The sequence below is a fragment of the Microbacterium yannicii genome, from assembly GCF_024055635.1.
Classification (GTDB): Bacteria; Actinomycetota; Actinomycetes; order Actinomycetales; family Microbacteriaceae; genus Microbacterium; species Microbacterium yannicii.
In genome coordinates this window covers 1-56,966 of record NZ_JAMXMB010000031.1, presented here as the reverse complement: position 1 = coordinate 56,966, position 56,966 = coordinate 1, and the positions used below count along the sequence as shown (strand labels likewise).

Annotated in this window: 49 protein-coding genes (1 of these 49 running past the window's edge); 21 read left to right on the top strand and 28 right to left on the bottom strand. The window is 70.5% G+C overall.

Translation table 11 applies throughout. From position 1 onward, the window contains the following. On the top strand, positions 1-880 hold the 3' portion of the coding sequence (locus NCG93_RS12150; protein WP_194412374.1) for a DUF998 domain-containing protein. The gene continues 227 nt to the left of window position 1, outside the view; only the last 880 of its 1,107 coding nucleotides appear in the window; its start codon lies off the left edge, out of view; the stop codon is at positions 878-880. Here the strand turns inward: NCG93_RS12150 and NCG93_RS12145 are convergent. Continuing rightward, positions 869-2,212, bottom strand: coding sequence for an ion channel protein (locus NCG93_RS12145; RefSeq protein WP_194412375.1), 1,344 nt, complete (start codon positions 2,210-2,212; stop codon positions 869-871). The genes NCG93_RS12150 and NCG93_RS12145 overlap by 12 nt on opposite strands. Positions 2,213-2,365: 153 nt before the next feature. On the opposite strand from NCG93_RS12145, the gene NCG93_RS12140 reads away from it, so the two are divergent. Then, a complete protein-coding gene (locus tag NCG93_RS12140; protein ID WP_194412376.1) occupies positions 2,366-3,193 on the top strand; it encodes a potassium channel family protein in 828 nt (275 codons plus the stop codon). Positions 3,194-3,282: 89 nt separating this feature from the next. On the opposite strand, the gene NCG93_RS12135 is transcribed toward NCG93_RS12140, so the two are convergent. The 3 genes from NCG93_RS12135 to NCG93_RS12125 are packed head-to-tail and all read right to left on the bottom strand — an operon-like array spanning position 3,283 to position 4,483. Next, positions 3,283-3,645: an SHOCT domain-containing protein gene (locus tag NCG93_RS12135; RefSeq protein ID WP_241741560.1), complete on the bottom strand. Its 363-nt coding sequence runs from the start codon at positions 3,643-3,645 to the stop codon at positions 3,283-3,285. Between the two features lie 11 nt (positions 3,646-3,656). Further along, positions 3,657-4,073 (bottom strand): DUF6325 family protein, encoded by a 417-nt coding sequence (locus NCG93_RS12130; protein WP_194412377.1) that lies wholly within the window; start codon positions 4,071-4,073, stop codon positions 3,657-3,659. Between the two features lie 23 nt (positions 4,074-4,096). Further along, positions 4,097-4,483 (bottom strand): SHOCT domain-containing protein, encoded by a 387-nt coding sequence (locus NCG93_RS12125; protein WP_194412378.1) that lies wholly within the window; start codon positions 4,481-4,483, stop codon positions 4,097-4,099. Between the two features lie 154 nt (positions 4,484-4,637). Here NCG93_RS12125 and NCG93_RS12120 point away from each other — a divergent pair, with 154 nt between their 5' ends. Next, the gene (locus tag NCG93_RS12120; protein WP_194412379.1) at positions 4,638-5,765 is read left to right on the top strand and encodes an AI-2E family transporter; all 1,128 of its coding nucleotides are present in this window, start codon (positions 4,638-4,640) and stop codon (positions 5,763-5,765) included. Positions 5,766-6,797: 1,032 nt separating this feature from the next. Here the strand turns inward: NCG93_RS12120 and NCG93_RS12115 are convergent. The 3 genes from NCG93_RS12115 to NCG93_RS12105 form a co-directional block, all read right to left on the bottom strand. Then, positions 6,798-7,763 carry a hypothetical protein gene (locus NCG93_RS12115; RefSeq protein WP_194412380.1) on the bottom strand — a complete coding sequence of 322 codons (966 nt, stop codon included), beginning with the start codon at positions 7,761-7,763 and terminating at the stop codon, positions 6,798-6,800. A 243-nt stretch (positions 7,764-8,006) separates the two neighbouring features. Further along, positions 8,007-9,602, bottom strand: coding sequence for a phospholipase D-like domain-containing protein (locus NCG93_RS12110; protein WP_252787538.1), 1,596 nt, complete (start codon positions 9,600-9,602; stop codon positions 8,007-8,009). A gap of 101 nt (positions 9,603-9,703) precedes the next feature. Next, on the bottom strand, positions 9,704-12,055 hold the full coding sequence (locus tag NCG93_RS12105) for an arylsulfatase (protein ID WP_194412381.1): 2,352 nt from the start codon (positions 12,053-12,055) through the stop codon (positions 9,704-9,706). A gap of 114 nt (positions 12,056-12,169) precedes the next feature. Here NCG93_RS12105 and NCG93_RS12100 point away from each other — a divergent pair, with 114 nt between their 5' ends. Continuing rightward, positions 12,170-13,102: an HAD family hydrolase gene (locus NCG93_RS12100; RefSeq protein ID WP_194412382.1), complete on the top strand. Its 933-nt coding sequence runs from the start codon at positions 12,170-12,172 to the stop codon at positions 13,100-13,102. A 212-nt stretch (positions 13,103-13,314) separates the two neighbouring features. Here NCG93_RS12100 and NCG93_RS12095 read toward each other — a convergent pair whose 3' ends face one another. The 4 genes from NCG93_RS12095 to NCG93_RS12080 all read right to left on the bottom strand — a co-directional run bounded on the left by NCG93_RS12095 (position 13,315) and on the right by NCG93_RS12080 (position 16,515). Continuing rightward, a complete protein-coding gene (locus NCG93_RS12095; RefSeq protein WP_308212162.1) occupies positions 13,315-14,229 on the bottom strand; it encodes a formylglycine-generating enzyme family protein in 915 nt (304 codons plus the stop codon). Positions 14,230-14,275: 46 nt separating this feature from the next. Next, positions 14,276-14,947 carry a GAP family protein gene (locus NCG93_RS12090; RefSeq protein ID WP_194412383.1) on the bottom strand — a complete coding sequence of 224 codons (672 nt, stop codon included), beginning with the start codon at positions 14,945-14,947 and terminating at the stop codon, positions 14,276-14,278. Positions 14,948-15,022: 75 nt separating this feature from the next. Then, positions 15,023-15,859, bottom strand: coding sequence for an LLM class F420-dependent oxidoreductase (locus NCG93_RS12085; protein ID WP_194412384.1), 837 nt, complete (start codon positions 15,857-15,859; stop codon positions 15,023-15,025). Between the two features lie 14 nt (positions 15,860-15,873). Next, positions 15,874-16,515 carry a hypothetical protein gene (locus tag NCG93_RS12080; RefSeq protein WP_194412385.1) on the bottom strand — a complete coding sequence of 214 codons (642 nt, stop codon included), beginning with the start codon at positions 16,513-16,515 and terminating at the stop codon, positions 15,874-15,876. A 122-nt stretch (positions 16,516-16,637) separates the two neighbouring features. Here NCG93_RS12080 and NCG93_RS12075 point away from each other — a divergent pair, with 122 nt between their 5' ends. The 3 genes from NCG93_RS12075 to NCG93_RS12065 all read left to right on the top strand — a co-directional run bounded on the left by NCG93_RS12075 (position 16,638) and on the right by NCG93_RS12065 (position 20,598). Then, complete coding sequence (locus NCG93_RS12075; RefSeq protein ID WP_194412386.1) at positions 16,638-17,849, top strand: glycosyltransferase; 1,212 nt, start codon at positions 16,638-16,640, stop codon at positions 17,847-17,849. Positions 17,850-17,854: 5 nt separating this feature from the next. After that, the gene (locus NCG93_RS12070) at positions 17,855-19,237 is read left to right on the top strand and encodes a glycosyltransferase (RefSeq protein ID WP_194412387.1); all 1,383 of its coding nucleotides are present in this window, start codon (positions 17,855-17,857) and stop codon (positions 19,235-19,237) included. Between the two features lie 326 nt (positions 19,238-19,563). After that, positions 19,564-20,598, top strand: coding sequence for a GlxA family transcriptional regulator (locus NCG93_RS12065; protein WP_194412388.1), 1,035 nt, complete (start codon positions 19,564-19,566; stop codon positions 20,596-20,598). 173 nt (positions 20,599-20,771) lie between these two features. Here NCG93_RS12065 and NCG93_RS12060 read toward each other — a convergent pair whose 3' ends face one another. Continuing rightward, complete coding sequence (locus tag NCG93_RS12060; RefSeq protein WP_194412389.1) at positions 20,772-21,182, bottom strand: DUF7144 family membrane protein; 411 nt, start codon at positions 21,180-21,182, stop codon at positions 20,772-20,774. 190 nt (positions 21,183-21,372) lie between these two features. On the opposite strand from NCG93_RS12060, the gene NCG93_RS12055 reads away from it, so the two are divergent. Then, positions 21,373-23,037 (top strand): SulP family inorganic anion transporter, encoded by a 1,665-nt coding sequence (locus tag NCG93_RS12055; protein WP_194412390.1) that lies wholly within the window; start codon positions 21,373-21,375, stop codon positions 23,035-23,037. Positions 23,038-23,134: 97 nt separating this feature from the next. Further along, complete coding sequence (locus NCG93_RS12050) at positions 23,135-25,342, top strand: ATP-dependent Clp protease ATP-binding subunit (RefSeq protein ID WP_194412391.1); 2,208 nt, start codon at positions 23,135-23,137, stop codon at positions 25,340-25,342. A gap of 115 nt (positions 25,343-25,457) precedes the next feature. Here the strand turns inward: NCG93_RS12050 and NCG93_RS12045 are convergent, their stop codons facing one another. After that, the gene (locus NCG93_RS12045) at positions 25,458-26,039 is read right to left on the bottom strand and encodes a nitroreductase family protein (protein ID WP_194412392.1); all 582 of its coding nucleotides are present in this window, start codon (positions 26,037-26,039) and stop codon (positions 25,458-25,460) included. A gap of 131 nt (positions 26,040-26,170) precedes the next feature. On the opposite strand from NCG93_RS12045, the gene NCG93_RS12040 reads away from it, so the two are divergent. Beyond that, entirely contained in the window at positions 26,171-27,013 is an 843-nt protein-coding gene (locus NCG93_RS12040; protein WP_194412393.1) for a UbiA family prenyltransferase, read from the top strand. Between the two features lie 236 nt (positions 27,014-27,249). On the opposite strand, the gene NCG93_RS12035 is transcribed toward NCG93_RS12040, so the two are convergent. The 4 genes from NCG93_RS12035 to NCG93_RS12020 form a co-directional block, all read right to left on the bottom strand. Next, on the bottom strand, positions 27,250-28,389 hold the full coding sequence (locus NCG93_RS12035) for an FAD-dependent monooxygenase (RefSeq protein ID WP_194412394.1): 1,140 nt from the start codon (positions 28,387-28,389) through the stop codon (positions 27,250-27,252). Further along, positions 28,382-29,086 (bottom strand): methyltransferase domain-containing protein, encoded by a 705-nt coding sequence (locus NCG93_RS12030; RefSeq protein ID WP_194412395.1) that lies wholly within the window; start codon positions 29,084-29,086, stop codon positions 28,382-28,384. Before NCG93_RS12030 ends, NCG93_RS12035 begins: the two co-directional genes overlap by 8 nt. Positions 29,087-29,141: 55 nt before the next feature. Continuing rightward, positions 29,142-30,299 carry a type III polyketide synthase gene (locus NCG93_RS12025; protein WP_194412396.1) on the bottom strand — a complete coding sequence of 386 codons (1,158 nt, stop codon included), beginning with the start codon at positions 30,297-30,299 and terminating at the stop codon, positions 29,142-29,144. Between the two features lie 169 nt (positions 30,300-30,468). Continuing rightward, positions 30,469-31,962 carry an MFS transporter gene (locus NCG93_RS12020; protein ID WP_194412397.1) on the bottom strand — a complete coding sequence of 498 codons (1,494 nt, stop codon included), beginning with the start codon at positions 31,960-31,962 and terminating at the stop codon, positions 30,469-30,471. 57 nt (positions 31,963-32,019) lie between these two features. Here NCG93_RS12020 and NCG93_RS12015 point away from each other — a divergent pair, with 57 nt between their 5' ends. Both NCG93_RS12015 and rraA read left to right on the top strand, forming a co-directional pair. Next, positions 32,020-32,556, top strand: a complete 537-nt coding sequence (locus NCG93_RS12015) for a helix-turn-helix domain-containing protein (RefSeq protein ID WP_252787537.1) — start codon at positions 32,020-32,022, stop codon at positions 32,554-32,556. 202 nt (positions 32,557-32,758) lie between these two features. After that, positions 32,759-33,226 carry a ribonuclease E activity regulator RraA gene (gene rraA, locus NCG93_RS12010; RefSeq protein WP_194412398.1) on the top strand — a complete coding sequence of 156 codons (468 nt, stop codon included), beginning with the start codon at positions 32,759-32,761 and terminating at the stop codon, positions 33,224-33,226. 74 nt (positions 33,227-33,300) lie between these two features. On the opposite strand, the gene NCG93_RS12005 is transcribed toward rraA, so the two are convergent. Then, complete coding sequence (locus NCG93_RS12005) at positions 33,301-34,668, bottom strand: glucose-6-phosphate dehydrogenase (protein WP_194412399.1); 1,368 nt, start codon at positions 34,666-34,668, stop codon at positions 33,301-33,303. 136 nt (positions 34,669-34,804) lie between these two features. Between NCG93_RS12005 and NCG93_RS12000 the strand changes: the two genes are divergently transcribed. Continuing rightward, the gene (locus NCG93_RS12000; RefSeq protein ID WP_194412400.1) at positions 34,805-35,215 is read left to right on the top strand and encodes a VOC family protein; all 411 of its coding nucleotides are present in this window, start codon (positions 34,805-34,807) and stop codon (positions 35,213-35,215) included. Positions 35,216-35,311: 96 nt separating this feature from the next. Here the strand turns inward: NCG93_RS12000 and NCG93_RS11995 are convergent, their stop codons facing one another. After that, positions 35,312-36,436 (bottom strand): ABC transporter permease, encoded by a 1,125-nt coding sequence (locus NCG93_RS11995; RefSeq protein ID WP_372495986.1) that lies wholly within the window; start codon positions 36,434-36,436, stop codon positions 35,312-35,314. Continuing rightward, positions 36,433-37,317 carry an ABC transporter ATP-binding protein gene (locus tag NCG93_RS11990; RefSeq protein ID WP_194412401.1) on the bottom strand — a complete coding sequence of 295 codons (885 nt, stop codon included), beginning with the start codon at positions 37,315-37,317 and terminating at the stop codon, positions 36,433-36,435. Before NCG93_RS11990 ends, NCG93_RS11995 begins: the two co-directional genes overlap by 4 nt. Before the next feature lie 233 nt (positions 37,318-37,550). On the opposite strand from NCG93_RS11990, the gene NCG93_RS11985 reads away from it, so the two are divergent. Next, the gene (locus NCG93_RS11985) at positions 37,551-38,120 is read left to right on the top strand and encodes an NADPH-dependent FMN reductase (protein WP_194412402.1); all 570 of its coding nucleotides are present in this window, start codon (positions 37,551-37,553) and stop codon (positions 38,118-38,120) included. 537 nt (positions 38,121-38,657) lie between these two features. Here the strand turns inward: NCG93_RS11985 and NCG93_RS11980 are convergent. The 3 genes from NCG93_RS11980 to NCG93_RS11970 all read right to left on the bottom strand — a co-directional run bounded on the left by NCG93_RS11980 (position 38,658) and on the right by NCG93_RS11970 (position 45,816). After that, positions 38,658-39,380, bottom strand: coding sequence for a response regulator (locus NCG93_RS11980; protein WP_194412403.1), 723 nt, complete (start codon positions 39,378-39,380; stop codon positions 38,658-38,660). Further along, positions 39,377-40,675, bottom strand: coding sequence for a sensor histidine kinase (locus NCG93_RS11975; RefSeq protein ID WP_194412404.1), 1,299 nt, complete (start codon positions 40,673-40,675; stop codon positions 39,377-39,379). The genes NCG93_RS11980 and NCG93_RS11975 overlap by 4 nt, the downstream gene beginning before the upstream one ends. A gap of 89 nt (positions 40,676-40,764) precedes the next feature. Then, a complete protein-coding gene (locus NCG93_RS11970; protein ID WP_194412405.1) occupies positions 40,765-45,816 on the bottom strand; it encodes a VWA domain-containing protein in 5,052 nt (1,683 codons plus the stop codon). Positions 45,817-46,004: 188 nt separating this feature from the next. Here NCG93_RS11970 and NCG93_RS11965 point away from each other — a divergent pair, with 188 nt between their 5' ends. The 3 genes from NCG93_RS11965 to NCG93_RS11955 are packed head-to-tail and all read left to right on the top strand — an operon-like array spanning position 46,005 to position 47,797. Continuing rightward, the gene (locus NCG93_RS11965; protein WP_194412406.1) at positions 46,005-46,442 is read left to right on the top strand and encodes a VOC family protein; all 438 of its coding nucleotides are present in this window, start codon (positions 46,005-46,007) and stop codon (positions 46,440-46,442) included. Next, entirely contained in the window at positions 46,443-47,156 is a 714-nt protein-coding gene (locus tag NCG93_RS11960; protein ID WP_194412407.1) for a winged helix-turn-helix transcriptional regulator, read from the top strand. Positions 47,157-47,185: 29 nt separating this feature from the next. After that, positions 47,186-47,797: a dihydrofolate reductase family protein gene (locus NCG93_RS11955; protein ID WP_194412408.1), complete on the top strand. Its 612-nt coding sequence runs from the start codon at positions 47,186-47,188 to the stop codon at positions 47,795-47,797. Between the two features lie 353 nt (positions 47,798-48,150). On the opposite strand, the gene NCG93_RS11950 is transcribed toward NCG93_RS11955, so the two are convergent. Then, on the bottom strand, positions 48,151-50,049 hold the full coding sequence (locus NCG93_RS11950) for a sigma-70 family RNA polymerase sigma factor (protein ID WP_194412409.1): 1,899 nt from the start codon (positions 50,047-50,049) through the stop codon (positions 48,151-48,153). Positions 50,050-50,236: 187 nt separating this feature from the next. After that, entirely contained in the window at positions 50,237-51,094 is an 858-nt protein-coding gene (locus tag NCG93_RS11945) for an exodeoxyribonuclease III (protein ID WP_194412410.1), read from the bottom strand. Between the two features lie 60 nt (positions 51,095-51,154). Between NCG93_RS11945 and pyrE the strand changes: the two genes are divergently transcribed. The 3 genes from pyrE (at position 51,155) to NCG93_RS11930 (ending at position 53,396) form a co-directional block, all read left to right on the top strand. Beyond that, on the top strand, positions 51,155-51,733 hold the full coding sequence (gene pyrE, locus NCG93_RS11940) for an orotate phosphoribosyltransferase (protein WP_194412411.1): 579 nt from the start codon (positions 51,155-51,157) through the stop codon (positions 51,731-51,733). Between the two features lie 174 nt (positions 51,734-51,907). Beyond that, the gene (locus NCG93_RS11935; RefSeq protein ID WP_194412412.1) at positions 51,908-52,498 is read left to right on the top strand and encodes a carboxymuconolactone decarboxylase family protein; all 591 of its coding nucleotides are present in this window, start codon (positions 51,908-51,910) and stop codon (positions 52,496-52,498) included. A gap of 10 nt (positions 52,499-52,508) precedes the next feature. Next, on the top strand, positions 52,509-53,396 hold the full coding sequence (locus NCG93_RS11930) for an RNA polymerase sigma-70 factor (RefSeq protein ID WP_194412413.1): 888 nt from the start codon (positions 52,509-52,511) through the stop codon (positions 53,394-53,396). 75 nt (positions 53,397-53,471) lie between these two features. Here the strand turns inward: NCG93_RS11930 and NCG93_RS20130 are convergent, their stop codons facing one another. The 3 genes from NCG93_RS20130 to pdxR are packed head-to-tail and all read right to left on the bottom strand — an operon-like array spanning position 53,472 to position 55,675. Then, entirely contained in the window at positions 53,472-53,597 is a 126-nt protein-coding gene (locus NCG93_RS20130) for a hypothetical protein (protein ID WP_284444961.1), read from the bottom strand. Next, positions 53,594-54,166, bottom strand: coding sequence for a YdeI/OmpD-associated family protein (locus NCG93_RS11925; RefSeq protein WP_194412414.1), 573 nt, complete (start codon positions 54,164-54,166; stop codon positions 53,594-53,596). Before NCG93_RS11925 ends, NCG93_RS20130 begins: the two co-directional genes overlap by 4 nt. A 9-nt stretch (positions 54,167-54,175) precedes the next feature. Beyond that, on the bottom strand, positions 54,176-55,675 hold the full coding sequence (pdxR, locus tag NCG93_RS11920; protein ID WP_194412415.1) for a MocR-like pyridoxine biosynthesis transcription factor PdxR: 1,500 nt from the start codon (positions 55,673-55,675) through the stop codon (positions 54,176-54,178). A gap of 71 nt (positions 55,676-55,746) precedes the next feature. On the opposite strand from pdxR, the gene NCG93_RS11915 reads away from it, so the two are divergent. Next, complete coding sequence (locus tag NCG93_RS11915) at positions 55,747-56,793, top strand: aldo/keto reductase (RefSeq protein ID WP_194412416.1); 1,047 nt, start codon at positions 55,747-55,749, stop codon at positions 56,791-56,793. Positions 56,794-56,966 lie beyond the last annotated feature (173 nt).

Here is a 56,966-nt window from a genome sequence, read left to right as displayed (position 1 = left end):
CGCCGCGGGCTTCGTCGCGTTCCTCGCGGTGATCGGAGGCCGCATCCTCGTCCACCGGCAGGGCGTGCACCGGCGGCTGAAGCCCCTCGACTATGTGGATGTCGCGGCGCTGGCCTTCGCCCACGCCGTCATCGCGCTCCTCGGCTGGACGCTGCTGGCCGTGATCCTCGAGGACGCGTTCATCGGCGCCGAGGTCTTCCCGCTGGCGGTGCTCATCCTCGCGGGCGCCACCTCGGCGATGACGGCCTATCTCGCCTTCTACTCCGCGACCCACATGGATCTGCAGCTTCTCGCGGTCGTGCTCGCGGTCTTCCTCGTCTTCGGGGTTCTCGCCAGCATGCTGACCGCGAGCGACCCGGACTGGTGGAAAGACAACCTGAGCGCTCTCGGGATGTCGTCCAACGTGTCGGCGTTCGCGTTCAACATCACCATCATCGTCGCCGGCTTCCTCGTGACCACGCTGGCGCGCTACTCCACCCGGGGCATCCCGACCGACAACCCGAAGGGCGTCGGCCGCGTGCGTGTCGCGCTCATCGTGGTCGGCGTGTTCCTGGGCATGGTCGGGCTGTTCCCCGTCGACCGCTTCTTCGCCCTCCACACAAGCGTCGCCTCGGGGATGGTGGTCGCCTTCGGCGTGCTGGTCATCGGCCTCCGGCACTGGATCACCGGGATGCCGCGCCCCTTCGTCGTCCTCGGCTGGCTGTTCCTCGCAATAACCCTCGTGCTCGCGGTGTTCTTCGGCGTCGGGTACTACACGCTCACGGCGGTGGAGCTCGTCGCCGGGATCCTCGTCTTCACCTGGATCGTGCTGTTCATCCGCAACGCCGCCGCACTCGAGCAGGATTCGCGCCGGGAGACGTCGGCGAGGTCAGCGGGCTGAGCCGACGCGCGCCCACGGAAGCGGCGCCTCCGGGTGCTCGCGGGCGAGATCGGCGGGAGTGATCAGCATCTCTCGCGCCCACGTGACCACGAGCCAGGCGGGCAGCACGATGATGCACAGCATCGGCAGCACCGTCACGTCGCCGACCATCGCGACGGCGACGAAGAGCGCCACCCAGCCGTCGCGGGCGATCGCCAGCACCAGGCCGAGCACTCCGCAGGCGACCGCCAGCGACAGCGGCAAGCCGGGCAGCAGCGCGGCACCGAGGAGACCGGCCGCGACCCCGAGGAACACCGCCGGGAAGATCCGCCCTCCGCGGAAGCCCGCTGATGCCGCGACCACGAGTGCCGCCATCTTGACGAGCAGGATCACGGCGAGCTGTCCCGGCGAGTACGCCTCTGGATCGGCCAGGAGCTCCTCGCTCTGCTCGAGGCCCTTGAACAGGGTGATCGGCCCGCCGATCATGCCGAGCAGCCCCAGCACCACTCCGCCGAGGGCGATGTAGAGCAGCGGATGCCGCAGCGCGTGGAATGTGCGATGCACGAGCGGGAACAGGTAGATGCCGATGAGCGCGAAGGCCGCTGCCGCGCAGGCCACGATCGCACCGAGGAGCAGGTCGAAGGCCTGCGGGGTCCCGTAGGGCGGAAGTGGCGCGGTCGCGCCGAACCCGCCGCCGAGGAGGAACGTCGTCACCGAGCCGGCCCCGGCCGCCACGAGCGGGAGGAACAGCTTGTCCCACAGCGATCCGCCCATCTTGAACTCGCCGACCATGCCGGTGAAGACGAGCGCCGCCGCGACCGGCGTGCCGAACAGGGCGCCGACCGTCGCCGAGATCGCGAGCGCGCCCACGAGCTGCGGCGGCACCGCCTTGGCGATGCGCGCGACCAGCGCGATGGCGAGCGAGACGTTGACCGCGATGATCGGGTTCTCGGGACCGAGACTCACGCCACCGGCGAGGCTGAGCACGACGACCACGAAGAGGCCCGGCAGCACCCACAACGGCAGCGGGGCCGCGGCGAGCTCCGTGGTCGCCGAGTCAGGGCCGGCATGGCCGGGCACGAGCCAGACCACGAGTCCGACGGCGATGCCGGTCGCGGTCAGCACGGTGAAGATCCACCACGGCGAGTCCGGCGCGATGCCCAGCGCCTGCGGCGTGGTCGTCCACAGCACCCCGTCGAGCTGACCCGCGATCAGATCGAGCAGTCGGAGCGTCAGAGCTGACAGCACGCCGATGAGGATGGCGGGGATCGACAGCAGCACCAGTCGGCGGACGGTGAGCTGAGGACCCGGGGGAGTGGCCGGTGCGGGCGAGGCGGCTGTGGGGCCGGACATGGGCACACGATATCGGTCGCCGGGCGTGTAGGGCGACCGCACGGGTCTGCGACGACCGCGGCGCGCGGTGTGCGCGTCCGCCGACGGCATTGCGCAGCGGCCTCGGGCGCGGCGGTGCGGCCGAGCGGCGGCATCCCAGGGCACAATTCGCATGTGGAGGAGTCCGCCTGGCACAAGCGCACCGCGCTGCCGCTCATCGTCGCCTCGTTCGCCTATCTGGTCGCCTACTCCTGGCGCGTGATCGCCGACCTGGAGGGTCCGGCGCGCGCGATCGCGTCGACGGTCGTCGCCGTGACCTGGGCGATGTTCATCGCCGACTACCTCGTACGCCTGTCGCTGGCCAAGAACCGGCTCTCCTGGTTCCGCCACCACCTGGCGGCGCTCACGTTCGCGCTCATCCCCGTCCTGCGTCTGGTGCGGCTGCTGCAGTTCCTGACCAAGCTGCCCGGGATGAGGACGACGGCGGGCGGGGTGCTGCGCACGCAGATCCTCGTGTACGGCGCCGGAGCCTCGATCATCCTCACCTACATCGCGTCGCTCGCCGTGCTCGAAGCCGAGCGCCACGCGCCCGACGCGAACATCACGACGTTCGGCATCGCGCTCTGGTGGTCGTGCGTGACGGTCACCACCACGGGCTACGGCGACTACACGCCGATGACGGATGGCGGCCGCCTCGTCGCGGTGGGCCTCATGCTCGGCGGGGTGGCGCTGGCCGGTGTGATCACCGCGACCCTGGCCTCGTGGGTCCTGGAGCGCGCGTCACGCGAGCACGACGACCAGGAGCCGGCGACTCGCGCGCAGGTGCGACTGCTGATGGAGAAGATCGATGCGCTGACCGCGCAGAACGCGCGCGGCCGGGCGGGCGAGCACGGCGGCGGGGGCGTGGATGAGGCCCCGGGCGGAAGGCCCTCGGGCGAGCAACCTTCGGACGAAGGGCATGGCCCGCTCGGCGACGGCGGCGACGAACGCCCCGGCGGCTGACGGGGCTGTCGCTGACGACGGCGGACCGGGCGAAGACGGAATGAGGGCCGCGTCCGGATGGACGCGGCCCTCATCGTGCGAAGCGGCCGTCAGGACAGCAGCTTGGCCTTGGCGGCGGCGAACTCCTCGTCCGAGAGGATGCCTTGCGCGTGCAGCTGAGCGAGCTGCGTGATCTTGGCCATCATGTCGTCGGCTGCCGAAGCGGCGGGCGCGGCGGGAGCCGCCGGAGCCGCCTGTGCAGCTTGTGCGTTCGCCACAGCCTGCGCGGCGGCGGCATCCATGGCGGCCTGCTGCTGCTGCGCCTCGTACGCCTGCTGCTCCTGGGCGTTGTAGGCCTTCTCCTGCTGGTGCCGCGAGACGCTGCCCGATACGGCGGTGGCCGTGCCGGCGACGACGGCGGTCCGGGCGGCCATTCCGATGAGACCGGGCCGACCCATTCTTCTCAGTGGCATGTCTTCCTCCTTCAGTCGGCGTTCTCGGAGAGGAACGCGTTCACGATCGGTGCGGGAATGCCTTCCCGCGCGATGACGGCGCCGCCTGCGTCGTAGAGCGCCGACGCGAACGCCTTCGCCCACAGCAGTTCGATCACCAGGATCGCTGCCGACGAACCGGCCTCGAGGTTCTCGGCGAGGAACAGGATGTCGTCCTGTCCTGCGAGTCCCGCGAGGTCGAGCGAGGGCGCGCCGTCGTCGACCGTGTCGGAGAGCTCGAGGATCTCGAGCTCGCCCTCCGGCGATCGCCGCGCGAAGACGAGGTCCAGCACATTGACCGTGCCCGAGGCGACGAGGTCGTCGATCGCCTGGAGCACCGCGGGCCCCGGTCGGTCGCCCTCGAAGGCGATCGCATAGAACTCGATGGGGCCGTAGTCGAAGGTCGTCATGTCTTCTCCCTGTCCGGTGGCGGTCAGCCCGCCAGCGCCTTTGCCTTCAGTCCGTCGAACTCGGCCTGGGTGATGGCACCCGAGTCGAGCAGCGTCTTCGCCTTGGCGATGTCGTCGGCGGCGCTCGCTCCTGCGCCTGCGGTCTGGCGGATGTACGCGTCCTGAGCCGAGCGCAGCTCCTGTGCCTGCGCGATCGAGCGCTTCTGCATCCCGTTCCCGCGCGCGATCAGATACACCAGCGCGGTGAGGAACGGCACGAAGATCAGGAAGAGGATCCAGACGGCCTTCAGCCATCCGCTGAGCTTGTCGTCGCGGAAGAGGTCGCCGATGATCGAGAAGATCACCATCAGGTACGCGACGAACACGAAGATCCAGAACATCCAGGCGATGAAATCCCAGAAGCCGCCCATGGATACCAGCTTTCTCGACGGTCTCGACCGCCGTTGTGAAGTTGTCGCACCGCGTCCCTCGCGGTGCTCTGGTCGGGAGACTACCGCCAAACACGCCGCAGAGACATGACGCAAAGTGGATGATTTCATGGCGGGTTGGCGGCATCATGTTCCCATGACGGACGTACCCGAGCGACCCGGCCCCGACGTGGTGCCTCTGGTCGTCGCAGAGCGTCCGCGGCGCTTCTCCAGCGTGCTCGCCGCACTCGAGCATCCGCTGGGCACGGGGTTCCTCGTGACGATCGGGGTTCTCGCAGCGCTCGTGCTGGGTTCGGCCATCGGTTCGATCTCGACGATCCTCGTCTACATCGTCCTGGCGATGTTCCTCGCCCTCGGGCTCGACCCGATCGTGCGGATGCTCGAGCGGCACAAGGTCAAGCGCGGCGCCGGCATCGCCATCGTGTTCTGCGGGTTCGCGCTCGTCGCGGTCGCGTTCTTCGTCTTCGTGCTGCCGCCCGTCATCGCGCAGATCGTGCAGCTCGTGGAGGCGATCCCCGAGGGCATCGAGAACATCCCGCAGTCGGACTGGTTCGCCCAGCTCACGCCCGACGGGCAGGCGGCGATCGTGGCAGGCATGGGCCAGCTGGCGGACTGGATCTCGACCCCGTCCACCATCGCGATGCTCGGCGGGGGCGTGCTGGCGGTGGGCGTGGGCTTCGTGGCCGGCATCTCTGCGAGCTTCGTCGTGATCGCCCTCACGCTGTACTTCCTCGCCTCGCTCTCGGCGGCCAAGCAGGCCCTCTACGCCCTCGCGCCGGCACACAGCCGCGTCCGCCTGGCGGACCTGACGGAGCGCATCACGGGCTCCGTGGGCAGCGCGCTGATCGGCTCGGTGATCCTCTCGTCCCTCAACGCTGCGGCCGTCTTCCTCCTGCACGTGGCGATCGGACTGCCCTTCCCCGCGCTCATGGCCGTGATCGCGTTCGTCATCACGCTGATCCCGCTGTTCGGGTCGGTGATCTTCTGGATCTTCGCCTCGATCGTGGCGCTGTTCAGCAGCCCGACCCAGGCCCTCATCTTCTTCATCGCCTACCTGATCTACATCCAGCTGGAGTCGTACGTCATCAGCCCCCGTGTCATGAACAAGGCGATCGCGATCCCCGCCGCGCTGGTGCTGATCGGGGCCCTCGCCGGCGGAGCGCTGGCCGGCGTCGTCGGCGTCCTGGTCGCGCTCCCGGTGATGGCATCGCTTCTGCTGATCATCCGCGAGGTCGTCGTCCCCCGTCAGGACCTCAAGGTCTGATCCCGACCCTGCACGAGCGGATGCCGCGCCCCGCGGCATCCGTCTTACTCGGGCGTCCGTCGCTTCCGGCGAGACCGGGGATTTCTCGCGAAACGCGGGGCGTCGCCCCCGGTCTCGGCGAGAGTCCCCTGTCTCAGCGAACGGATCCCCGGTCTCCGCGGCTCGCGTCCGGTCACCACCGAATTCGGCGAGACAGGGGATTCCTCGTGAAACGCCGGGTATCGCCCCCGGTCTCGCCGGGATTCCCCAGTCTCGGCGAAAGGATTCCAGGTCTCGGCGGGGATCCCCTGTCTCGGCGAGGGTCCGGTCTCGCCGGACGGCCTTCTGGCCATGACGCGAATCCTCAGGCGGGCGAAGCCGTCGGCGTCCACGCGTCGGTCGCCCACCGATTTCGGCGAGACCGGGGAATCTTCACGAGACGCGGGGCGTCGCCCCCGGTCTCGACGGGATTCCCCAGTCTCGGCGAACGGATCCCAGGTCTGGGCGGCGATCCCCTGTCTCGGCGACGGCCGGGGTCTCGCCGGACGGCCTCCTGGCCGCGGCGCGATGCCTCAGGCCGGCGAAGCCGTGGGCGTCCACGGGGCGGTCGCCCGCCGAATTCGCCGAGACAGGGGATTCTTCGCGAAACGCGGGGCGTCGCCCCCGGTCTCGCCGGGATTCCCCGGTCTCGGCGAACGGGTCCCAGGTCTCGGCGAGGATCCCCTGTCTCGGCGAGCGAAATCGTCGGCTCGGTTGCACCCCGCTCTCGGCGAACGGCCGCTGGCCTCGGCGTGTACCCCCAGGTCTCGCCGGGCAACCCTCGTTCGGGCGGGCCACGCCGGTCTCGGTGGGAACCCCCGGGTCAAGGGGCCACGCCGGTCTCGACGAGGCCAAACCCGGACCTCGGCGTCCGCGGATGCCGGTCGCGATGCCGCCTCGCGTCGCTCGCGCCGGAACGCCGCGGCGAACGTCGACCCGTCGGCCCGTCGCCCGTCGCCTCGCCGGCGGTCGGACGGCGAAGGGAGGGTGCTCCGGTCAGGACCGACGGGAACGCTACGACGATGCGGTAGGCCTCGCGAACGACCGGGGGTTCCGGCCCAGAGTGCCCAGCAACCACGGCTGTCGGGGGTACAGCGGCGTCAGACCGGCATCGCGCAGCTTGCCGTCGAGCTGCCCGAACTTCATCGTGTCACCCCAGTCCCAGCGGGCGAAGCCGCCCTCGTGCCGTCGCAGGCGGTCCTCGCGTTTCTTCTCGCGCACGCAGTGGTCTTTCATCGCGGCGGGGTCGTCGGCGTCGTACTTTCCATAACCGTCGGACTCGCCGATGATCCGCAGGCGACGCCAGTAGAAGTCCGAACGGTCGATCACGCCTTCGTACGAGAACTCGCGCTGCAGTTCCGGCTGTTCGTAGCCCAGCCATTCGATGACCGCCCTGCTCACCGATTCACCCGGCGATTCGGACTGCGCGGTCGCGCGCGCCTGCACCCAGTCCAGTTGTCGCACACCCCGCCGATTCGACTGGGAACGACCGCGTTCACTCACATCGAGCGCGACGCCACCCGCTCGGAGGATGCGGGCGGCCGTATCCACGACCGCGAGCGCGAAGGCCGGTGGGAGCGCACGAGCCAGATCGACCGCCGTATCGGCGACGGACGTGACGCTCAGGCCCCCGGCATCCGTCAGTTCACGGGCATCCGCGTGACCGTGCACGATCACATCCCCTTCGCACCACGACCTGCCGCCGGTGCTCAGCACGTGGATGTGCGTCGGCTCGCCGAAGATCGGGAGCCCTTGCAGCACTGCTGCCGACTCGAGGCAGAACACCGGCGTCTTCCACGCGCGGGCGACGGCGAGCACGCGCATGCGATACCGCTCCCAGGGCTCCAGTTCGGCCCAGACATCTGCGGGGAGGTAGACGCCCGCGCGGATGCGATGCAGTCGGCTGTCCCGATCCCGTCGCACGGCGTGAAACGGCAACTCGCCGTGCAACAGCAGCGTGGCGGGAAGTTCGGCCGTCATGTTCCGAGCCTGTGCCCCCGATCGCCCCGGCATGCTGCTGATCGTGGCCGGATGTGGACAACATGCCCCTCGCCGGCGTCTCACACCTCTGTGGAGGACCCGAGCAGACATCGAGCCTGGGGACTCGTGCCGAGACAGTGGACGTCGCCCTCGGTATCGGCGCGATTCCCTTGTCTCGACGAGGGGTTGCCGCGTTCGGTTGGGGCGGACGGATGCCGGGGGCCGCGGCGTCCGTTTCGCTCGCTAGTTGAGGGCAGAGGTGAGGCGCATGAGGCCGTCGAGGAACGTCGCCTTGGCGGGCTCGCGCCGCCACTCCTCGAGCGTCAGCTCGCGGCCGGCGTCGCGGTACCCCTGCTCGACTTCGCGCATGCCGGCGACGAACGACGCGCCGCAGACCATCAGCGACACCTCGCTGTTGAGGCTGAACGAGCGGATGTCCATGTTGCTCGAGCCGATCACGGCGACATCGTCGTCGATCGAGAAGTGCTTCGAATGCAGGATGAACGGCGCCGGGTAGAGGAAGATGCGGACGCCCGCCTCGAGCAGCGCGGTGTAGTACGAGCGCTGCGCGTGCCAGACCATGAACTGGTCGCCGATCTCGGAGACGAACAGCTGCACCTCCAGCCCTCGCTGACATGCGCTCGTGATCGCGTAGACCATCGCCTCGTCGGGCACGAAGTAGGGGCTCGTCAGAATGACCTTCTCCGTCGCGCCGTAGATGAGCGACAGGAAGAGACGCAGGTTGTTCTCGGTGTCGTAGCCGGGCCCGCTCGGCACCACCTGACACAGCAGCCCGTCGTAATCGCTCGCCGCGGTGGCGGCCGCCGCGGAAGCCGCAGCCGCCGGGCTCCCACCTGTAAGCGCACCTGCCGTAGCACCACCCGCGGCCGCGCCCGGCGTCACACCGCCGGCCGCTGTCTCCCCCGCCCCGATCGCGGCGGGGGAGAGCTGCTCCGTCGCAGACAGGTCGTCGCCGGTCTCGATGAGCCAGTCCGACAGGAACACGGCGTTGACCGAGGCCACCACCGGGCCGGTCAGGCGCGTCATGAGCTCCTGCCACTTCAGGCCCCGCTTGATGTTCTTCTCGGAGTCGTAGTCACGTGAGACGAGGTTCTGCGAGCCCATGAAGGCGACGAGGCCGTCCACGACGACGATCTTGCGGTGGTTGCGCAGGTCCGGGCGCTGGTACTTGCCCTTGAAGGGCATGACCGGCAGCATCCAGGCCCACGTCACGCCGATGCGGTCGAGCTCGGCGAGCGTCGCCTTGCAATTGCCGAGGCGTCGCGTCGACACGTAGTCGGCGAGCAGGCGCACCGTGACGCCGCGTGCGACTGCGCGCTCCATGGCGGCGAAGAAGCCACGCGTCGTGTCGTCCCACGCGACGATGAAGAACTCGACGTGCACGAAGCGCTCGGCCGTGTCGATCTCGGCCGCCATCGCGTCGATCGAAGCCTGGTAGTCGCCGTACAGCGAGGCACTGTTGCCCCACGAGGCGGGGAGGGCGGTCAGGTTCTCGTTCTGCTGCACGACACGCTGGAACCACCGCGGCCAGTCGGCCTCGGCCGCGGTCTCCTCGAGCCCGTTCGCCTGCACCCTGTCGCGGATGATCGCATCGATGCGTGCCTGCTCGGCCCGCCGCTTCGCCGGAAGGCGCACGCTTCCGATGACGAGATACAGCACCACACCCACACCGGGCAGGACCACGATCAGCAGGATCCACGCCATCGCCGCCGTCGGCTTGCGCCCGCGCGGGATCACGATGAGGGCGGTGATGACGATCGCGGCGTGCACGAGCACCGCGAGGGACCAGGACAGGTTGGCGAGGAAAGTGGAGTCCACGGGCTAAGTGTGCACTGCCACCCGCCCCGGCACGTAGTCCTGCTCGCATGAAAAGGGGACGGATGCCGCGGCATCCGTCCCCAGTCGTCTCGCCGTCTCTGCTACTGCCGGGTCATCGCGATCGTCATGAGGTGATCAGGGTCGGCGTGATGCGAGTGGTCGTCGTCGCCGGCGTCCAGCCTCACCCAGCCGATCGAACCGGTGAATCCATTGTCGCGGGGACCGTAGTCCGGCGATACCGGCGAGGCCACGTCCTCGCCGATGTCGACCGTCTCATCCATCGAGTACATGAACGGGAGGGTGCGTTCGATCTGCCCTTCGGCGACGAGGTCGTCGCCGTCGTAGATCGAGACTGTGCCGCCCTTTCCGACGCCTCCGCCCGCGTAGGCGAAGTGGGCGCGCACCTCATGCTCCCCGGCGCCGAGCTTCGCATCGCCCGACACGACGTCGGTCTTGATGCCGAGGATGTTGTACGCGAAGCGCAAGCCGCCTTCGTGGGCGTAGAAGCTCCAGCCGCCGTACGAGCCGCCCTGGGCGATCAGCACTCCTTCGGCACCGGCATCCGGGACGGTGATCGACGCCGTAATCGTGAACGACTTGTTCTTCAGGTTGATCACCGAGTTCTCGCTCAGTCGCTTCATCCCGGTGTACAGCGTCTGCGACGTGCCCTTCACGAGCTCGGGCCGTCCGGCGATCTCCGAGTTGAAGCGCTCCGCCGAGCGGATGTCGATCGGCAGCACGCTGAAGCGCGCGGCCTGGATCAGGAAAAGCCGCTGCAGCTCGGCAAGCTTGTCGGGATGCTCCGCCGCGAGGTCGTGCGACTGCGTCCAGTCCTCCTCGACGTTGTAGAGCTCCCAGACGTCCTCATCGAGGCCGTGTGAGGACCCCAGCCACGGGTCCTTGTGCTTCGCGCACGCGACCCAGCCCTTGTGGAAGATGGCACGGTTGCCGAGCATCTCGAAGTACTGCGTGGTGTGGCGCTCTTCGGCGTCGCCGTCGTCGAAGGAGTAGTTCATCGGCGTGCCCTCGTAGGGACGCTGCGTCACGCCGTTCACCGCGGACGGCTCAGGGATGCCGGCTGCCGCAAGCACCGTCGGGGCCACGTCGATCACGTGCGCGAACTGATTGCGTACCTCGCCGCGGGCCGCGATGCCGTTCGGCCACGACACGATCGTGCCGTTGCGGGTGCCGCCCCAGTGGCTGGCGACCTGCTTGGTCCACTGGTAGGGCGTATCCATCGCGTGCGCCCAGCCGATCGCGTAGTGGTTGTACGACTGCGGCGTGCCCAGCTCGTCCTTGTGGGCGATCATGTAGGCGTCGTCCTCCATCGCGTCCATGTGGTTGATGACGAAACCCTCGTTCGTCGTGCCCTTCATAGTGCCCTCGGCCGAGGCGCCGTTGTCGCCGATGATGACGTAGACGAGTGTGTTCTCGAGCTCGCCCATTTCCTCGAGCGAGTCGATCAGGCGACCGACGTGATGGTCGGCGTACTCGAGGTACCCCGCGTACACCTCCATCTCACGGGCGAGGACGGGATGAAGGTCCGCACTCATCTCGTCCCATGCGGGGATGCCGGGGCTCCGCTCGGTCAGCACCGCGTCGGCGGCGACCACGCCGAGGGCCTTCTGCCGGGCGAACGTCTCTTCACGCAGCGCGTCCCAGCCCTGATCGAACTTGCCCTTGTACTTGTCCGCCCACTCCACCGGCACATGGTGCGGTGCGTGCGTGGCCCCCGGGGCGAAGTAGGTGAAGAACGGCTTGTCGGGCGTGAGCGACTTGCGCTGCTTCATCCAGCCGATCGCCTTGTCGGTCATGTCGCCCATGAAGTGGTAGCCCTCTTCGGGGGTGCCCCACGGCTCCACCGGCGAGGTGTTCTCGTAGATCGCCGGATACCACTGGTTGGTCTCGCCGCCGATGAAGCCGTAGAAGTACTCGAAGCCGTTGCCCGGGGTCGGCCAGTGGTCGAACGGGCCCATCGGGCTCGATTCCCACACGGGCACTTCGTGACACTTGCCGAACTGCGACGTGCTGTAGCCGTTGAGCTTCAGCGTCTCGGCCAGCGGTGCGCAGTTGTTGGGACGCAGCGAACTGTAACCCGGGGCAGACGTCGCGATCTCGGTGATGCCGCCCATGCCGACGGTGTGGTGGTTTCGGCCGCTCAGCAGTGCCGCGCGGGTCGGTGAGCACAGCGCCGTGGTGTGGAAGCGCGTGTACTTCAGCCCCTTCGCCGCGATCCTCTCGAACGTCGGCGTCTGGACCGGTCCGCCGAAGGCGCTCGACGCGCCGAATCCCGTGTCGTCGATGAGCACGACCAGCACGTTCGGCGCACCGTCCGGCGGTCGGATCGGGGTGATCGGCGGGTAGTGCGTGTCGGGGTCGGTCGCGTCGTACGTCACCGTGCCCGTGTAGGCGAGGTCGGGGATGGGAAGGGTGCTGCGCTGAACGTCGGCCATGCTCCGATGCTGGCCGCGTGGCGCGCTGGGGTCAAACTTCCGTCGCGAATTGAAGACCGGATGCCGCGGCATCCGTCCATCGCATCTCGATCGCTCGCCGCTAGAGTCGCGTCCATGACCGACCTGCTGCCGTCGTGGCGCGACACCGCGACCCGCACCGCGATCCTCGACTTCATCGCCGCCGTCACCGACGAGGGCGGTCCGGACTTCGTCGCGCCGGAGGCCCGCGTCGCCGTGTTCGACAACGACGGCACGCTGTGGACCGAGAAGCCGATGCCCACGCAGCTCGTCTATCTGCTGCAGCGGTGGAAGTCCGCCGCCGACGCCGATCCGTCGCTCGCCGAGCGCCAGCCGTACAAGGCTGCCGTCAGCGGCGATCTCGCGTGGCTCTCCTCGGCCATCGACAAGCACTACGCCGGCGACGACTCGGATCTGGGAGTGCTCATCGCCGCGGTGACGGCCAGCTCCGGCGGTGCGAGCGTCGACGAGTACGCGGCATCCGTCACCGCGTTCTATCGCGATGCCCGCCACCTCACCCTCGGCGCGCCGTATGCGCAGGTGGTCTATCAGCCCATGGTCGAGCTCATCCGCCTGCTCGAGGCGAACGGCTTCACGACGTACATCGTCTCGGGCGGTGAACGGGACTTCATGCGCCCGATGACAGAGGCGTACTACGGCATCCCCGCCGAGCGCGTCGTCGGCACCGGGATGGGGCTGACCTACGACGCGGAGGCGAACGTCGTGCGCTACGCCCCCAAGCTGGACTTCTTCGACGACGGGCCCGAGAAGCCGGTGCGCATCTGGATGCGCGTCGGACGACGGCCGATCCTCGCGGGCGGCAACTCGAACGGCGACATGCCGATGCTGCGGTTCGCGCAGGGGAGTCCGCGCAGCCTCGCACTGCTCGTCCACCACGACGACGAATCGGGACGTGGGGATGCGCCCTATGACCGGGGCGCGGAGAAGGCGCTGGCCGAGGCATCCGACCACGGCTTCACCGTCGTGAGCGTGCGCGACGACTGGTCGCAGGTGTTCCCGCACGCGTAGGCGCGTTTCGTCTCGCTCGTTCCTCGCTCGCTCAACGACCGGGTGTCTCGCTCGTTCCTCGCTCGCTCAACGACCGGGTGTCTCGCTCGTTCCTCGCTCGCTCAACGACCGGGACAGTCAGGCGCCCCGGATCTCGGGGGCCCCGGTCTCAGGAGCCCGGGTCTCAGGCGCCCCGGGACAGTCGGGCCCCCGTGTCTCAGGCGCCTCGATCCTCAGGCGTCGGCGGCGCAGCGGAAGCCGATGTGCGACATGCCGGTGTCCTCGGCCTGCGGCGAGCGCGCGGCCGGGCGGAAGCGCAGGCAGTACTCCGGCGAGCACAGGTGCGAGCCGCCCTTGAGCACGCGGCGCGGGATCGCGGGGAACCCCTCCTGTGCGCTCGCGGCCGCGAGCAGGTTCGCCCGCTTGCCCGCGTCGACGGGCTTGTCCGACAGCCGCAGATGCCGCGGGGTGTAGAAGTCGGTCGTCCACTCCCAAACGTTGCCGGTCATGTCGTAGAGGCCGTAGCCGTTGGCGGGGTACGAGCCGACCGGGGCGGCGTCGCCGACACCCTGGTTGTCGTACGGGAAGCGCCCGAGCCACGAGTTCGCCTGCGGCACCCCGTCGGGGTACGCGTCGTCGCCCCACGCGAAGCGCTTGCCGTCGAGGCCGCCACGGGCCGCGTACTCGTGCTCGGCCTCGGTCGGCAGCCGCAGCCCGGCCCAGTCCGCGTAGGCGGTGGCGTCTTCGAAGGCGATGTGGACGACGGGATGCCGCATCCGCTCGTCGATGGAGGAATCCGGTCCGAACGGCCGGCGCCAGTACGCGCCCGGCTGCCAGCGCCACCACCCGCGCCAGTCGCGGAGGTCGACGGGGCCCGGCGTGGGTGTGAACACCATCGCGCCCGGCACGAGGTCGGCCGGATCGCCGCCCTCGAAGGCGGCCGGGTCGAGCTCGCGCTCGGCGACGGTGACATAGCCGGTGTCGTCCACGAACGCCGCGTACTGCTCGTTGGTCACCGCGTATCGGTCGATGCGGAACGGTGCGATCTCCCGCTCATGCGCTGGGCGCTCGTCGGGGTAGAACTCGTCGGATCCCATGCGGAACACGCCGCCGTCCAGCAGCACCTGGTCGTGGATCGCCGCAGTCACCGCTCCACCGTAACCGTCCCGTGCGACCGGAAGGTCGGCACCGGGATCAGAAGCTGCCGATGCCCTTGCCGATGATCGCGACGCCGATGACCAGGAGCAGCACGGCCATGATGACGGCGTTCTCCTTCGCGAGCCAGCCGCGCAGCGCGTCGAGAGGGCCCCGCAGCTTCTCGGCGGCGACGAGGTAGCCGACGACGGGGACCAGGACGGTGGATGCCGCGATGAGCGTGAAGATCGCGATCACGACGACGATCGAGCCTCCGTCGAGCCCTGCCGCGCCGATCGTCACGCCCGCACTCGCCGCCAGCAGCAGGTTCTTCGGGTTGACCGCCGACAGCAGGAATCCGAGGCCCAGGGCCTTGGGGAAGGTGATCGTGTCGATCGCCTGCATCCACTTCGGCAGCGCCGGCTCTTCCCCCGCCTTGGGCCGGCCGCGCCACTGCCGTGCGGCGAGCAGCAGCAGCAGGACGCCGAGGACGAGCTGGATCACGCCCTTGATCGGCTGCGCCTCGTCCTCCTCCGCCTCGGGGAGGACCGACGACAGCAGGGTGAAGACCGTCACCGCGACCACGATGCCGAGCACCCACCCGAGCAGGAATCCGGTGCCGGTCACCCGCGCCTTCGGCGACAGCAGCATGAGGATGGCCGCGATGATCGGGATCGGGCTGATCGCCACACCGAGGGCGAGCGTGAGGATGTCTCCGATGACGGCGCCCATCGGCTGCCTCCTGAGGGTGTGCTCTCGCGAGCATGCTGCGGGTACGGACGTGGCTACCGTATCGGCCCGCTGCGCTCAGGCGCCGTTGATCCGGTCGCGCCACTCCAGCAGCGGCACGAGCGGCGACAGGTCGTAGTCCGGGCCGTCGATCGCCGGGATGATGAGGCGGAAGCCCAGCTCGTAGAGGCGGGGAGCGGCATCCGTCTCCAGGAGCGGGCCGAAGCCGCGGATCGTGTACCCCGTCGACAGCTCGATCTCGGCAGGATCGCGGCCTTCCCGTTCGCACCACTCGTGGAGCACGCCGATCTTGCGCGGCACGTCGTCGAGCTTGGTGAACGTGTGCCAGATGTCGGCGTGCTGCGCGACCATCCGGAGCGTCTTGCGCTCGCCCTGTCCGCCGATGAGGATCGGGATCCGCCGGGTGGGGGCGGGGTTCAGGCGCTCCCACCGCGAGCGGATGCGCGGCAGATCATCGGCGAGGGCGTCGAGGCGGGATCCGACGGTGCCGAACTCATAGCCGTACTCGTCGTAATCGGGCTGCGCCCAGCCCGAGCCGGTGCCGAAGATGAGCCGGCCGGTGCCGGTCGCGCGGGCGCTGATGTGGTCGACCGTGCGGGCCATGTCGGCCTGCAGATCGGCGTTGCGATACGAGTTGCAGTTGACGAGCGGACCGAACTCGACGCGCTCCGTCTGCTCGGCCATCGTGGCCAGCAGCGTCCACGCCTCGAAGTGCTCGGCGTCCATCGGCTCGGTCAGCGGGAAGAAGTGATCCCAGTTGAAGATCACGTCGACGCCGAGATCTTCCGCTCGCAGCACCGCGTCGCGATACGCGGTGTACGACGCATGCTGCGGCGCGAGCTGCACGCCGATCCGCAGCGGGCGATGGGAGGCGGGATGCCGGGGCTCTGTCATGACGCGGAATTCCTTCAGTTCTTCGGCTCGATGCGCAGCACCTCGGGCGACTCGCCCACCGACAGGTCGTCGACGATCCGCAGCGTGCGCGCGAGGTCGTCGACGCTGCCGATGACGGTGCCGAAGCGCCCGCGGTCGGAGCACACCGCCGTCACGGTCACGAAGTGCGTGCCCGTGTCCCACGTGTACGTCGCGAACGGCGGGGTGCGGGGGTCGGGCGGCAGTGAGAGCTCGAGCTTCTCACCCACGCCGAGATACGGGTTGCGGAACGACTCGGTGTCGTCGTACTCCATGGGCATCATCGCGCGCGCGGCCCGCAGATCGTTCGTCGCCTGCTGCACCTGCGCCATCACGACGACGAGCTCTGCGTCGGCCTTCCACACCCACACCAGCACGCGGCCGGCCGCCTTGCGCATCAGGAACGGGGCGGCTTGGCTCATCGCCCAGGCCGCGACGCCGCCGCCCGGGCGTCGACCGGCGGTCGCCGAGTCCGTCGACGCGCCCGACTCTGCGCCGACGGGACCGCGCATGGCGGCGCCGGCCTGGCCCAGCAGCATCCGTATCGCCGCCTTGCGGTGGCGACGGCCGCGGAAGCCGAGCGATTCGGTCACGGGAACCCAGAGGTTGGGATCGGCATCGGCCTGCAAGCGGGGCATGCGACCAGGGTACGTGCCGTGCCCGGCGCGTTTCTGGAGAGCCCCCGGGAAGCCTCGGGTACAGTGGATCCGCGGCGATCCGCCCCCCGCCGCCCGCCCGCCGCACAGACAGGCCCAACCCCGTGACCGATCCTGCGACGCCTGAAGACTCCGCCGCCGCGCCCCCTCGTCCGCTGAAGATCGTCATCGGCGCCGACACGTTCCTTCCGCACGTGAACGGTGCCGCGCGCTTCGCCGAGCGGCTCGCCGCCGGCCTCGTGGCCCGTGGCCACGAGGTGCACGTGATGGCCCCGAGCAAGAGGCACCGCGACCACGGCACGTTCACCGAGGTCATCGAGGGGCAGCCGATGACCATGCACCGTCTGCCGTCGTGGCGCTGGTACCCGCATGACTGGCTCACCTTCGTGATGCCGTTCCGCTCGAAGTACTACGCGCGTCGCGTGCTCGACAAGGTGAAGCCCGACGTGGTCCACAGCCAGTCGCACATCGTGATCGGCCGCGGTCTGACGCGCGAGGCGCGCAAGCGCGGCATCCCTGTCATCGCGACCAATCACGTGATGGCCGAGAACGTGCTCGACTTCACCATCCTCCCCGCCTCGTGGACCCGGTACGCCGTCAAGCTCGCATGGGAGGACGCCGAGCGCACGTTCAAGATGACCCGCGCCGTCACCACCCCGACTCGCAAGGCCGCCGAGTTCCTCGAGCGCACGATCGACATCCAGGGCGTCATCCCGGTCAGCTGCGGCATCGACGCGTCCAATTACACCGCCGACCTCTCGCCCCGCGACGCGCACCGCCTCGTGTTCGTGGGACGCCTCACGACCGAGAAGCAGATCGACGTCGTGCTGCGGGCGCTCGCGCAGCTCGACCCGGCGCTCGACGTGCGCTTCGACATCGTCGGCAGCGGCGACCAGCGACGCAACCTCGAGCAGCTCAGCTCCGAGCTCGGCCTCGCGGACCGCGTGCACTTCCACGGCCACACCACCGACGACGAGCTGCGGTCCTTCCTGACGAACGCCAGTCTCTTCGTGATCGCCTCGATCGCCGAGCTGCAGTCGATCGCGACGATGGAGGCCATGGCCTCGGGCCTGCCGATCGTCGCCGCCGACGCGGTCGCACTCCCGCACCTGGTGCACGACGGCGAGAACGGCTATCTGTTCCGCCCCGGCGACGTCGACGACCTGACCGCGAAGCTGACGACCGTGCTGACCCAGACACCCGAGGAGCGTGAACGCATGCAGCGCGCCTCCCTCGAGGGGGTCAAGGTGCACGACATGCGCCGCACCCTCGACACGTTCGAGGCGCTGTACCGCGACGAACCGCTGCCCGAGTAGGCATCGTGCACGTCGTGATGTTCGGCGACCAGCACGCCGAGACCCTCGGCGGAGCACAGGTGTCGATGCGGCTGCAGCGGCGCTTCCTCGAGAAGGCCGGGCACACCGTCACGATCGTGGCACCGGCGATGCACGGCGCGCGGGCTCGGGAGGCGGCCGGGACCGATCCGTCCTACCTGGACCTCCCCTCGATCCCGATCACCGTCGATCGCGAGTACGCGATGACCTGGCCGGGCCGGCGCACTGATCGGTGGCTGGATGCCGCACTCCGGCGTCTCATCGCCGACACCGGGCGTCCACGGGTGGACGTGGTGCACGTCCAGGCCGACTTCTGGGGCGCGTACATCGGCCATCGCTTCGCCCGCCGGCACGGGCTGCCCGTCGTGCACACCATGCACAACCGCGTGGACGTCGGGATCGAGGCGACGGCGCCCTTCCCGGGCTTGGTGCTGCGCGTGCTGAATGCGTGGCAGCGTCGGGCCCTGGGCGTCTTCATGGAGGCGAAGCCGGTCGGCCGCGACGGCTGGGCGTACCTGCGCCGCTTCGCGCGGCGGTCGGATGCGGTCACGGCGCCGTCGTCGCACTTCGCCCACCGGCTCGAGGAGCACGGCGCGGTGCCAGGCGGCCGCCGCGCGGTGGCACCGCACCTCGACGCCCCGCGGAGCGTGCCCGCGGTCGACGTGATCTGGAACGGCATCGACGACGACCTGCTCGACGAGGTGCTCGCCGCCTCACCCGATGCGAAGGCGCCGGCCCGTGATGCGGCAGGCGGAGGCGCGGCATCCGTGACCGGCGCGCCGGACGAATCGGCCCGTCTCTCCGCACGCACTCCCGGGCCGCCGCGGTTCGTGTGGCTCGGGCGCATGAGCCCCGAGAAGCGCCTGCTGCCGTTCCTCGAAGCGCTCGCCGCGTCGGGCGTCGAGGCCGACGTCGAGATCATCGGCGGCGGCGGTCAGCTGCGTGCGGCCCGCCGACTCGTCGAGAAGCTGCGGCCTCGCGCCACCGTCACGTTCGCCGGACGGATGCCGTACGCCCGCACGCTGCGTCGAATCGCGGCCGCCGACGCCGTCGTGCAGACGTCGGTCGGCTTCGAGACCCAGGGCATGACGATCTTCGAGGCGGCGTCGCTCGGGACCCCCGCGGTCGTGAGCGATCCCGATCTCGCCGCCGAGCTGGGCACGGGCTTCTGGGCGGTCGGCGAGGGTCGCGTGACGACCGATCACGACGCCGGCCGGTCGGTCGCCGCGCTGGCGGACGCGCTGCGGGCCGCGGCATCCGATATCGCCGCCGGAACACCGCGCGTCCCCGACCCGACGATCCGTGAGCGGTTCCGGCAGTCGTCCCGCACCGCCGCGATGATCGCCGTCTACGAGCGCGTCATTATCTGACCCCCTCGGAATCGGGAAAGGGCAGAGCTCCGCGCGCTTCGTGAGTACGGAGATCTGCCGTTTCGCGGTTCCTGGGGGGCGCAGCCGGGTGTGAGTCAGGGGCGGCGCGTGCGATCGGTGGGGATCCGGCGGTAGCCGTCGGAGTGGAGGGCGGCGATCGTCGATCCGAGGGCCACCGCGGACAGTGCTGCGAGAAGAATCACGATGAACATGGCAGAAACGCTACGCTTGCGGAAGAACTGCCACGAGTGGCAGGATGGTCACGAACCGCAGGAAAACTGCCACGCTTCGACAGGCTCAGCAAACGCTGGCCGGAGGGGACTCCCATGAGAACCGTCGCCTGCATCGTCACGGACGGCTTCGCGCCGTTCGAGTTCGGAGTGGCATGCGAGGCGTTCGGCCTCGACCGCTCCGACGACGGCATCCCGAGCTTCGACTTCCGCGTCGTGACGCCCGACCCCGGCGTCGTCGAGTCGAAGATGGGCTTCTCCATCAACGTCCACGAAGACCTGTCCTACGCGTACGAGGCCGACCTGGTCGTGGTCTCTCCCGTGCCGCATCAGTACTGGGACCGCGTCGACGAGCGCGTGCTCGACGTCATCCGGGCGGCGGTCGCCCGCGGCGCGTGGGTTCTCAGCGTCTGCAGTGGCTCGTTCGTGCTCGCCGCGTCGGGCGTGCTCGACGGCCGCCGCGCCACGACCCACTGGATGTACGCCCAGAAGATGAAGGACATGTACCCGCAGATCGACGTCGACCCGGACGTGCTGTACGTACAGGACGGCCGCATCATCACGAGCGCAGGCACCGCCGCCGGTCTCGACGCATGCCTGCACCTGCTGCGCCAGGAGCTGGGCGCCGAGCTGACCAACATCATCGCCCGCCGCATGGTCGTGCCGCCGCAGCGCGACGGCGGTCAGGCGCAGTTCATCGCCAACCCGCTGCCGGCCACGACGTCGCTCTCGCTCTCGCCGGTCACCGACTGGATGCTCGACAACCTGCGGCTCGATCTCACCGTCGACCAGCTCGCCGCCAAGGCCCACATGTCGCCGCGCACGTTCGCCCGTCGCTTCAAGGCCGATCACGGCGCGACGCCGGCCGCGTGGCTCGCCCGCCAGCGCATCATCCACGCCCAGCGCCTGCTCGAGAAGACCGATCTGGGGCTCGACCGTATCGCGTACGAGAGCGGATTCGGCTCGGCTGCCGTGCTGCGCCAGAACTTCGCGCGCGTGCTCGGCACGACGCCCACCGCATATCGCTCGCGGTTCGCCTGCAACGACGACGAGATGGCGGATGCCTCGGCCTCCGTCCACGCGTCGGCCGAGGCGTCCCGCGGCGAAGCGGTGCTCGAGTCCGTGGCCTGAAGCCGCGTGGCGCGTGCGCGACGGGCCGCGCGACAACGCGCACGCGGCCGCGCGTCGGGCCACGTGACAACGCGTACGAGGCCGCGCGTCGGGCCACGCGTCGGGCCGCGTGCCAACGCGCACGAGGCCGCGCGAGTCGATCGCGCGGCCTCGTGCGAGGAGTGGAGCGGGACTCAGCCCCGCCGCGCCTTGAGCTCGCGGCCGTGGACCGTCAGCGCGTAGATCACGAGCACATCGAGCGCCAGGACGGCGATCGACAGCCACGGCTGCGCGGCGATGAGGGTCAGCTGACCGATCGCGTTGAGAGCCACGAGGATGATGGCGACGACCCGCGCCCAGGTCGCTCCGCCCAGGAGGGCGAGACCCACGAGGATGAGGAGGAGGCCCGAGATGAGGTGCCACCAGCCCCACGCCTGGATGTCGATCGAGAACAGGCCGGACTCGCCCACGAAGTAGGCCGTGTCGGGTCCGATGAGGGCCTGCAGGCCATGGAAGACGTCGATGACGCCGGCGATGAGCAGGACGACGGCGGCGAAGACGCCCCATCCCACCCATCCGGTCACGGTGGTGTCGTTGTCGGTCATGTCAGTGTCCTTTCGAGGGCGAGGGTGGCCGCTGATGCGCGCGACGTCGTCGCCCGCGTCCGCGGCATGCTCTGAACATGGCGCAGCGGGAGGGTGCGGGCATCACGCAGGACGCATGAAATCGCGCCGGTGCGCCCGGAAGGGCGAAGGCAGCCACCCGGGCGGCGGCCGCCTTCGTTAGCGTGAGACCGTGGCCTTCCATCCGCGTACGTGGTTCTCACGCAAGACCCTGCGCAAGGACGCCGTCGCGGGCGTGATCCTCGGGATCGAGGCGGTGCCCGACGGTCTGGCGGCGGGACTCCTCGCCGGCGTGAATCCGCTCGCCGGGCTCTACGGCTATCTCTTCGGAATGGTCGGGGCCGCGGCCCTCACGAGCAGCGCCTTCATGGCCGTGCAGGCCACCAGCGCGATGGCTCTCGTCGTCTCCGACGCTCAGCTGGGCACGCTGCCGAACCCCGATCGAGGGCTGTTCACGCTCGCGATCCTCACCGGCATCATCATGGTCGTCGCGGGACTGCTGCGCGGCGGTCGCCTGATCAGCTTCGTGCCGACGGCCGTCATGACCGGGTTCGTCACGGCGATCGGCGTGAACATCGTGCTCGGGCAGCTGTCGAACTTCACCGGCTATCAGGCGCAGGGTCCCAACCGGCTGCTGAAGACGATCGACGTGTTCCTGCACATCGGGCAGTGGAGCATCCCGTCGCTCGTCGTGGGGGCGATCTCGGTGCTCGTGATCGTCGTGCTCCTCCCGACCCGGGTCGGCAGCATGGGCCTGGTCATCGCGGTGATCCTCGGCTCGCTCGTGGCCGTGGTGCTCAACACGTGGGTCGGCAGCCCGGTGGTGCTGCTTCGCGACATCGTCGAGGTCCCGCGCGGGCTGCCGGCTCCGGTGCTCCCGAGCATCGCGGATGCCCCCGCGTTGCTGATCCCGGCCCTGTCGCTGACCTTCATCGGCCTCGTCCAGGGCGCCGCGGTATCGGCGGGCATTCCGACCGCCGACGGAAAGCGTGCCGACGCCAACCGCGACTTCCTCGGGCAGGGGCTCGGCAACGTGGTGTCGGGCCTGTTCCAGGGGATGCCGGTCGGCGGCTCGATGTCGGGATCGTCGCTGATCGTCCAGGCCGGCGCGAAGACCCGTCTGTCGCTGTTCATCGCGGGCGCGGTCATGGCCGTCGTGGTGTTCCTCGCCGCGGACCTGGTGTCGTTCGTCGCGATGCCGGCGCTCGCGGGCCTGCTGATGGTGGTGGGATGGCGCGCCGTCAAACCCAGTCGCATCTACTCGGTGGTGAAGTCCGGCGCCCTGCCGACGGCCATCATGGGCGTCACCTTCGGGCTGACCCTGATCATCCCGCTGCAGTTCGCCGTGCTGGTCGGGGTGGGGCTCGGCGTCATCCTGTACGTCGCGGAGCAGTCGAACAGCGTGAGGGTGCGCGCGGTGCACCTGGCCGACGACGGGCGCATGCGCGAGAGCGATCCGCCGGCGGTCGTCCCCCCGCGGGAGGTGCTGGTGCTCCAGCCCTACGGGAGCCTCTTCTTCGCGAGTGCGCCGGTCTTCGAGCGTCAACTCCCCGATGTCAGCCGCGAGTCGAGCGGGGCGGTGGTCATCGTGCGACTGCGGGGTACGGACGAGATCGGCCTGTCGCACGTCGAGGTGCTGCGGCGCTTCGCGCACGAGCTGCGTGACGCCGACTCGAGCCTCAAAGTCGTGGCAAGTGAGGAGCGGGTGGTCTCTCATCTGGCGGCCGGCGGGCTCACCGCCGACATCGGCGAGGGCAACGTCTATCGCGGCTCCGAGTGGGTCGGCGAAGGGCTGCGCCGGGCCTACGCCGATGCGCTCACCGAGATCGGGGACTGAGATCGGGGACGGCGGCGACGTTGATCCGCGTCCCGCGGGCTGGTAAACTTGAGCCAACGCGACTCAAGTTTCGCACACCACAGATTTCAGGAGACAGATGAACGCCACACAACAGCCCGGACAGGAGGACGCGCAGAGCGCCCTCGAGCAGTTCGGGATCAACCTCACCGACCGCGCCCGCCAGGGCAAGCTCGACCCCGTCATCGGGCGCGACAGCGAGATCCGCCGCGTCAGCCAGGTGCTGACCCGGCGCACCAAGAACAACCCCGTGCTCATCGGCGAGCCCGGCGTCGGCAAGACCGCCGTGGTCGAGGGACTCGCCCAGCGCATCGTCGCGGGCGACGTCGCCGAGTCGCTCAAGAACAAGGAGCTCGTCACCCTCGACATCTCGGCGCTCGTCGCCGGCGCCATGTACCGCGGGCAGTTCGAGGAGCGCCTGAAGAGCGTCCTCAAGGAGATCACCGAGTCCGACGGCCGCGTCATCACGTTCATCGACGAGCTGCACGTACTCATGGGCGCGGGCGGCGGCGAAGGCTCGGTCGCGGCATCCAACATGCTCAAGCCCATGCTCGCGCGAGGCGAGCTGCGCATGATCGGCGCGACCACGCTCAACGAGTACCGCGAGTTCATCGAGAAGGATGCCGCGCTCGAGCGCCGCTTCCAGCAGGTCTACGTCGGCGAGCCCTCGGTCGAGGACACCGTCGCGATCCTGCGCGGACTCAAGGAGCGGTACGAGGCCCACCACAAGGTGGCGATCGCGGATGCCGCGCTCGTGGCCGCGGCATCCCTCAGCCATCGCTACATCCCGTCACGGCAGTTGCCCGACAAGGCCATCGACCTCATCGACGAGGCCGCGTCGCGGCTCCGCATGGAGATCGACTCGGCACCGCTCGAGATCGACGAGCTGCGCCGCCACGTCGACCGTCTGAAGCTCGAGGAGCTCGCGCTCAAGAAGGAGAAGGACGACGCGTCGAAGGAGCGCCTGGCGGCGCTGCGCGAAACGCTGCGGGTCGAGCAGGAGAAGCTCGGCGAGCTGCAGGACCGGTGGGAGCGCGAGCGCGCGTCGCTGAACCGGGTGGGCGACCTCAAGACCCGCCTGGACGCGGCGAGGGTCGAAGCCGAGCGCGCGCAGCGCGAGGGCAACCTCGAGAAGGCGTCGCGGCTGCTCTACGCCGAGATCCCGGCGCTCGAGCGCCAGCTGATCGAGGCCGAGCGCGAAGAGCCTGCGGGCGACCGCATGGTCAACGACCAGGTCACCGAGGAGGACATCGCCGCCGTCATCGCGGCGTGGACCGGCATCCCGGTCGGGCGCCTGCTCCAGGGCGAGACCGAGAAGCTGCTGCACCTCGAGGCCGAGCTCGGCAAGCGCCTCATCGGGCAGAAGCAGGCCGTGAAGGCGGTGTCGGATGCCGTGCGCCGCTCGCGTGCGGGCATCAGCGACCCGGGCCGGCCGACGGGCTCGTTCCTGTTCCTCGGCCCGACCGGCGTGGGCAAGACCGAGCTCGCCAAGGCGCTCGCCGAGTTCCTCTTCGACGACGAGCACGCGATGGTCCGCATCGACATGTCGGAGTACGGCGAGAAGCACACCGTGTCGCGCCTCGTCGGCGCCCCTCCGGGGTACATCGGCTACGAGCAGGGCGGTCAGCTCACCGAAGCCGTGCGGCGACGCCCGTACTCGGTGGTGCTGCTGGACGAGGTCGAGAAGGCGCACCCCGAGGTCTTCGACGTGCTGCTGCAGGTGATGGACGACGGCCGCCTCACCGACGGACAGGGGCGCACGGTCGACTTCACGAACGTGATCCTCGTGCTCACGTCGAACCTCGGCTCGCCGATCCTCATCGACCCGACGCTGTCGGCCGAGCAGAAGCGCGATGCGGTCATGGGCATCGTGCGGCAGGCCTTCAAGCCCGAGTTCCTCAACCGTCTCGATGACATCGTCATGTTCTCGGCCCTCAGCGAGGACGACCTGGCGCAGATCGTCGAGCTCGCGGTGTTCGCGCTGCAGCGGCGTCTCAAGGACCGCCGCCTGACGCTCGCGGTCACCCCCGACGCGCGCGCCTGGCTCGCCGAGCGCGGCTACGACCCGGTGTTCGGGGCGCGGCCGCTGCGCCGGCTCATCCAGTCCGAGATCCAGGACCGTCTCGCGATGGCCCTGCTGTCGGGTGGGGTGCGGGACGGGGACGTCGTGCGCGTGGACGTCGCGGCCGACGGCACGTCCCTCGTGCTCACCAGCGATGGACCCGCCGCCACCGAGCCCGCCGTGGACGACGAGGACGTCATCGAGGCCGAGCTGCTCGACGACTGAGCCCGGCGACGACGCTGCTCGACGACTGAGCCCGGCGACGGAACCCATGGACGAATGACGGATGCCTCGCCCCGCGGCTGCGGGACGAGGCATCCGTCATGATCGGTGTGGGTGCTCAGTCGTTCACGAGCACCGAGTCGGCGGCGGGACGGCGCTCACGCGGCGCGGTCTCGCGGGCCTGCAGCTCGGCGGACACCGTGCGGATGTCGCCGAGGCTGCCCACGGCCATCACCGTGACGGGGAGGAAGTCGTCGCTCAGGCCGAACGCCGCGGCGATGGCATCGCGGTCGAAGCCGCCCATCTGGTGCGTCGAGAGGCCGTCGGCGTGCGCCTGCACGGTGAAGTGGGCGGCCACCTGCCCGGTGTCGTACTGTGCCCAGGTCATCGGCTGGCCGTCGCGCGTCGTCTCGGCGACGAACACGACGAGCGCCGCCGCGTCGCCGGCCCACACGCTGTTGAAACCGGCCAGCGCCGACATGACCTGCGCGTGAGATGCCGAGCCGCGGCGTGCGACGATGACGCGCCACGCCTGCGTGTTGGCGGCGGTCGGCGACCACCGCGCCGCCTCGAGCGCGCTCGCCAGGGCGGTCTCGTCGATGACGGACTCGGGGTCGAAGATGCGGGTGCTCCAGCGCTCCGCGAGGATGTCGATGATCGGGGCGTCGGTGTCGGCGGTGCGATCGGTGAGAGTAGCCATGGCGTCTCCTTGTGAGTGGATGTGATCAGCAGGACGCCATCGGCCCGAGTGCATGCAACCGCATATACCCGTTGACCATTCCCTCACCGCTGTTGCGCCGCCGGGCGACCGGTGCCGTGAGAGCATCGAGCGTGCGCACCGTCCGTGCCCTGTGGGGCTCCTCGCATCCGGGGCCGACGCTCGTCGTGACGGCGCTCGCGCTCGCGCTGGGCATCGCGACCGGGCTGGAGGCCTGGCGCATCGTGCTCCTCACGGTCTCGGTGTTCGCCGGCCAGCTCTCGGTGGGCATCTCGAACGACGCGTTCGACGCGCCCCGCGACCGCGCCGTCGGTCGCACCGACAAGCCCCTCGCCCGCGGCGACGTCTCCCTCGGCGTCGCCTGGATCGCGGCATCCGTACTGCTGGCGATCGCGCTCGCACTCTCGGTGCCGCTGGGATGGCGGATGCTCGCGGCACATGCCCTCGCGCTCGGCTCGGCGTGGTCCTACAACGCGGGGCTCAAATCGACGCCGTGGTCGATCGTGCCGTTCCTCGTCAGCTTCGGGATATTCCCGTCCCTGGCGACCCTCTCGGCTCCCGAACCGGCGTTCGCGGCAGGCTGGGCCTGGATCGCGGGCGCGGCGCTCGGCGCGGCCGTGCACCTCACCAACGTGCTGCCCGACCTGGACGACGACGCCCGCACCGGGGTGCGAGGGCTGCCGCACCGGCTCGGCCCGCGGATCTCCGCCATCACCGCCGCGCTGGCCGTAGTGGGTGGTGCGATCGCCGTGCTGCTCGGCGCGGCGGGCGGCGATCTCGCCACGGTCTCGGTCGTGTCGTGGGTCTTCTTCGCGGCGGTCTTGGTCGTCGCAGCGGTCACGGCGTGGCGGGCGATCGTGAGACCGCCGAGCCGCGCGCTGTTCCGGCTGGTCATGCTCGCGGCGCTACTGCTGGCGACGCAACTGGTCGCCTCCGGCAGCGCCCTCGTCGGCTGATCCCGGTTCCCTTCCTGCGTTTGGGGCGCAAGCCGTTCGTTTGGGGCGCGTGCGATGCGCCCCGAACGCACGCCGTGCGCCCCAAACCCGGGAAAGACAGAGGGGAGGGACGGATGCTGCCGCCGCGGGCCGCGGGCCGCGGGCCGCGGGCCGCACGCCGGTCAGGCGTCGGCGTCCGCGCGCCGGTCAGGCGTCGGCGTCCGCGCGCCGGTCAGGCGTCGGCGTCCGCGCGCCGGTCAGGCGTCGGCGTCGAAGCCCATCGCGTAGGCACGCGCGAACAGTCGTCCGGACGCCCCGGCCAGCATCGCGCGCACCGCGGTCCGTCGCAGCACGTCGGTATGCGGCAGCGGCCGGCCCAGCGCCGTGTTCACCGACGCCATCGCCGCCGCTCGCCGGGCCGACCGGACGCGGCGCTCCTCCCACCGTCGCAGCTCCGCGTCGGGCGCTGTGCCGGTGCGCGTCCACGAGGCGAGCAACGGGGCCAGGGCCACAGCGTCCAGCAGGCCGAGGTTCATGCCCTGACCGCCGATGGGGCTGACCTCGTGCGCGGTGTCGCCGATCGCGAAGACCCGCCCGTTGCGGAGGCGCGGGGCGACGACCCGGCGCACTCCGAACGACGTCGCCGTCTCCACCGCGCTCGCGGCGGTCTCCTCGCCGCGCCGCGCGAGCGCCGAGCGCAGTCGCTCCGCCCGGGCCTCGGGTGCGTCGTCGGCGCCTGGCGCGTCCCACGCGACGAATCGGCGCCGGCCGCCGGGCAGCGGGAAGGACTCGAGCACCCCGTCCGGGTCGAGGTTCACCACGGCGACCTCGTCGTCGGGCCGGCCGGTGGCGGCGGCATCCGTCATCAGATAGCGGTCGCGGTACTCGTGCAGGCCGACGCGCCCCGGCCGGTAGACGAGGTCGCGAGCGCCCGCGCCGCCGGCGACGACCACGATGCGGCTCTCGGACTCGATGATGCGTCCGAGGTGCGCCGCGCGCACCACCACGCCCTGTGTGCGCGGGATCACCGCCATGACATGGGCGCCGCGCAGCGGCTCCGGAGCGCCCGCGCCGAGCACGGACTCCGTCGAGGTCTGCGGGAGGGTCGCGACGAATGGGAACCGCGCCGCGATCTCGTCGAAGTGCACCGTGCCGAGCAGGCGTCCGCGGCTGCGCGCCTCACCGCGCCCGACCCGGACGGCCCCGGCGAGCAGGCGCTCGGTGAGGCCGGACGGTTCCAGCGCGGCCAGGACGGGGGAGTGGATGCCGATGGCCCGGGTGCCGTCGCCGACCGTGGGCCGCCGCTCCAGCACGTTCGCCTCGACGCCGCGTCGTGCGAGTTCGCTCGCCAGCAGCATGCCCACGGGACCGGCGCCGACGATCGTGACGTCAGCCACGGCCACGACCCACCGCGAGAACACGGAACGGCACCGGGATCTGCACGGTCCACGTTCCGGGCATCGCGTCGTCGAGCTTTGCCGCCAGTTCGGTGGCCGTGTAGCTGCGACGGATGGAGCGCAGCCCGTCGGTCCGCAGGAACGTGCCCGGGGCGAGCGGCGTGATGCCGATCGCGTAGAGGGCGTAGGCGAGCCGCGAGCGCGCGATGTCGCTGTGCAGGACCAGCCCGTGTGACAGGGCGAGCGACTCCGCGGCGAACTCCGGCAGGTCCGCGCCCAGATGGTGCAGCACGTGATTCGACAGGACGGCGTCGAAGGTGAGGCCCTCGCCGACCAGCGTCGCCGCGTCGGCGCGGCGGAACGTCACGCCGTCCACCGGTCCGCGCTCCACGGCGACCTCGTACGAACGCGGGTCGGGATCGATCCCGGTCCATTCCACCTCGAGCCCGTCCCGCCGTGCCTCGGCAGCCAGCCGCAGCACGACATCGCCGCCACCGCAGCCCACATCGAGCACGCGGGCCGGACGCCCCAGCGCCCGGAGGTGCGGAGCGAGAGTGTGCCGGTACACGGCGCCCCAGCCCGAGACGAGGCGGTTGACGGTGCCGAACCGCCGCAACGTCGCGCGCAGGCGGTCGGGGTCGCACGACGGGTCGTCCATGAGCTCGGCGAGACCCTCGTCGCGCACGGCGAGGCTCATGCGTCGGCCGCCGTCCCGGCCCAGGCGTCCCTGTTCGACGCCGGTGCCGCAGCGCTCACGCGGATGCCGCCACCGCGAGGGCGATCTCGTCGTCGACGGGTGCGGCCGCGCGCCGTCTCGTCATGAGCGCCGACTCGACGGTGAGCCCCGGCCCGAACGCCAGTCCGGCGACGCGCGCGCCGTCGCCCACCTCGTCGTCCCGCAGCAGTGCGGCGAGGATGAACAGGATCGTCGCGCTCGACATGTTGCCGAAGTCGCGCAGCACGTCGCGCGAGGCGGCGAGGGCGTCCGGGGTGAGGCCCAGGCCGGCCTCCACGCGATCGAGCACGCTGCGCCCGCCCGGATGCACCGCCCACACCTCCGGCTGGCCGTCGTCGCCGAGGAACCGCGCGACCGCGCCCTGGATCTCGCGGCCGATGATCCGCGGCACCTCGGCCGACAGCACCATCTCGAAGCCGTTGTCGCCGATGGTCCACACCATGTCGGTCTCGCCCTCGTCGGTGAGCGCGCTGCCGAAGCGTTCGAGTTCGAGCCCTCCGGGGCGGCCGATGGCCGGGTTCGCCGTCACGATCGCGGCGGCGGCGCCGTCGGCGAAGACGGATGCCGCGACGATCTGCTGCGGGTCGGCCGAGGCGCGCACGTGCAGCGAGCAGAGCTCCGTGCACACGACCAGCACCACGGCGTCCGGCCGCGTCGCGGCGAGCGCCGTCGCCACGCGCAGCGCCGGAAGCGCCGCCGCGCACCCGATGAAACCCAGGTGGCAGCGCTCGACGGTCGGGCTCAGGCCGAGATCACGGACGAGGCGATAGTCGGGTCCCGGGGCGAAGAGGCCGGTGCACGACACGGTGACGACGTGGGTGATCGCCGACGGCTCGATGCGCGCGTCTCGCAGGGCGCCACGGGCCGCCTCCGCCGAGAGGGGCGGTGCGGTGGCGATGTACAGGTCGTTGCGCGCGCCCGTCGTGGGGGAGAGGAGGCGCCCCTCCGCGTCGACGAAGGCCGGAACGCCCTCTGCGCGGGGACCGGGAGGCGTCGCCAGATCCGTGAGGACGGTGTGGCGCTGCGCGATGGCGGAGGCGTCGAACACCGCCTGGATGCGGCGCCGCGTCAGGCGATCGACGCCGTCCTGCGCGGCGAACAGCGCGCGCACCTCGTCCTGGTGGAGGCGGGTCGCAGGGACCGCCGTGCCGATCGAGACGATGCGCGCCGTCATGGAGCAACCTAAGCATGCTCCGACACCCGTGAGCACCGTCTTGCCGGAATCCGGGCCGTGAGGTACCGGAGAACCCCGGCTGCGGGGCGCCGAGAGGAGCGGATGCCCCGGCCCGACCCTGCACGGCGGGCCGAGGCATCCGAACTTCGTGGGGCTCAGCACCTGCGCGTCAGCGCGGTGGCTCGGCGTCGGCCTCCTCCTCCAGCCCGATCCCGGCCGTCGCGCCCCTACCGTGCTCCTCGTGGGCCTCGGGCAGCTCGCGCATGCCCCAGAACGGCCCGGTGACGACGAAGAGACAGGCCAGCAGCTCGCCGCTCGCCGCGATCCAGAGCGTGGGGACCGTGCCGATCCACGTGCCGAGCGCACCGGCCAGCAGCGCGCCGATCGGCATGACCCCCCACACCACGAACCGGATGGAGGCGTTCATGCGGCCGAGGAGGCGCGGCGGGGTGATGCGCTGGCGGAAGGTCACCTGCGTGACGTTGTAGAGCAGGATCGTGAAGCTCATGATGAAGCCCTGGATCACCAGCAGCGGGAAGGCGAACGCCGGCACGAGCGAGATCGCGGGGAGGAACAACGGTGCGACGCTGAACGCGATCGCGCTGATGGGGATCGCCCGCGCTTCGCCGAGCCACGTGATGATCCGCGGTGTGGCGATCGCGCCGACGAGCCCCCCGACCGCCGACAGCGAGAACACGATGCCGAACATCTCGGGGCTGAGGCCCAGCTCGCGCAGCACGAAGATCGGCACGAGGGTCTGGGCGATGGTCCCGAAGAAGTTGGCCATGCCCGTCGTGCCGACGATGCGGCGCAGCAGCGGATTGCCGAACACCCAGCTCAGCCCCTCGCCGATCTCGCGGACGAGCGGCCGGTGATCCTCGCGTGCACGGAGCTTCTCGGTGTCTCGTGTGAAGAGCAGGGCGATGAACGAGGCGACGTAGGTGCCGACCGTGGCGAAGATCGCGAACGGCGCCGACAGTACGCCGATGAGCCAGCCGCCGATACCGGGGCCGGCAAGGTTGGCCAGTTCGTAGGTCGACTGCAGCTTGCCGTTCGCCTCGGCGATCTGGTCGGTGCGCACGAGCGACGGGATGATGCTCTGATACGACACGTCGAAGAACACGGTCGCCACGCCCATGATGAGCGCGACCACGATCATGTGCCAGATCTCGAGCACACCGAGCAGGGCGAGCACGGGCAGTGTGCCGAGCGCGACGGCTCTGACACCGTCGGCGACGATCATGACGTGCCGCTTGCGCATGCGGTCGATCCAGGCGCCGGCCGGAAGCCCCACCACGAGGAACGCGGCGACCTGCGCCGCGTTGAGCACGCCGACCTCCCATTCGGTCGCGTTCAGCATCAGCACGGCCAGCACGGGGATGGCCAGCTCCGTGATCTGAGCGCCGAATTGACTGAGCGCCTGTCCGCTCCACAGCGTCAGGAAGTTCGCGTCGCGCCAGAGCGACCGCTTGCGCGGGCCGGCAGTCGGCGCGGTGGCGGCGGCATCCTGACCCGTCGCGACGGCAGCTTGATCCGCGGCGACCTCGTCGGCGACCGGCACCTCGGGACGCGGAGACGCCGCCTCGGCACGCGCTTCTGCGAGCGCGTCGGCGGCGAGCTGTGCCGACTCGGCGGCGACCGGAGGTTCTTCTGATTGGGACATCTCAATCAGTGTGCGCCACTGATTGAGATGTGTCAATCAGTCTTGTAAGGTGGCGTCGTGGCGGACGATCAGAAGGACCGGATCGAGCTGCGTCCCGGCGATCCCGAGGCCGAGGCGCGCATGCGCGCGATGAGCTCGCCGCTCCGGCTGCGCGTGCTCCGGCTCTGCGCGTTCGAGTCCCGCACCAACAAGGAGCTCGCCGAGCTGCTCGGGGTGAACCCCGGCACGATGCTGCACCATGTGCGCACCCTCGTGCAGACCGGCTACCTCGCAGCCGAACCCGAGCGCACCGGCGCGCAGGGAGCGCGCGAGGTGCCCTACCGGGCGACCGGGCTGTCGTGGCGGACGTCGATGCCCGGCGGCTCGCCCGTGCTGATCGAGACGTTCCTGCAGCAGATCCAGGGCGTCGATCCCGACGATCTCGACTCCACCTGGCTCGGGCTGAAGCTCACACCCGAGCACCGCGAGGAGTTCCAGAACCGCCTGTACGCGCTGGTCAACGAGTTCAAGGAGCGCGGTCCCGACCCCGACGGCGACACGTACTCGTTCTTCAGCACGCTCCACCCCGACGAGAACCCGCCCGCCGCGCCCTGACCCCCTCACCACCCTCGCATCGCCCCCCGCCCCCCCCGTTTCCGGCAGAAACACACCCCGTTGACTTGCCCCAGATGTACGCGACACGCCGTGCGCCGCGTACATCTGAGGCAAGTCATCGATCTTGGCGGCGGCGGAAGAGCGCGGGAACTTCTCCGGACGACGGATGCCGGGGGACGCGGCATCCGCATAGCCTGAGCGGATGACCACCGCGACGGCTGACCTGTACGACGAACGCGGGGACGAGCTCGACTCGCTCGCCCTGCAGCTGCACGATCTCGGCGGCCGTGAGGCGTTCGATGGACCGATCCGCACCGTGCGGTGCCACCGCGACAACGCGCTCGTGAAGGAGCTGCTCGCCACCGCGGGCGGTGGGGCCGTGCTCGTGATCGACGGTGGCGGATCACTCGAGTCGGCGCTGGTCGGCGACCTGATCGCGGCGTCGGCGGTCGAGAACGGCTGGGCCGGGCTTATCGTCTTCGGCGCGATCCGCGACCGCGTGGCCATCGGCCGGCTGCCGCTCGGCGTCAAGGCGCTGGGGTCCAACCCCCGAAAGAGCGCGAAGGCGGGGATCGGCGAGGTCGACGTGCCCGTGACCATCGCGGGCGTCGCGTTCGTCCCCGGCCGGCACGTGTGGGCGGATGCCGACGGGATCCTCGTCGAGCGCTGACCCTCCCGCACGACCGGCGCCGATGCGCGAGGCCGCGCCGACGGCGGAGGACCGGCCGCGGCCGCCGCCCCGCGTCAGGGCAGCTTCTGCCAGTGCTCCGGTCCGAGCGAGCCCGCCGGGTACTCGTCGAGCGGCACGTCCCCTGCCCGCCACGCGGCGAGCACCGGGTCGACGATGCGCCACGACTGCTCGGCCGCGTCGCCGCGCACCGCGAGCGTCGCGTCGGCATCCAGGATGCCCGACAGCACCTCGCCATAGGCCTTGAGCGCGCCTTCGCCGAGGTCGGCTTCCAGGAGCGCGCGCTCCAGCTCGAACGGATCGTCGCCGCCGTTGACGTTGAGCTCCAGGTCCATGCGGTCCGGGCCGAGCGAGAAGCGCAGTACCGCGCCCGGGGCGGCGCCGGTCAGCCCGTCGGGCACGTGGTTGACCGGGCGGAAGGTGACCACGACTTCGCCGTCCTTGCCGGCCAGCGCTTTGCCCGAGCGCAGGGTGAACGGCACGCCGCGCCAGCGGTCGTTGCGCACCTCGCAGGTCACCTCCGCGAGCGTCTCGGTGTCGCGCGAGGCATCGACGCCGGGCTCGTCGACGTACGAGGGCAGCTGCCGCTCGCCGACCTTCCCGGCGGTGTAGCGCGCACGGCGCGACGCCGTGACCGGATCGTCCTGCCACACGTGCGTCGCCCGCAGCACCGCCGCCGTCGCATCGCGGAAGTCGCGCTCGTGGAGGGTCGATGGCGGTTCCATGGCCAGCACCGCCATCACCTGCAGCAGGTGGCTCTGGATCATGTCGATCAGCGCGCCGGCCCTGTCGTAGTAGCCCGCGCGGCCTTCGAGGCCCAGCGTCTCGTCGAATCGGACGACCACCGACTCGATGTGCTCGGCCGACCAGACCGGGGCGAAAACGCGGTTGGCGAATCGCACGCCGAGCATGTTGAGGGTCGTAGACCGTCCGAGGAAATGGTCGATGCGGAACACCTGCTCCTCGGGGACGAGCCGCGCCAGCGTCGCGTTGAGGCGGCGTGCCGAGGCCTCGTCGATGCCGAAGGGCTTCTCGAGCGCCAGCACGGTGCCCTCGGGGAGGGTCACGTCAGCCAGTGCCTCGCAGGCCGCCGCGGCGACGGCGGGCGGCACCGCGAAGTACAAGGCGACGTTGTCTCCGGCGCCGGCGATCAGCCGCGCGAGGTCGTCGGCGTCGGTGATGTCGGCGCGCTGATAGGTGGTCTCGGCGATGGCGGCGAACGCCTTCTCGAAGCCCGCCGACGCGAACGCCTCGCGCACCGTGTCGCGCCATCGCGCGTCGTCCCATTCGTCCATTCCGGCACCGCGCAGGCGCACCCGCCGATGCGGCTCCATCGTGAGCAGCTGCCCCAGTGCGGGCAGCAGCAGCCGCGAGGTCAGGTCGCCGGAAGCGCCGAGGATGACAAGCGTGGTCTCGTTGGCCATGGCCTCAACCTATTCACCCGGCTCCCGATGCGGCAGGGGCTTGCGCGCCGCCCGCTGCGTGCCGTCCGGCGACCCCCTCGACAGGCACCGCCCGCAAGAGGATCGTGGGCGTGGGGATACACACTGGGAGGCTGTCATGTTCACACCCGATCGGCCGTTCTCGAGCTTCGCCGTACCCGACATCGGCGAAGCCGCGACGTTCTACCGCGACACGCTGGGGCTCGACGTGACCGTGTACGAGGAGATGGGCGGCGGCTTCACGATCGCCCTCTCCGGCGGCGGTCACGTCTTCGTCTATCCGAAGGAGGATCATGAACCGGCTGTGTTCACCATCCTCAACTTCAGCGTGGACGACGTCGACGCCGCCGTGGACGATCTCAACGCCCGCGGCGTCGTCACGAAGATCTACACCGATCCCGACTACGGCACCGACGAGAAGGGCATCTCGCGCGGCTTCGAAGGCGGGCCCGACATCGCCTGGTTCCGCGATCCCGCGGGCAACGTCATCTCGGTCGGCGAGATGGCCCCGCAGATGATGGGCCGCTGACTCGCTCGTAGCTCGCACGCGGGTGCAAAGGGCGTGGAGAACGGATGCCGCGACCCCGCGCAAAGCGCAGGGCCGCGGCATCCGTCATTCGGGTGGTCAGCGCGCGAGCGCCTCCGAGAGCTTCACGCGGCCGCCCATGCGCAGCAGCGAGTTCTCGTAGATGCGCGAGGCGACGAGGATCGCGGCGATGCACGTCGCGATGAGGATCGCGATCGACAGCAGCGGCTCCCACCAGAGGGCCTGACCGAGGAAGATGCGCATCGGCATGCCCACCGGTGCCGAGAACGGCACGTACGACATGATCCCGAGCACCAGCGGGTTGTCGTTGAAGAAGATGACCAGGAAGTACGGAGCCATGATCAGCATCGTGAGCGGTGTCGTGGTCGAGCCCACGTCCTCCATCCGCGAGACCATCGATGCCGCCGCCGCGAACAGCGACGCGAGCAGGATGAATCCGAACAGGAAGAAGATCGCGAACCACGCGATGGGGCCGCCGAGGCCCTGAAGCAGCGCCGTCTGATCCGTCACGGTGAGTCCGATGATCGCGATGGCGGCGAGGATGAGGATCTGGCCCATCGCGAGGATCGTGTTGCCGATGACCTTGCCCGCCAGGAGCGAGCGGACAGGGATCGCTGAGATCAGCAGCTCCACGACCCGCGTCTGCTTCTCCTCGACGACGCTCTGTGCGATGGTGCCGCCGAACATCGACGCGGCGAACAGGAACACGATGCCGAAGCCGAGAGCGGCGATGTAGCCGAGCGCGGCGTTGACGTCGTCCGGCGAGAGCAGCTCCACCGGGGGGAGCTGCGACAGCTGCAGCAGCAGCTGCGTCGGCGGGGATGAGTCCGCGACGACCGCGAAGCCGAGCGGCGACGACGAGTCGGCCACCACGGCCGCATCGACCGTGCCGTCCTCGACGAGCGCCTCGGCTGCGCCCCTGTCGGCGACCTCGGTGACGTCGAGCCCCTCGGCGTCCGCGACGTACTGCTGTGCGTCGGCGGTGACCGCGACGGGCGTGCCGGTCGCGTTCGACGCCTGGAGGCCGCCCCAGATCACGAGCGCCAGAGCGCCGAGGAAGAGGATCGCGGTCGAGATGACGAAAGCCTTGCTGCGCAGCTTCGAGCCGATCTCGCGCTCGGCGACGAGCCAGACGGCCTGCCCGCTGCCCAGAGCGCTGGAGCCGCGTGCGCCGCCGCTGCGGCGGGTGTCGGTGGTGCTCACTGGATGACCTCCCGGAAGATCTGGGCGAGGGACGGATGCTGGGGCGCGAAGCTGGCGACATCCCCTTGTGCGACGGCTCGGCGCAGCACCCGCTGTGCGGTCTCGTCGCTGTCGACGTCGAACACCGCGTACCCGCCGTCGAAGTCGAGCACCTCGACGCCGGGCTCGGTGCGCAGCCACCCGGCGTCGCCGGCGGAGACGAGCTCGAAGCGGCGCGTCGAGTGCTGTGCGCGCAGCGTGTCGCGGGCGCCTGCGGCGCGGATGGTGCCGCCGGCGATGATCACGAGGTCGTCGCACAGGCGCTCGACGACGTCGAGCTGGTGCGAGGAGAACAGCACCGCGGCGCCGGCCGCCGCGCGCTCCTGCAGCACGCCGGCCACGACGTCGACAGCGAGGGGGTCCAGGCCCGAGAACGGCTCGTCGAGGATCAGCACCTGCGGGTCGTGCACGAGCGCCGCAGCGATCTGCGCGCGCTGCTGGTTGCCCAGTGAGAGCGTCTCGACGTTGTCGTTCAGGCGCTCGCCGAGTCCGAGCTGCTCGAGGAGCGCGGTCGCGCGGGCCGCGGCATCCGTCTTCGAGAACCCGTGCAGCCGCGCGAGATAGACGATGTGCTCGAGCACCTTCATCTTCGGATACAGGCCGCGCTCCTCGGGCATGTAGCCGAAGCGGCGACGATCGGATGCCGTCACCTCGGTGCCGTCGAGCGTCACCGTGCCCGCGTCGCCGGCGAGCACTCCCAGCACGATCCGCATGGTCGTGGTCTTGCCGGCCCCGTTGCCGCCGACGAATCCGGTGAGCCGGCCCGGCCGCACGTCGAACGACACGTCGTCGAGCACGCGGCGCCCCCCGTAGCTCTTGCCGATACCGCGTAGCTGCAGCATCCTGTCTCCTCTCGTTTCTCCCCACCGCCGACGCTACGGATCCCCCCGCCCGCCGTCCTCCCCCTGGAGGGGGAGTGCCGCGTTCCTCCCCGCGACGGACCGTCAGCGCAGACGCGCCGGATGACGGCGTCTTGCATGCGACGGAATGCATCCCAGGTTCATGTGATTGCATGGAGGTGGAACGTCCACGGTGGTCCCCACCGGGGACGCCTCTGTTTTTCAAGGAGTACAACATGTCCGATCGGACCATCGGCTACATCGTCGGCAGCATCTCGTCGACCTCGATCAACCGCCGCCTCGCGAAGGCGCTCGAGCGCCTCGCCCCCGAGGGCACGACCCTCGTGGAGATCCCGATCAAGGACCTGCCCTTCTACTCGCCCGACTTCGACGCCGACTACCCGCAGGTCGCACGCGACTTCAAGCAGGCCATCGAGGACGTCGACGGTGTCATCATCGTGACCCCCGAGTACAGCCGCTCCATCCCCGGCGTGCTGAAGAACGCCCTCGACTGGGCGTCGCGCCCGTACGGCCAGGGCTCGTTCAACGGCAAGCCCACCGCCGTCATCGGCACCTCGGGCGGCGGCATCGCCACCGCGGCCGCGCAGCAGCACCTCAAGGCGATCCTCAGCCACTACAACGCTCCGACACTCGGCCAGCCCGAGGGCTACGTGCAGACCACGCCCGGCCTCTTCGCCGACAACGGCGAGGTCACCAACGACCAGACCGCCGAGTTCCTCGTCGGCTACCTCCAGGCATTCGGCGCCCTCGTCGACCGCTACGCGAAGGTCCCGGTCGCCGCCTGATCTCCCCCCCGCGTCGGCGGCGCGTGTGCGCCCGCCGACATCGTTCCAGCCGATCGGATGCCCCGGCCCGTCGCCCCTCGAGGACGCGGGGCCGGGGCATCCGTGGTTCTCACTTGGCCCGAAGCGGTCAGGAGGTCAGAGCCGGGTTCGGTGCCTGCGCGTTTCTGGCGACTCGCCAAAGACGTGCCGAAACGGACGCTGTGTTTGGCGACTCGCCAGAAATGCACCGAACGGGGCGAGTCGGGGTCGGGAGGATTCTGGCGACTCGCCAAAGACGTGCCGAAACGGACGGTGTGTTTGGCGACTCGCCAGAAATGCACCGAACGGGGCGAGTCGGGGTCGGGAGGATTCTGGCGACTCGCCAAAGACGTGCCGAAACGGACGGTGCGTTTGGCGATTCGCCAGAAACGCACCGAACGGGGCCGAGTCGTGGTCGGGAGGATCTTGGCGACTCGCCACTCTGTGCATGCGTCGGCGGTGTGTTCTGGCGACTCGCCCCAGGGTGCCGACCGGGTCGCAGGCAGACGCGAGGCGAGGTCAGGTCAGGCCGTGGCGGTGGGCGTAGACGACGGCGGCGACGCGGTCGCGGGCGCCGAGCTTCTGCAGCACGTTCGACACGTGGGTCTTGACCGTGGCCTCGCCGATGAACAGCTGCTGCGCGATCTCGGCGTTGCTCAACGCCTGCGCCACGAGTCGCAGCACCTCGCGCTCGCGCTCGGTGAGCTCGACGGTCGGCACGCCGTTGTCGCGCGAGAGTGCAACGGGCGGCCCAGGCGTACGGGCGTTTCCTGCCTCTCGTCCACCCGCAGTTCTCTCGCGATCAGCGGGCGCCGCGGCGAAGCGGGCGATCACGCGGCGGGTGACCTCCGGAGCGAGCAGCGCGTCGCCGGCGGCGGCGACCCGCACGGCGTTGATGAGCTCTTCGGGGCCGGCGTTCTTCAGCAGGAAGCCGCTGGCACCGGCCGCCAGCGCGTCGAACAGGTAGTCGTCCCGGTCGAACGTCGTCACCACGACGACGGCTGCGTCGACGGCGGTGTCGCCGGTGATGCGCCGCGTGGCCTCGAGCCCGTCCATGTCGGGCATCTGCACGTCCATGCAGATCACGGCGGGATGCAGAGCGGATGCCGCGGCCACCGCCTCCACCCCCGTCGAAGCCTCGCCGACGACGATGATGTCGCCGGCCGACTCGAGGATCATGCGGAAGCCCGCCCGCATGACGGCATGGTCGTCGACCAGGAGCACGCGGATGGCGTCGGTCATGCGGGCACCCCGGTCCGAGACGCGCCGTTGCCGACCGCGGACGCGATCGGCACCCGCAGTCTCACCAGGAACCCGCCTCGCGCACGGGGACCGGTCTCGAGCACCCCGCCCGACGCCGCGGCGCGCTCCCGCATGCCGACCAGGCCGAGCCCCGGCCGCATCGGCGCCGCGACGGCGCGTCCCGTGTTGACGACCTCCAGCTCGACCGCGTCGCCGTTGTAGCGCAGGCGGACGTCGGCCGCGGCATCCGGTCCGCCGTGCCGGCGGGCGTTCGTGAGCGCCTCCTGGGCGACGCGGTACATGTTCACCTGCACGAGATCGGGCAGCTCGACCCGCTCGCCGATGACCGTCAGCGTGGTGGGAAGGCCGTTGTCGTTGGCGTGCTCGACGAGCTCGGCGAGGGCCGAGAGCTGCACCGTCGAGGCGCCGTCTGCGTCGCGGGAGGTGGTGCGCAGCGTCTCGAGCAGCTGGCGCAGATCGGCGATGGCCGAGCGGGCGGACTCCTCGATGCCGAGCAGCGCCGTGCGCGCGGCATCCGGATCCCGCTCCAGCACCGCACGGGCGGCGCCGGCCTGCACCCCCATCGCCGAGACGTGGTGCGCGACGACATCGTGCAGCTCCCGGGCGATGCGGACCCGGTCGAGCGCCACCGCCTGCGCGGCGGTCATCTCGCGCTCCTGCTCGAGCTCGCGCGTGCGCTGCTCCAGGGCGGAGCGCGACATCGCCGCGGCGTAGGCGCGGTCGCCCATGTAGTAGGCGCCGCCGAAGAAGCCGGCGTTGACGAGCAGCTGGAGGAGGAGCATCGCGGCGAAGGGCGAGAACAGTCCGGCGCGGGAGAGGCCCTCGTCGGACGGATCGATCGCCGACTGGAACATCGTGACGATCAGCCACACGAACATGCCGACGATCACGCCGACGCGTACCCACATCGCGCGTCGGCGGTCGTCGACCCAGGCGCCGACGGTGTACATGGCGATGAACATCGCGATGTTCGAGACGTACAGGTCGGGGATGCGCAGGGTCACCCCGACGAAGAACACCACGGCGACTGCGACGACGACGATCTCGGGGAACCGCCGCCGCACCGCGAGCGGGGCCGTGAGCCCGAGGCTGTACAGCAGCGCCCACTGCATGCCGCCGTTCGCATCGTCGCCGTATATGCCGGCCACCGACCCGAGCGCGGTGCTCAGTACGGCCGAGACGAACAGCGCTGCGGCCAGCCACACGTCGTTGCGCAGCTCGCCGGCCGTGGGCCGCGAGCGCTGGAGCGGGTGCGGCGCAGGGAGGTCGGACATCCCTCCACGCTACGGGGCGGGCTCTGCCCCGGCATCCCCCGTCAGGCGGAGACGGCGTTGCCGTTGGGTGTCGAGTCTCTGGCGTGGGCTCAGCTTCTCATCGAAGCGCGGTCGGCGCCCGCCCGACGGCGACGGTCGATCACCACGAGCAGGATGCCGGACAGCACCATCGCGAGAGCCGGCACGCCCCAGGGTGCGAACGTTCCGCCCGTTGGCGGCAGAGGAGGAGGCGGTGCCTGGTCGGTGTTCACGATGGTGCACACCGCTTGGGTGCCGAGCGCGATCAGGACCGACGCACCGGTGACCGGCGCGCCTGTGCACGACCACAGCGCCGCGTCGTACCCGCTGGGTCCGGTCTCTGACAGCGTGTAGGTGCCCGCATCCACCGATGCCGCCGTCACGGGCATCGAGCCGGTGACCCCCGAGATCGTCGTCGGACCCTCGGCGGTCAGCGTCCAGGCGGTGGACGGCTGGGTCCCCCCGTGCACGTTCTGGACCACCTTCACCAGTGTCAGAGTCGCCGGGCGGTCCGAGTTGGTGATGCTGCAGGTCGCCGTCTCACCGGGCGCGAGCGTCACTGTCGTGTCCGTGGTTCCGGTCGCGCCGTCGCACACCCAGCTCGATGCGTCGTAGCCGGTAGGACCTCCGGATTCGGACAGGGCGTACATGCCGACCTGGACAGGCGCGCTGGTGACGTCCGTGGAGCCCGTCGCGCCGGAGATCGTGACCGGACCGGCAGCGGCAAGCGTCCAGTCGGTCGGGTCCGCCGTGCCGCCGAAGGCGTTCTCGACGGACTTGATGAGCGTGAGCTCGGGTGCGATCGGTGTGTTGACGATCGTGCAGCTCGCCGCATCGCCGACGCCCACGGTGACGCTCGTCGGTGTAAACGCTCCGGCTCCGGTGCACGACCAGTCGGATGCCGCGTAGCCGGCAGGGCCGGACTCCGAGAGGTCGTAGGTGCCGGTGACGACGGCAGCCGCCGTGACCTCGGGGCTCCCGGTGGCTCCGCTGATCGTCGTGGCTCCGGCAGCTGCGAGCGTCCATGCCGTCGGAGGAATAGATGCGCCAGTGTCACCGTTCTCGACGACCTTGATGAGCGTCAGTGTCGGAACGATCGCCGTGTTGGTGATCGTGCAGGTGGCATTCTCGCCCGGAGCGAGAGTCACCGACGTCGCGGTGGTCGAGCCTGCTCCCGAACAGGTCCACGCCGAGGCCTCGTATCCCGCGGGACCGGTTTCCGACAGGGCGTATGTCCCGGCGATCGCTGTGGCCCCGATCACCGACGGATCGCCGCCCGGCCCGGAGATCGTCGAACCGCCGTTGACCGCGGTGAGTGTCCAGTCGGCCGGCGCGGCGGTTCCGCCGGACGTGCCGTTGTCCACCACCTTGATGAGAGTCAGCGTCGGATCGGTCGCCGTGTTGGTGATCGTGCAGGTCGCGGCGCTGCCCTCGACGAGGGTCACGGTCGTGGCGGTGCTGCTCTCGGCGCCGATGCAGATCCATGCGGATGCCGTGTACCCCGATGGCCCGGATTCCGAGAGGGAGTAGGTGCCGACAACGGCGGCGGCGCTGGTCACATCGCTGCTGCCCGTGACGCCCGAGATGGTCGATGCGCCGTTCGCCGCTGTCAGCGTCCATGCGGTGGGAGGGGTCGTCGCGCCGGTACTGCCGTTGTCGACGACTTTGACCAGGGTGAGCTGGGGAGCTACCGCCGTGTTGGTGATCGTGCACGTGACGCTGCCGCCGTTGGGCACGACCACCGAAGCGCCCGTGAGGGCTCCTCCCGTGCAGCTCCAGGTGCCCGGCGTGAATCCGGCGGGGCCGGTCTCGCTGAGCATGTAAGTGCCGGCGCTGACCACGCGGGCGTTGACTCCGCCGGGTGAGGTCGGATCGCCGTTGCCGCTCGCGGGGGTGGGCCCGGACGCGGTGAGCGTCCAGTCCGCCGGCAGTCTCCCCGAGCCGGACTCAGCAGGGTCCACCACCTTGACGAGGGTCAGCTGCGCCGGCTGGTCGTTGTTGTTGATGGTGCAGGTGGCGGCGGCGCCCGGTGTGAGCACGAGGCTGGCGCCGGTGAGCGTGCCGCCCGTGCAGGACCAGTTTCCCGCCGTGTATCCCGCGGGTCCGCCCGTCTCCGACAGCGTGTACGTGCCGGCGTCGACGGTCGCGTTCGTGACGCTCGACGACCCGGTCGCCCCCGAGATGGGCGTGGCGCCGGTTGCGGTGAGTGTCCATGCCGTGGGCGGCGCCGTGCCGCCGTTGTCGTTGGTCACCGTCTTGACCAGCGTCAGCTGGGCGGGCTGGTCGTCGTTGTCGATCGTGCACGTCGCGGAGAGGCCGACCGGCAGCACGAGGCTGGAGCCGGTGAGCGTCCCCGCGGTGCATGACCAGGTCCCAGCGGTGTATCCCGCCGGGCCCGCCGACTCCGAGAGCGTGTAGGTGCCGGCGTCGATCTCTGCGTTCGTCACCGGGGCGGAGCCTGACGTCCCCGAGATCGGCGTCGGCCCGTCGGCGGCGAGCGTCCATGCCGTCGGCAAGGCAGTGCCGCCGTTGGTGTTCGTGACAGTCTTGACGAGCGTCAGGTGCGCAGGCTGGTCGATGTTCGTGTACGTGCACACGCCGATCTCGCCCACCTCGAGGGTGATGCTGGTGAGTTCGCGCGGCATGCCGGGCGCGATGGACGTGATGCATTGGATGCCGGCGAGCGTGTAGCCCGCCGGACCGGCGGACTCTGTGAGGACGTAGGGCTGGCCCGGTCGCACGAAGATCTCCACCCCTGCGGAGGAGCCTTGGACCGTCTGTGCCGTCAAGCCGAACGGGTTCGCTCCGGGTGTGGCGGTGAGATTCCAGTCACCCGGCACAGCAGTCCCGCCGTGGGTGTTCACGACCACTTTCGTCAGGGTCAGGGATGCCGTCTGGTTGCGCGCCTCGCAGCTCACGGCCATTCCCGGGGGGACGGTGACGCCGCCGTTGAGACCGTCCGAGAAGCCGGGGATGATGGTCCCGGTCGTGGGGTCGACCTGACTGCAGAACCAGCTGATCGTCGAACCGGGGATCGCCACCGCTCCTGCGGTGACCTGCTGAACGTACCGGGCGTCGCCGGCGGACTCGGTGAGGGGGTAGGTCACCAGAGGCGTGACGGGTGCGGTGACCCCGGTCACGCCGGCCGGTCCCACGAGGGCGCCCGCGGGCGCGACGGCGGTCAGCGTCCATGCGGAGTCGGCGGCGGGGCCGTTCAAGACGTTCTTCACGAGGGTGAGCCGTGACGGACAGTTCACCGTGTTCGTGATCCGGTAGGCATTGGCACCGGCGGCAAGCGTCGCGTTGTAGGGCAGAGCGAGGTCGACGGTCGTCCCGTTGGCCAGAGTCACGCGCTGACTGGTGACGGTGCAGAGGGATGCCGGCGAGATCGACGTCGTTTCGGTAATCCCGACGACGTCGCCGGCATTGTGCCCGGTCTGCACCGTAGACCACGGCCAGTCCGCGCCCTGGAGCCGCAGAGTGGCCGCGAGGTCAGCGGGCTGGCTGCCGTCTTCGAACGCGACGCCGTTCACGATCCAGGTCTTGGCGACCTGAATCGTGGCAGGTGGCTGTGGGGCCCTGTTGTAGACGACGCAGCTAGCGGGGAATCCGCTGTTCGCCGTGACCGTGAAGCCGTTCGTCGTGTTCGTGACCGGGAGCGACGCACCCGTGTCGACCCTCGTGCACACCGCATTGAACCCGCCGATCGGGTTCAGCGCGTAGCCCGCCTGTGGCGTCTCGGTAACGGTCACGGAAGCGGCGGTCGTGCCACCGGGAAAGGTGAGCTCGTAATTGACGGCGCCCGTCGTCGCGGACGTCGTCCCGCTTGCGGGGTTGATGGTGACGCCGGAGGTCGTCGTAGAGGCACCGAAGTCCCACCCGCCGGCGGGTTGGGCGCCTGCGGTCGATCCGACGGGTGTTGCCGGGGGAACAACCTGCTTGACCACGGTGAGGCTGCCGTTGCAGCTTCCCAATGCGAGCGCCCTCAGCGCCTCGCCCGCGGCGGTGTAGTCCGTCGCCTGGTAGTAGTCGCTGTTCGCCGTGACTCCGGAGATCGCGCGCAGGTTCGCCGGCGATCCGCTGACGCCGGCGCCGACGCCCATCGCGATGATGCGGCTGCCCTGAGCCTTCACGGCGTTGGCAGAGAAGATGCCGTTCTCGACCTCGCGGAACCGCGTCCGGTTGCCTGGCCCCTGGGTGGGGTTTCCGTAGTACGTGGGGTTGCCGTCGGTGATGACGACGACGACGTCGTAGATCTCGGGAGCGCCCGCGACCGAAGCGAAGGCCTGATCCCAGTTCGTGCCGCCCCCTGCGCCGCCGGGCAGTGCCCACGCGTTGACCCAGCTGCTCACGACCGCTGCTCCGGCAGTCGTCGAGACGGGGGAGAGGGCAGGGCGGTTGATGTTCGTGGCCCCGGCGGCCGGCGAGCTGGTGGCGAACGTGAACAACGACATCGTCGACGGTGTGCCGGTGAGCGCGTTCACGAATGTGTTCGCAGCGGACTTGAGGCTGATGAGGTCGGCCGCCGTCACGGAGTTCGACAGGTCGGCGACGATCGCCGCGTTGAGTCCGCACTGAGCGGGCAGCACCGGATTGGTTCGGCTGTCCTGCCAGATGCCACCGGATGCCGTGTCGTTCGTGTTGCCGGTCGAGATCATGAAGTCCACGCTCGAGCTGTATGTCTGGCCGTTGCGCAGCTGCGTCCCCGTCTGGAATGCGTACGGGGTCGCGGCGGGCGTCGTACCCACCGCGAGCGTCGAGTTCGTGAAGTATCCGGCGGGCGCGCCGATCTGCTTCACCCAGTACCTCGCGTCCCGGTTCGCGCCCCCGTCCTGCGTATTGGGCACGATGAAATTGCAGTCTCCGCCGGCGTCCGACGAGCAGGTGCCGAAGCCGGCAACCGGGGTCGTTCCCACCTGGGTGGTGAAGAGCCCCAGCTGGACTCCGGCGAGATTCGACACCGCACTCGTGCCGACGCGGTCGGATCCCACCTTCACCGTGATGACGGCGTTGTTCCCCGTGGCAGGGGGCACGACCGCGATCGCGGGGGCTGGGATTCCGACGACCGCGGTCGCGACGACGACGACGGCGACCGTCAGGAATGCGGATATCGGGCGCAACATGACCCCCCAGAGGTCGTCCCGCGGCGTGAGACGCCGCAGGCCCAGAGCATATTGCGATTGAACAGCGGGCGATAGAGCACCCAGAGTCGCTACTTGTTATTGACAAGCAAGCTTGTTTTTTGCAACCATGGATCCACAAGCTCACCACCCGGTGGGCGGGGGCCAGAACATTCCAGAGGAGCAGGGCAATGACGCACATCTTCGTCAACATCCCCACGAACGACCTCGAGCGCGCGAAGGCGTTCTACACCGCACTCGGCTGCGAGCTGAATCCGCTGTTCACCGACGAGAACGCGGCCTGCGTCGTCTGGAGCGAGAACATCTTCTTCATGGTGCTCACCAAGGAGTACTTCTCGACGTTCACCGACAAGGAGTTCGCCGACCCGAAGACGCACGCGCAGGTGCTGCTGTCGATCAGCCGCGACTCCCGCGAAGACGTCGACAGGATCGTCGAGGCCGGCGTCGCACACGGCGGGACGGCGCCGGGCGAACCGCAGGATTACGGGTTCATGTACGGCCGCGACCTCATCGACCCCGACGGCAACGGCATCCAGTTCATGTACATGGATCCCGAAGCCGCCGCCAAGGGACCCGACGCCTACATGGCGGAGCAGGCGCGGGCGTAAGTGGCCTCCCGCAGCTACGGGCAGTACTGCGGGGTCACGACCGCCGTCGAGCTGATCGGCGAGCGGTGGGCGCTGCTCATCGTCCGCGATCTGCTCGTCGGTCCTCGGCGCTATACCGACCTCAAGCAGGGACTGCCCAAGATCCCCACCAACATCCTCTCCACGCGGCTCAAGGAGCTGCAGGAGGGTGGTGTGGTGCGCCGGGTGCCGCTCCTGCATTGCGGGCTGGTGTACGAGCTGACGCCCTACGGCCGCGAACTGGAGCCGATCGTGCTGGCGATGGGACGCTGGGGGTTCCAGCAGATGGGTGATCCGTCTCCGGACGACATCGTCACCGCGGACTCCCTCACGATGGCGCTGCGCACCGCTTTCCGGGCGGATGCTGCATCCACGCTGCCGCCCGCGGACTACGAGGTGCACGTCGCCGACGTCGTGCTGCGGGTGCACGTCGATCCGTCCGGGCTCAAGATCGCGCAGCTGCAGCCCGCGGGGCGGCCCGTGGACCCGCGACTCGGCACGCAGGCGTCGGTCGCAGGCGACCCCGACATCGTCTTCGCGGCGGGTCCCGGCATCCGTCGCCTCATCTCGGGCGAGCTGACACCGGCCGCCGCGATCGACCAGGAGGTGCTGGCCGTCGTCGCCGGGGACGCGACGCTGCTGGAGCGGTTCGCCGAGACGTTCCGCATCGAACCGGGGGTCGTGCTCGCCGCGTGAGGCGACCCCGTAGTGGAGAGGAGGCGGTCATGACCGGCCGCATCTACATCGATCTGTTCACCAGTCTCGACGGCGTCGCCCAGGCGCCCGGCGGACCCGAAGAGGACCCGACGGGAGGTTTTCCGTACGGCGGATGGCAGGCGCCGTTCCCCGACGAGCGGATCGGCGCCGCGATCATGCAGGGCATCGAAGAGCTCGACGCGCTGCTGCTCGGCCGCCGCACGTACGACATCTTCGCCGGGTACTGGCCGCAGCACACCGACGGACCGGACGGCGCCATCGGCCGCAAGTTCGACGCGGTGCCGAAGTACGTCGCGTCGCGCGGCACGCCGTCGCTGGACTGGCAGGGCTCGTCGCAGCTCGGGGCCGACGTGGCCGCCGAGGTGCGGGCGCTGCGCGACCGGCACGAGAGCGTGCACGTGATCGGCAGCGTCGACTTCGCGCAGACGCTCCTGAAGGAGCAGCTGTTCGATGTGCTGACGCTGTGGGTGTACCCGGTGGTGCTCGGCCAGGGCAAGAAGGTCTTCCCCGACGGCGCCGCGCCGGGCAACCTCACGCTCCTCGAGCCTGCCCAGTCGGGCCCGTTGGGCGTCGTGCAGCTGCGCTACGGTCCGGTGCGGACCGGCACGGTGGGCGACTGACCCTGAGGGCGAGGGATGCCGCGGCCCGCGGCCGTCCGGTACCGCGCTTCGTCTCGCTGGCGCTCGCTCAGCGACCGGGCCCGGGTTTCCCGGTCGGCAGTTCGGGCCGCCCGTTGGTCGCGCTTCGTCTCGCTGGCGCTCGCTCAGCGACCGGGGCCTTGGTATCCGGTCGTTGAGCGAGCGAGGCACGAGCGAGACGAAACGCGGCTCGGGTCGTCTGTAGTGCGCTTCGTCTCGCTGGCGCTCGCTCAGCGACCGGGCCTGGGTCTTCGGGCGTTGAGCGAGTGAGCCTCGGTTCCCGGTCGTTGAGCGAGTGAGGCACGAGCGAGACGAAACGCGGCTTGGGCCGTCCGTCAGCGGGCGCGGACGTGCAGCGTCACCGAGGAGACGCGGCCCTGGCGTCCGGAGGCGGGGTCGACGTAGCGGAAGCCGATGACGTGGTCGCCCGGCGACACGTCGTACACGACGCGGCGCAACGGTGCGGCGCCGAGCGGGTGAAGGTTGCCGGTCCAGGCGCCGTCGACCGAGACGGCGACGGTCTCGCCGCGCTGTCCGCTCAGCAGCAGCGTCAGATCGTCGGCACGGAAGTCGAGGTCGAGGTCGTCGAGCCGGGCGTCGAGCGTGCCGTCCGTCGAGGTGACCGTCGGCACGGGCAGCGTGAACGGTCCGACCGCCCCGCTCGGTTCCGACGCACGCAGGCCCGGCGCCGTCTGCACGGCGCGCACGCTCATGCCGGCGTGCAGCAGATCGCCCGGGAGCATCGCCGAGAACCGGCCGCCGGCATCCACCGTCGTCCGTACCAGGATCGCGCCCGACTCGTCGATCAGCGTGACGTCCGCGCCTGCGACACCGGTGCCGCTGATCGGCGAGGGCACCGCGGCTGACAGGTCGGAGGGCGCGTCGAGGCGTGCGAGGGCTGTCACGGCCGGCTCGGGGTCGGGTGCCGGTGCGGGAGTCGGCGCCGGTGTGGGTGCAGGTGCGGGTGTCGCGGGTTCGGCCACCCCGGGGGACCGCTCCGGCCCCGGCTGGGATTCCGGAGCCGTCTGCAGGCCCGGCTGAGTTGGGCGGTTCGGCGCGATCTCCGGCCCGGCGGGCGGCGCCGCGACCGGTGCGTCCGCAGGAACGTCGACGGCCGGCTCGGCGTCTGTAGCCGCCGCATCGGGCGCGGTGTCGACGGCGTCCGCGGCATCCCGATCCGTCGTCGCCGCATCGGACGCGGGCTGCTCGGCCGGAGCACTCCAGGACGGCGCCAGCGCGATCGCGACGGCCGCGGCCGCGGCCACCGTGAGCACCGCGACCCCGATCCCGATCGCCGCGATGGGGAGGGCGGTGGTGCCGGCGCCACCGGCGCCGACACCACTGCCGGAGGCGCCCCCCGGCGCCTGTCCCCCGGAGCCGGACACCCCGCCACCCCCGGAGGGCGATCCGGCGACCACCGATGCCGCGGCCGGGGCGGCATCGGAGGTGTAGGCAAGGGCCCCAGCCCCGCCGAGGACAAGAGGCAGCAGCACCGCACGGAGCTTCTGCGACACGTGTTCGAGGTCGGCCGCGACGATGCGGCACGCCCGACATTCCTGGAGGTGCGCGTCGAGGCGTCGACGATCCGCCCGTGCGACGGGCTTCTTGTCACTCGCGACGAGCAGCTCGCACACCCAGCGGCATTCCGCCGGCCGGGCCGGGTCGCTGATGTGCGCCTCCAGCCACGCCTGCTTGAACCCCTCGCGCGCGCGGTACGCGAGTGCCGACACGGCGTTCGCACTCATGCCGAGGAGGGGCGCGACCTCGCGCGGCTTCATCCCCTCGACTTCGATGTACCAGAGCAGCTCCCGCCAGCGCTCGGGCAGCTCGCGGAACGCCTGCGCCAGCACCGACCGGTCGGCCACGAGCTCGGCGAACTCGGCCGCCGAGTCGGCGGCGCGCTCGTCGAGATCGTCGATCGGGAGCTCCTGCGTACGGCGCCCCCACGAGGCGGCGACGTTGCGGATCGAGGCGAACAGGTAGGGACGGAACCCCTCCGTCGGTCCGCCGCCCTTGCGGATCGCCGACAGGATCGACGTGAACGCCTCCGAGACGATGTCATCGGGGTCGACGTTCGGGCTCACGGCGCGGGCGGCGCTCCGTGCGCTTGCGACGTGCCGTTCCCACAGCACGGCGTAGGCGGCGTCGTCGCCCCCGCGCGTCGCGGTGACGAGGTCGTCGTCGGAACGCTCGTGCAGCGGCTCGCCGATGGCGGCGCTGTGGGGAGCGGTCACGATATCTCCTCGCCGGGGGGCGCTTCGGGGTTCCGCCGGCGACGGCAGATCGGCGCCAGGCTAACGATGCGCGCTGGGAAACCGCTGTTGGAGGCTCCCCTGGTGCGCGCACAACGGGGGGTACACCAGGCAAGACGCCGCCGGCGCCGGATCATGACGCGAGCGAGAGAAGTTTTTTCGAGAGCGTCTAGAAGATCATGGGGCGATCGTCGTCGTCGGGGCCCTCGAGATCGAGGTCCACGACGACGGGCACGTGGTCGCTGGGCGCTTCGCCCTTGCGCTCGTTGCGGTGGATCGTCGCGCCGGTGACGGCATCCGCGATCGCGTGCGAGCCGAGGATGAAGTCGATGCGCATGCCCTCGTTGCGGGGGAAGCGCAGCTGCTTGTAGTCCCAGTACGTGAAGCCGGTCGGAACCAGGGGGCGCACCACGTCCTGCAGCCCTGCGGTCTCGAGCGCAGCGAACGCCGCGCGCTCGGGCGGCGACACGTGGGTCGCGAAGCCCTGCACGACGGCGGGATCGCCGTTGTCGGCATCCGTCGGAGCGATGTTGAAATCGCCGACGAGCGCGAGCGCCAGATCGGGGTTCGCCGTCAGGGACTCCCGGGTGTACTGCTCGAGCGCCGACAGCCAGTCGAGCTTGTAGAAGTAGTGCGGGTCGCCGAGCGCGCGGCCGTTCGGGACGTACAGACTCCACACCTCGACACCGCCGACGGTCGCGCCGATCGCGCGTGCCTCCTGCGGTGCGTCAGGCGCCTGCCCTGAGCCTGTCGAAGGGCGCCCCTTCTCGAAGCCCGGCATGCCGGGGAACGCCGTGCGCACGTTCGTGAGCGGCTCTCGGCTCGCGATCGCGACACCGTTCCACTGCGAGAAGCCGTACGCCTCGACGTGGTAGCCCGCCTCCTCGAAGCGGTCGAACGGGAACTGCTCGGTCTTGCACTTGATCTCCTGCATCGCCAGCACGTCGATGTGCTCGCGCACTGCGAAGTCGACGATGCGGTCGATCCGCGCGCGGATGGAGTTCACGTTCCAGGTGGCCAGGCGCATGGGATCAAGCCTAGGCGGGGCCGAGGACGTCGACGAAGCGGCATCCGTAGACTCGTCACCATGACCGTCGCCTCCACGCCCGCGCTCGAAGCCGATCGCCAGTACCTGATCGCCCTCATCCAGGACGAGGCGGTGTTCCACGGCGACTTCACGCTGTCGAGCGGCAAGAAGGCGACGTACTACGTCGACATGCGCAAGCTCACCCTCGACCACCGGGCGGCGCCGTCGATCGGGCGCATCATGCTCGACCTCATCCGCGACGTGGACGGCATCGTCGCCGTCGGCGGCCTGACGCTCGGCGCCGACCCCATCGCGAACGCCGTGATGCACGAGTCGGCACGCACCCATACCCCGCTGGACGCCTTCGTCGTGCGCAAGGAGCCCAAGGACCACGGTCGCGGCCGTCAGGTGGAGGGGGCGGATGTCGCGGGCAAGCGTGTCGTCGTGCTGGAGGACACCTCGACCACGGGTCAGTCCGCGCTCAAGGCCGTCGAGGCGCTGCGCCGCGAGGGCGCGGAGCCGGTGGCCGTCGCCGTCATCGTCGACCGCAAGACCGGGGCGCAGGCCGCCGTCGAGGCGGCGGGTCTGCAGTGGCTGGCCGCGATCGACCTCGACGACCTCGGGCTCGAAGCGCAGTAGCGCTCGGGAGCACGCGCAGCGACGCGAGCGCGGCAGTTTCCGGCGAGCGCGGCGTCGCGTGGCGCAGCGCCCGCAGCAAACTGTCGCGGTCGCGATTTCCGCGGCGATGTCACACGCCCGGGTCGGCCGGTGTCTCCATGTCGAAGGACTCGTTCCCACGACATGGAGGAAGACATGACCGAGACGACCCGCATCCCCGCGACCGAGGTCACCGGCGTCTACGGCGCCCTCATCAAAGCGGCGGCCCGGAAGATGGTCGGCCGCGTGCCCGACTCGGTCGGCGTGCTGTGGCACCACAAGGCCGTCATGAAGGACTCGATGGGCATCGGCCAGAAGGTCGAGCACTGGCACGAGCTCGACCCGGACCTGGCGACCTTCGCCGGGATGGCGGCGGCCGCGACGATCGGCTGCAGCTTCTGCCTCGACTTCAACTACTTCAGGTCGCGCAATCGCGGCGTCGACGCGGAGAAGGTGCGCGAGGTTCCGCGCTGGCGCGACTCGACGCTGTTCACCCCGCTCGAGCGGCAGGTGATGGAGTACGCCGAGGCGGCCAGTCAGACGCCCCCGGCGGTGACCGACGAGCTGTCGGGCGCCCTGCTCGAGCAGCTCGGCGAAGCGGGCCTCATCGAGCTCGCGGCCCGCGTCGCGTTCATGAACATGTCGGCCCGCATGAACGTGGCGCTCGGCATCCGCTCCGAGCAGTTCTCGGACTCCTGTGGTCTGCCGCCTCTGGCCCAGCGACCGGCCGTCGCAGCCCGCGCGTAGGCTCGCCGTCATGAGCACCGCTCACGTCGCCGATCCGTTCGTGGAGCACCGCAATCTGCTGTTCACGGTCGCCTACGAGATGCTCGGCTCGGCGGCCGACGCCGAGGATGTGCTGCAGGAGTCGTGGCTGCGCTGGGCGGCGGTCGATCGCGACACCGTGCAGGAGCCGCGCGCCTATCTGGTGCGCATCGTCACGCGCCAGGCGCTCAACCATCTGCGCACGGTGTCGCGGCGTCGTGAGGATTACGTCGGGGAGTGGCTGCCTGAGCCGCTGCTCACCAGCCCCGACGTGGCGGAAGACGTCGAGCTCGCCGAGAACCTCTCCATCGCGATGCTCACCGTGCTCGAGACGCTCGGCCCCGCCGAGCGCGCCGTCTTCGTGCTGCGCGAGGTGTTCGACGTGCCGTACGACGAGATCGCGGATGCCGTGGGCAAGACTCCTGCGGCCGTCCGGCAGATCGCGCACCGGGCGAAGGACCACGTCGCCGCCCGCAGACCCCGTGTGCGCGTCGTTCCAGCCGAACATGAGGAAGCCGTGCAACGGCTGGTCGCGGCGCTCAACACGGGCGATCTGCAGGGGCTCATGGATGTGCTCGCCCCCGACGTCGTCTCGGTCGCGGACGGCGGCGGCAAGGTGCGGGGTGCCGCGCGGCGGCCGATCGTCGGCGCGGAGCGCCTGGCGCGCTACCTCATCGGCGGGATTTCGAAGGTCGACGGCACGCTCGTGGCGTCACCGAGCTGGGTCAACGGGCAGCCGGGGATCCGGGTGGAGCTCGACGGCGAGCTCGCCGGTGTCGTCAGTCTCACCGTCGAGGAGGGGCGCATCACGCGGATCTACTCGATCGCGAACCCCGACAAGCTCGGCTGGCTCGACGCCGAGGCGGAGGTGGCGCGCTGATCCCGTGCTCCGTTGCGCGCTGATCGTGCTGTCGGTCGTCCGCGGATCCTGCGATCGCGCGCGCTGATCCGGCGATCAGTCGTCGTGGTCGCGTCCGCGTCCGCGTCCGCGCCAGAGCCGCCAGACCAGTAGCGCCAGGGTGGTGAGCACGATGAGGGCCGAGATCGAGAGCAGCAGCGTCTGCTCGGCCGGCGAGATCACGGCCGCTTCCCCTCGACAGCATCCGTGACGACCTTCGCGATGCGCGCAGCGCGCGTCTCGGGCCGGCGCGCCGAGTCGACGCTCGCGATGCCGATCTTGCGACTCGAGGGAGGGAAGGCGTCCCAGGCGCTGCGTGCGGACGGCACGGCGTCCAGGGCGGCGGCCAGGTCGTCGGGCTCGCGCATCGCTTCGGCATTGTCGAGCACGGCCCACGATCCGTTCTGCTTCGCGAGCTCGATGGCACGGATGCCGGCTTCCGTGAGCAGCCCGTCGGCCTCGAGCTCTGCGACTCGCGCCTTGTTGGTCGCGGCCCAGCCGCTCGAGGAGCGTCGTGGGGCGAACCAGAGCCCGCCGCGCTCGTCGTCGAACGACCGCACGGGGCCGTCGATCCACCCGAAGCACAGCGCCTGCCTGATGGCGTCCTCGTAGGCCACGAACCCGAGCCCCGAGCCCGGCCGCGCCCGCACCAGCCATGCTCCCTTGGAGGTGCGATGGTTCGCGTCCAGCCACGCGCGCCAGGCCGCGGCATCCGCTGCTTCCACCTTCTCGCCATCGTCGAGCGCACCCATGCGGCGACCCTATCGGGCGGCGCCGACCCGGCGCGGGCCTTCGCCGCCGGCGGCGACCTGTGGCGGCGTCCCGCCTGGCACCGCCGCCTCGCGGACGGCGGCGGCGAGGAGGCTCACCGCCTCGTCGACCAGCGGGTCGGCGAGGTCGCCGTAGCCGAGCACCAGCCGCTCCGGCGCGGGCGCATCGGGCGAGACGCGATACCGGCGGATGTCGGTCAGCGCGACATCGTGGGCGGCGCCGGCGCGCACGACATCGGTCGCGCGCACGCCGGGAGGCAGGTCGAGCACGAGGTGGAGGCCCGCCGCGATGCCCGACACGCGGCACTCGGGCAGCGCGCGGGCGAGGGCCGTGAGCAGCGCCTCCCGGCGGCGCCGGTACCGCGCGCGGGCACCGCGCAGGTGGCGGTCGAGGCCCCCGGTCGTGAGGAAGCGCGCGAGGGCGAGCTGGTCGATCGTCGACGGTGCGGCCGCATCCGCACCGCGCACACCTCCCGGTGTCATGGCATCCCGCAGCCACGGCGGCAGGACCAGCCATCCGATGCCGAGCGCCGGCGTGGCGGTCTTGCTGAGGCTGCCGGCGAGCACGACGCGTTCCGGTGCCATCGCCTGCAGCGCGCCGATCGGCCGGCGGTCGTAGCGGAACTCCGCGTCGTAGTCGTCCTCGATCACGACGCCCTCGCACGTGCGGGCCCAGGCGATCAGGCGTTCGCGTCGCTCGGCCGAGAGAGGCACGCCGACGGGGAACTGGTGCGCGGGGGTCACGAGCGCGGCGCACGCGCCGGTGCGTACGGATGCCGCCACCAGCGCGTCGACGTCGACACCGTGCTCGTCGACCCGGACGGGCACGGGGGTGAGGCCCTCGGCCGCCGCGACGTGACGCATGCGGTGCCACGACGGATCCTCCACGAGGAGCGCGCGGTGCCCCAGGCCGTGCAGTGCGCGCGCCACCCGTCGCATGCCGTCGGCGGCGCCGTGCGTGACGACGACCGTGTCGGCATCCGCCCTGGCGAAGCGCGAGCGCGCCAGGTAGGCGGCGAGCGCCGCCCGGGCCCCCGGGACGTCGCCGTCGAGCGGGAAGAGCTCCGCGTCGGGCGTGTCGGCCAGTGCCTCGGTCATCGCCCGCAGCCACAGCGCGCGGGGAGCGTGCCGCAGGTCGGGGACGCCGGGGGTGAGGTCGAAGCGGGGGCGCCGCTGCTGCTCGGCGGGTGGCGCGGCCGAGCGGGCCGCGGCGACGTCGACCCGCGCGGCGACGCGGGTGCCCGAACCCGTGCGGGCGTCGAGGATCCCCTCGGCCGCGAGACGTCCGTACACCTCGGTGACCACCCAGCGGGAGACTCCCAGCGACGTCGCGAGCAGCCGGCTCGGGGGAAGCACCGCGCCGGAGGGCAGCCGACCGGTGGCGACGGCATCCCTCACGGCCAGCTCGAGCCGTACGTGGCGGGGGCCGGCGTAGGCCGAGAGGTCGAGCAGCGTCTCCCACGCGACCGGATTGGTCTGGACTTCTGCCATGGAATCGGATCGTACTCCCAGACCGTTCGCCCAGCACGATGGGAGCACGCCAACCCCAGGAAGGGACCGTCATGCAGTACCGCACCATCTCCAACGGATCCACCTCGTTCGAGGTCTCGACGCTGTGCCTCGGCACCATGTTCTTCGGCACGCGCACCGACACCGCGACATCCCTCGCGATCCTCGACCGGTTCGCCGACGCCGGCGGCACGTTCGTCGACACCGCGAACAACTACAACGCGTGGGTGGGTGGCCACGGCCGCGACAGCGAGGACGTGCTCGGCGAGTGGATCCGCCGCCGCGGCGGCCTCGGCGACGTGCGCCTGGCCACCAAGCTCGGCGCCGCGAAGAAGGACCCCGCGCTGCCGCTGCAGAACGTCGAGCCGACGAACTTCCAGGGCCTGTCGGGCGAGGTCGTCGCGCGCGAGGCGCGCCTCAGCCTGCAGCACCTCGGCATCGACCGCATCGACGTGCTGTACGGGCACGTGGACGACCGCGAGACGCCTCTCGCCGAGACCGTCGCCGCTTTCGGGCAGCTGCAGCGCGAGGGGCTCGTCGGCATCGCCGGCATCTCGAACGTCGCGCTCTGGCGTCTCGTCGAAGCGCGGGAGGAGGCGCTGCGTCAGGGCGTCGACCCGTACGGCGTCGTGCAGCAGGGCTACAGCTACGTCTACCCGAGCCCGGCAGCGGGGCGTACGAACGACGTGTCGGTCGAGCTCTTGGACTACGTGGGATCCCTGGGCGGAGGGACGGATACGGATGCCGCGGGGCGGCCTCCGCTGACCATCACGGCGTACTCGCCGCTGCACCAGGGCGCGTTCACGCGAGACGACAAGCCGATGTGGGCGCCCATGCGCCACGCGTCGAACCGGGAGCGCCTCGGAGTGCTGCACGACGTCGCGTCCGAGATCGGTGCGACGCCCAACCAGGTCGCGCTCGCATGGCTCCTCGGCGGGCCGGTGCCGGTCATCCCGGTGGTCGGCATCTCGAGCGTCGCGCAGCTCGAGGAGGCGCTCGCCGCCGCAGACCTCGTGCTCGAGCCCGAGGTGCGCGAGCGCCTCGACGCCGCCGACCTCGTGCCGGACGCCGAGGTGCGGGCGCGCCTCGAGCTGGCGTAGCCAGACCGGGTGCGGCGGGCGCTGCGGAAGCCCGCCTGGAGCTGGCGTGACCGGACCGGACCGGGTGCGGCGGGCGCTGCGGAAGCCCGCCGCACCTGCGCGTGCCCGGCGGACGGTTCTCCCTCGCCGGTGCATTTTGGCGAGTCGCCAAGAGTTGTCGCGCGTCGCTGTCG

Coding starts and splice junctions, on each gene's coding strand:
- NCG93_RS12020 (WP_194412397.1), bottom strand. CDS start 31,962: ATGTCCCAATCAGAAGAACCTCCGGTCGCCGCCGAGTCGGCACAGCTC.
- NCG93_RS12025 (WP_194412396.1), bottom strand. CDS start 30,299: ATGACGGCGCGCATCGTCTCGATCGGCACGGCGGTCCCTGCGACCCGC.
- NCG93_RS11980 (WP_194412403.1), bottom strand. CDS start 39,380: ATGACCGACGCCATCCGCGTGCTCCTGGTCGACGACCATGCCGTCATG.
- NCG93_RS12130 (WP_194412377.1), bottom strand. CDS start 4,073: ATGACGACCTTCGACTACGGCCCCATCGAGTTCTATGCGATCGCCTTC.
- NCG93_RS11930 (WP_194412413.1), top strand. CDS start 52,509: ATGAGCACCGCTCACGTCGCCGATCCGTTCGTGGAGCACCGCAATCTG.
- NCG93_RS11915 (WP_194412416.1), top strand. CDS start 55,747: ATGCAGTACCGCACCATCTCCAACGGATCCACCTCGTTCGAGGTCTCG.
- NCG93_RS12060 (WP_194412389.1), bottom strand. CDS start 21,182: ATGACCGACAACGACACCACCGTGACCGGATGGGTGGGATGGGGCGTC.
- NCG93_RS12080 (WP_194412385.1), bottom strand. CDS start 16,515: ATGCCCCGCTTGCAGGCCGATGCCGATCCCAACCTCTGGGTTCCCGTG.
- NCG93_RS12135 (WP_241741560.1), bottom strand. CDS start 3,645: ATGCCACTGAGAAGAATGGGTCGGCCCGGTCTCATCGGAATGGCCGCC.
- NCG93_RS12145 (WP_194412375.1), bottom strand. CDS start 2,212: ATGTCCGGCCCCACAGCCGCCTCGCCCGCACCGGCCACTCCCCCGGGT.
- NCG93_RS11955 (WP_194412408.1), top strand. CDS start 47,186: ATGACCGGCCGCATCTACATCGATCTGTTCACCAGTCTCGACGGCGTC.
- NCG93_RS12050 (WP_194412391.1), top strand. CDS start 23,135: ATGAACGCCACACAACAGCCCGGACAGGAGGACGCGCAGAGCGCCCTC.
- NCG93_RS12065 (WP_194412388.1), top strand. CDS start 19,564: ATGAGAACCGTCGCCTGCATCGTCACGGACGGCTTCGCGCCGTTCGAG.
- NCG93_RS11990 (WP_194412401.1), bottom strand. CDS start 37,317: ATGCTGCAGCTACGCGGTATCGGCAAGAGCTACGGGGGGCGCCGCGTG.
- NCG93_RS11975 (WP_194412404.1), bottom strand. CDS start 40,675: ATGTCCGACCTCCCTGCGCCGCACCCGCTCCAGCGCTCGCGGCCCACG.
- pdxR (WP_194412415.1), bottom strand. CDS start 55,675: ATGGCAGAAGTCCAGACCAATCCGGTCGCGTGGGAGACGCTGCTCGAC.
- NCG93_RS12120 (WP_194412379.1), top strand. CDS start 4,638: ATGACGGACGTACCCGAGCGACCCGGCCCCGACGTGGTGCCTCTGGTC.
- NCG93_RS11935 (WP_194412412.1), top strand. CDS start 51,908: ATGACCGAGACGACCCGCATCCCCGCGACCGAGGTCACCGGCGTCTAC.
- NCG93_RS12125 (WP_194412378.1), bottom strand. CDS start 4,483: ATGGGCGGCTTCTGGGATTTCATCGCCTGGATGTTCTGGATCTTCGTG.
- NCG93_RS12100 (WP_194412382.1), top strand. CDS start 12,170: ATGACCGACCTGCTGCCGTCGTGGCGCGACACCGCGACCCGCACCGCG.
- NCG93_RS11970 (WP_194412405.1), bottom strand. CDS start 45,816: ATGTTGCGCCCGATATCCGCATTCCTGACGGTCGCCGTCGTCGTCGTC.
- NCG93_RS12090 (WP_194412383.1), bottom strand. CDS start 14,947: ATGGGCGCCGTCATCGGAGACATCCTCACGCTCGCCCTCGGTGTGGCG.
- pyrE (WP_194412411.1), top strand. CDS start 51,155: ATGACCGTCGCCTCCACGCCCGCGCTCGAAGCCGATCGCCAGTACCTG.
- NCG93_RS11985 (WP_194412402.1), top strand. CDS start 37,551: ATGTCCGATCGGACCATCGGCTACATCGTCGGCAGCATCTCGTCGACC.
- NCG93_RS12045 (WP_194412392.1), bottom strand. CDS start 26,039: ATGGCTACTCTCACCGATCGCACCGCCGACACCGACGCCCCGATCATC.
- NCG93_RS11965 (WP_194412406.1), top strand. CDS start 46,005: ATGACGCACATCTTCGTCAACATCCCCACGAACGACCTCGAGCGCGCG.
- NCG93_RS12030 (WP_194412395.1), bottom strand. CDS start 29,086: ATGAGCCTCGCCGTGCGCGACGAGGGTCTCGCCGAGCTCATGGACGAC.
- NCG93_RS11925 (WP_194412414.1), bottom strand. CDS start 54,166: ATGGGTGCGCTCGACGATGGCGAGAAGGTGGAAGCAGCGGATGCCGCG.
- NCG93_RS12085 (WP_194412384.1), bottom strand. CDS start 15,859: ATGACAGAGCCCCGGCATCCCGCCTCCCATCGCCCGCTGCGGATCGGC.
- NCG93_RS11945 (WP_194412410.1), bottom strand. CDS start 51,094: ATGCGCCTGGCCACCTGGAACGTGAACTCCATCCGCGCGCGGATCGAC.
- NCG93_RS12005 (WP_194412399.1), bottom strand. CDS start 34,668: ATGGCCAACGAGACCACGCTTGTCATCCTCGGCGCTTCCGGCGACCTG.
- rraA (WP_194412398.1), top strand. CDS start 32,759: ATGACCACCGCGACGGCTGACCTGTACGACGAACGCGGGGACGAGCTC.
- NCG93_RS12105 (WP_194412381.1), bottom strand. CDS start 12,055: ATGGCCGACGTTCAGCGCAGCACCCTTCCCATCCCCGACCTCGCCTAC.
- NCG93_RS12000 (WP_194412400.1), top strand. CDS start 34,805: ATGTTCACACCCGATCGGCCGTTCTCGAGCTTCGCCGTACCCGACATC.
- NCG93_RS12115 (WP_194412380.1), bottom strand. CDS start 7,763: ATGACGGCCGAACTTCCCGCCACGCTGCTGTTGCACGGCGAGTTGCCG.